Consider the following 57671-nt stretch of genomic DNA (forward strand, 5'->3'; position numbering starts at 1 on the left):
GTTATAGTTTAAAACGTGATGATATCGCCAAAGCTATTGAAAATGCAGTTAATAAAGCTTTAGAACAAGGTACCCGTACTATCGATCTTGCTCGTGGTGGTAGTTATGTTTCAACCGATGAAATGGGTGATACCATTTGTCGTTTAATTTAATTTTTAGACTAAGGGTTAATAAATCATGTTAACCCTTTTAAAGAATATTAAAGGAATATAAGCAATGTCTACAAAACCAAAAACATTGTATCAAAAATTATATGATGCACATGTTGTTTATGAAGCACCAAATGAAACCCCTATTTTATATATCGATCGCCATTTGGTTCATGAAGTTACCTCACCACAAGCTTTCGATGGCTTACGCGCGATGAATCGTAAAGTCCGCCAACCACACAAAACATTTGCAACTATGGATCACAATACTTCAACCAAAAGTAATGATTTAAGTGCGTGTAGTGAAATGGCTCGAATCCAGTTAACTGAGTTAGCTAAGAATGCAAAAGAGTTTGGCGTATCTTTATATGGTTTACAAAGTCCATTACGAGGTATTGTTCATGTTGTTGGGCCTGAACAAGGCATGACATTGCCAGGTATGACCATTGTTTGTGGTGACTCACACACGGCTACCCATGGCGCATTTGGAGCGCTAGCTTTTGGTATTGGAACATCGGAAGTTGAACATGTATTAGCGACCCAAACCCTAAAACAAGGGCGAGCGAAAACCATGAAAATTGAAGTCAAAGGTCAGGTTGCCGACGGTATTACCGCTAAAGATATTATTTTAGCGATTATTGGTAAAACGACCAGTGCTGGTGGTACAGGACACGTAGTTGAGTTTTGTGGTGAGGCGATTAAATCCTTATCAATGGAAGGCCGTATGACATTATGTAATATGGCTATTGAAATGGGCGCTAAAGCAGGATTGGTCGCACCTGATGAAGTCACTTTTGAATACTTAAAAGGTCGCCAATTTTCACCTAAAGGAGAAGATTTTGACAAAGCCGTAGCTTACTGGAAAACCTTAAAAACCGATGAAGGAGCGCATTTTGACAGTGTAGTTACCCTTGAAGCTAAAGATATTGCGCCACAAGTCACTTGGGGAACAAATCCAGGGCAAGTAACCGCTATTGATAAGCAAGTACCCAATCCACAAGATTTCTCTGATCCGATTGAAAAACAGTCTGCTGAACGTGCATTAGCCTATATGGGATTAACTGCCGGTACTAAGATGTCTGATATTAAGATCAATAAAGTATTTATCGGATCTTGTACGAATTCACGCATTGAAGATTTACGCGCTGCCGCTGCTATTGCAAAAGGACGAAAAGTTGCGCAAGGCGTACAAGCTTTAGTCGTACCTGGTTCTGGACCAGTCAAAGAACAAGCAGAAGCTGAAGGATTAGATAAGATTTTTATCGATGCAGGATTTGAGTGGCGCTTACCGGGTTGTTCAATGTGCTTAGCGATGAATGATGACAAATTAGCACCAGGCGATCGCTGCGCGTCAACCAGTAACCGTAATTTTGAAGGGCGTCAAGGTCGTGATGCTAGAACCCATTTAGTGAGTCCTGCAATGGCGGCGGCGGCTGCCATTACTGGTCATTTTACAGATATTCGTAAACCATTTTAAGGAGACTTGTCATGGCAAAATTTACAAAACATACAGGTCTAGTTGTGCCATTAGATGCAGCTAACGTAGATACGGATGCTATCATTCCTAAACAATTTTTACAAAAAGTCACGCGTACCGGTTTTGGTAAACATGCTTTTCATGAGTGGCGATTTTTGGATGATGCAGGTCAAAAACCTAATCCCGATTTTGTACTGAACAAACCGCGTTATAAAGGGGCAAGTATTTTATTAGCGCGCGAGAACTTTGGGTGTGGTTCATCACGAGAACATGCACCATGGGCACTTGCGGATTATGGTTTTAAAACTATTATTGGTTCAAGTTTTGCTGATATTTTTTACAATAATTCGTTTAATAATCAGTTATTGTTAGTGAACTTATCGGAAGAAGACGTTGACGAACTATTTAAAATAGTTGAAGCCAATGAAGGAATTGAATTTACAATTGATCTTGAGAATGAAGTTGTTATCGCTGGAGATAAGCAATATTCGTTTAAAATCGATGCATTCAAACGCCACTGTTTATTAAATGGTTTAGATAATATTGGCTTAACCCTACAACATGAAGATGCTATTAGTGCATTTGAACATAAAATACCGACATTTTTAGCATAATTTTAACTTTGGGCACAAAAGTGCCCAATACCGAGATTACCTATGGCTACACATCACGATAACGTAAAAAAGCAATTTGGTGAGCAAGCAGATGCCTATTTAACAAGTAAAGTACATGCTCAAGGGCCTGATCTTGAATATTTGGAAACGTTTCTTAGTTCCTATTCTGATGCACAATTACTCGATATGGGATGTGGTGCTGGTCATGTGAGTTTTATTGCAGCAAAATATGTTAAACAGGTTACGGCTTACGATCTATCTGATGAGATGTTATCGGTAGTTGCTTTAACAGCTGAAAGTCGTGGTTTTAGCAATATTTCAGTCAAACAAGGTTATGCCGAGTGTCCACCCTTTGCCGATAACCAATTCGATATTGTGGTAAGTCGTTATTCAGCACATCACTGGCATGATGTAGGTAAAAGTATACGAGAACTACACCGCATCATCAAACCTAACGGAAAATTAATCATAATGGATGTTGTGTCACCTGGCCACCCTGTTTTAGATATTTGGCTACAAACTATTGAAGCTATGCGTGATACTTCTCATGTTCGTGATTATACTCCAGGTGAGTGGTTAACATTCTTAACCGAAGCAGGTTTTAGCATAGATAATATAAAACGCCATCGCTTAACCTTGTCCTTTGACACATGGGTTAAACGCATGCGAACACCTGAACGCTTAATTGATGCAATAAGGCTGTATCAAGAAACTGCAGCCAACGACACAAAGACCTATTTTGAACTTCAAACAGATGGATCTTTTACGACAGATATGATGATTATCGAAACAACAAAATTAATCTAGTATTAATTGTTGATAGTGACCAAACAATTTTATCCTTAAAGTTGTTTTCTTTGATTTGATGAAGGTATTGATAAAGCTTCACGGTATTTTGCCACAGTTCGACGAGCAATAATAATTCCTTGTTCTTCAAGAATTGACACTAACTTGCTATCACTCAGTGGCTTTTTACTATCTTCGCCTGAAATATACTTTTTAATTAATGCTCGAATGGCGGTAGAGGATGCTTCACCCCCAGAATCGGTATTTACATGGCTAGAAAAAAAGAATTTTAACTCAAATATGCCACTTGGACATTGTAAATATTTTTGGGTCGTTACGCGGGATATGGTTGATTCATGCATATCAATTGCCGCCGCTACATCCGATAGAATCATGGGTTTCATATACTCTGCGCCATGCTCAAAAAACTGCTGTTGATGTTCAACGATAAATTGGCTTACTTTAAGTAACGTTTCATTGCGATTTTCAACACTTCTGATAAACCAATTGGCATCTTGTAGATGTGATTTTATGTATTGGCTATCACTTTCACTGGCTAACTTTTCCATCGCCGCATACTGCTGGTTAATACGCAGAGCCGGTACTGTATCAGTATTCAAATCAACTATCCATTTGCCATTTACTTTTTTGACTAGTACATCTGGGATAATATAATCTGGAGGGGTCGTGTTGACAGCATCACCTGGATAAGGATGTAAATGCTGAATAAAATTAATCGCTTCTTTTAATTGTTCATCACTGGCATTTAATACTTTTTTTAAAGTTCTGTAATCATGAGTTGCCAATAAATCAAGATAATTATCAATAATTTGTTTAACTAATGAAGGAACTGTTACATGTTGAGTTTGAATTGATAAACACTCTTGTAACGATCTCGCACCAACGCCTATTGGATCAAAATGCCAGATTCGCTTTAAAACCGTTTCAACTTCAGTCAATTCAATTTCACTATTACCCTGCTCTTCTAATATTTCATCTAACGTAACTGTTAAATAGCCGCTTTCATCAATCGCTTCAATAATCGATACCGCAATGGCGCGATCAACATCGCTAAAAGGCGTTAATTCAAGCTGCCATTTTAAGTAATCATGCAATGTTTCATGCGTTTCGCCTTGATAAATAGGCAACTCATCATTACGATAGTCAGAATGCGTGCCCGATGGTGTACCTGCTGTGTAAATATCATCTAACGAGGCATCTAATGGTATATCTTCAGGGATCTCTTGACTATCTAACGCTTGTCGAGTATCGATATTTTCATCTGAAGTATTTTGTTCAACACTGATTTCATCATACTGATCAGCCACTTCTAACAAGGGATTATTTTCAAGTGCAGTTTGAATTTCTTGTTGTAGTTCTAAAGTTGACAACTGCAAAAGTCGAATCGCCAATTGTAATTGTGGTGTCATCGATAGTTGTTGAGAAACTTTCAGTTGTAAACTTGGTTTAATCATAATCGGAATTCATTTCCTAAGTAGACTTTTTTAACATATTCGTTACTTAAGATACTATTTGGTGTTCCTTCAGCAATTAAATGACCTTTATTAACAATATAAGCACGCTCACATACATCAAGGGTTTCGCGAACATTGTGGTCGGTAATCAATACACCTAGCCCTCGATCACGTAGATGCTTAATAATATTTTTAATATCAATAACAGAAATAGGGTCGACACCAGCAAAAGGTTCATCAAGTAAAATAAATTTAGGATTGGCTGCCAGCGCCCTTGCAATTTCAACCCTACGCCTTTCACCACCCGATAAAGACTGACCAATACTATCGCGGATATGGGTGATATGAAACTCTTCAAGCAATTCTTCTGCTCGATTTAATTTTTCATTTTTATCGATATCTCGACGCGTCTCTAAAATCGCCATAATATTATCAATTACAGATAATTTTCTGAAAATAGATGCTTCTTGGGGTAAATAACCAATCCCTTTTTGCGCTCTTTCATGTAGAGGTAAAATACTGATATCATGATCATCAAGATAAATTTTACCTGCATTCAATGTGACTATTCCTACCACCATATAAAACGTTGTTGTTTTACCTGCGCCATTTGGCCCTAGTAATCCAACAATCTCACCTGAGTTGACCGTCAAACTGACATCTTCAACAACCTTTCGTTTTTTATATATTTTGGCTAAATTAATCGCCTTTAAAATTGACATATTATTTTTTTATCTCTTTAATTTGACTTGGGATAATAGTACTTTTTACGCGACCACTTTTAGGCTGAGCCATAATTAGCTGTTTTTTAACATCATAGGTAATAACTTGGCTAACTATATGATTATCTTCTTGAAATAACTCTGCCTTTCCTTGTAAAACGACATTGCTTTGTTTCACATTGTAAATAATTTGATCCGAATGACCTGTAACAATTTTGTTATTCTCTGGCAATATTTGTTTAAACTTTACTGGATTACCATAAGCGGTAATTTTCTGTTTTGTCGAATCTTGCATATCAGTTATCACAACTTTATCTGCCCAAATAGTTAATCCCTCTTGAACAATTTGCACATGACCTATAAAAGTAATAATATTTTTATCAATATCAATTTGTTGGTTATCGGCATCAATAGTGATCGGTTTATTATCAACAAACATCTTTTGATCCGTTTTGGTTGGTGATGTTGGTTCGGCTGGTTCTTGTGCAAAACAAGCAAACGATGTTGATAGCATAAAAAATAATGGAAAAAGTAGCTGTTGTTGCAATTTCATGTTCTATTTTGCCTCGGTATTATAATATGTTTTAACATTCTCAAGTATGTTTGCAGTCTTTGCTTGCAAATCGCCAGCTAATCCTAGACCTGTTGAGTAAAAACCAACACCTTTGATAGTAACTGGATCTTTAGACGTTACAAGTTGTGTATTTAAATCAATGACAGCATTATCGGTATTAACACGCTGTAATTGAGCATTGGGGGTCAAATTATCCAATTGAACATCATTATAAAGATAAATGTGTTTATCATTAGTCAATGTCGCAGTTTTGGCTCGAATATGCCATGTGACAGTGTGGTCTTGATCATAAAGCGTTAAATTTGGAAGATCAAATTCCGTATTATTTGAATCATCAAAATGTCGTACTTTGCTAGATTCAATCTTGTATACAATTTCGCCTGATAAATCATACACATCTGTTGTCATGTCATCGCTCTGATAAATTGGCGTATCAGTTAAATTAACAGAGGATTGCGTGGTTGCGTCATTGTCTTTTTGATAATTATAATAGACGCCAACTACCACAATAATAAGCAAGATACAGATTATATTTTTTTTATTCATAACATACATTAATCACGCAAATAAGATTGATCAATAATAAGGAAAAATCATTATCTTGAAGTTTAATATTTTTTCCATTTTACTTTATTTTTTATTAAATTAATATCTGACATTGAAAGAAGTTAATCCATTTTCAGGTAATAATTCGCAACTTTTTATATTCGTAATATGAGCGGAAGCTGGTCCTCCCTGCTCAAGCCATTGTGTAAACTGAGTAAGTTGTAAATTATCGCCTTGTATGACAATTTCGACATTACCATTATCCAAATTTTTAACATATCCTAACAGACCAAGCTTTTGTGCTTGTTGATAAGTAAAAAACCGAAATCCTACACCCTGAACAAGGCCGCTAACACATATTTTAATTCGTTTTATCATATTAAAACCGAGTATTTTTATTTTAAAGTTGACAATAATTAATCGCAAGGTAATGGCCATTAAAATAGGTAAACCATTATTTTATTCCTGATAATAAATCAACAATGATAAAATAGAAATCGGTAATTGATTAAATACATCATTATGTTCAAATCACCAATAAAATTAAATGATAAATTGATTCATTATTTAATCTAACTTTAAAAGTTTTGATAACAAAATGCATACCAATTTATCTATCAGTGATAGCCACATTCAGTGGCATCTAAAACAACTTTATCAGGGATAACTAAACCAGAATTTTTTGTTATCCATAATATTATCTAATCAGACAATAATTATGAGTCATTATGGTTAAGGAAAGGGTTAACACTTAACACACAATATTAGCCGTAAAACTGATAGGTTATGCATTAAGCTACTACTATTTATTGGTATAATTATCAAATGCTCTAAAATTTTTAAAAATTATATTAGACAAAATAAATTTGACTAATATAAGTTAATCAACAAACCACATATTATGTTGTTGTGATACAATTTTTATTGTTTTTAATATCGTTGCTAAATGCTCATGAAGCGCAAGTGTAGCCATTTCCGGATCATGCTTTTTTAATGCAATAACAATTTTTTCATGCTGTTTAACTAGGTCTTCTGGTGGGGATATATCTTCTAAAGTAAGGTATCTTACCCTGTCCATCATTGCTTTGATATTTTCGACGGTTTCCCATGCCATAGGACAATCAATAACATTCATTATAATCTGATGAAATTCATCATCTTTTTCAAGAAAATAACCAATATTTTTATGTTTGTTAGCATCAATTTGTTCTTTTAGATTTTTTTCGAGTAATAAAAGATCTGAATCACTAATTTCTTGTGCTGCACGTTTAATAATTGCACACTCAACAGCATCGCGAATAAATTGACCATCAATGACTTTTTTAACTGATATTTTCGTTACAAAAGTGCCACGTTGTGGAAGAATTTGGACCAATCCAGCTTCTGCTAGTTTAATAAAAGCTTCACGAACCGGTTGGCGTGAAACATTAAATTGACTTGAGATATCTTTTTCAGACAATAAAACACCCGGTAATACTTGGCAAGTGATGATTGCTTTTCTTAATTGACGATATATTTGTTGATTAACAGGTTCTGAGACAGTTAACACTTCAGATTTGAACATATATGTTTTTCAAATAACAAACTAGCATGAAAAGAATAGTAGGGGATTTTTGAATATAAGAAAAGTTTTTTATTTAATAATAAAAGTGCAATCATCTAATGATCATTGCACTTTGCTATTAATTATTGTTAGTGGAATTAAAAATTTTGAGTGATTTGTTTAACTGTTTGTTTTGCGCCTATATCGCGTAAAGAAAGATAAGCGTTAGTTATCTGCTCAATAAACAATGGATTTGTTGGTAGATCCTCTCCAAAAACATGTGTTAAAGATAACAGCGCATTAACTCGTTCTTGATTATCAGAACTGTTTAAAACCAACGCTTTTAATTGTTCGGCTGCTGGATCGCAAACGTCAATAACGTTACCATTATCATCCACGCCACTCACATAACGCATCCAAGCAGCAATACCCAAGGCTAAACAATCAAATGGAGTACCATTAGCCAAATGATAACGAACAGAATCAAGCATACGTTGTGGGAGTTTTAACGTTCCATCCATTGCAATTTGCCATGTACGATGTTTTAAACCGGTGTTGCGATAACGTTCAAGTAATGAATCAGCATAAGCTTTTAAATCAACACCTTTAACCCGTAATGTAGTTGCTTGTTCATTTAACATTAAATGTCTAGCTGCTTTTACATAATTAGGATCTTGCATGCACGCATCTATATGCAAATATCCAGCTAAATAACCTAAGTAAGCCAAAAAGGAATGACTACCATTTAACATACGTAATTTCATCTCTTCATAAGGCAATACATCATCCACTAATTCTGCCCCTGCTTTTTGCCACTCAGGACGACCAGACACGAAATTATCTTCAATCACCCATTGCCTAAATGGTTCACCAGCGATACCTGCCGAATCATCAATACCACCAAGTTGTTTTTTTATTTTAGCCATTGTTTCTGGCGTTGCCGCAGGTACAATTCGATCAACCATCGTTGATGGGAAAGCCACATTATCCGCAATCCATTGCGCTAAATTTTCATCTCGCTGCTTAGCCAAGGCTAACACAACATTACGAGTAACATGTCCATTTTCTGGCATATTGTCACAAGACATAACGGTGAAAGGTTTTAATCCTTGATCTTTACGTAAACGTAAAGCTTCTACAATAACACCAGGAAGCGATTTAGGTGTATGTGGATTAGCAATATCATGATTAATCAATGGATTATTGGTATCAATTGATGCTGTTGAGGGTAAATAGCAATAACCTTTTTCAGTTACTGTGATCGACACAATCGCAATTTCTGGACGAGTCATCACATCTAAGACTTTGTGTATTCCATCAATATCTGCATGTAATGCTTCTTTTGCAATACCTACAACACGAGTATTCCAGTTATCATAAGACATTTCACAAACACTAAATAAAAAGTCTTGCTGTTTTAAATCTTCAATCTGTTTTTCACCACCGATTAAATTAACTTCACAATAACCCCAATCGCTATTGTGTTCATTAGCTAAAATATCAGCAAAGACCGCCTGATGAGCACGATGAAATGCCCCAAAACCAAGATGAACAATTTTGGTTTTAATTTTGCTTCTATCATAAGTTGGGACAACTACCTCTTTAGGTAGTTGTGATAAAGTTTGATTAGATAATTTCATTTTTTATTCCATCTAATTTTTACTATCTGCCGCATCGTGTAGGTCAGCTAAATCACGATCTTTTACCTCCGGCATAAGCATAGCCGAGATGAGGCCAATACATGAGTAAACAATAATCATAGCGACAATTGGCCACCAATCATTAACCATTTTACAAAAAATTCCAGCCAGAATTGGACCAAATCCAACAGCAACTAAACCGCCTGCTTCTTTAGATATTGCCATTTGAGTGAATCGATTGCGAGCACCGAACATTTCGGCCATAGTGATGTTTTCCAGGGCAAATAAACCTAAAACTGCAATATTATGAATAAGAATCAAACATAATGTAATCGTATTTACTGAATGATTTTTATCAACAATAATCGATAACATTGGATAAGCAAGTATAATTGCAGACAATGTTAGTATAATATAAGGAATTTTCCGACCTACCTTATCTGATAACCAACCTAAGAAAGGAATTGTCAAAAAACCAACAATTGAACTAAACATGATTGCATCAGTTGGAATACTTTTATTAAATAATAATGCTTGCACTAAATATCCCGCTAAGAAAGTTTGGATTAGGCCAGAATTTCCTGCTTGACCAAAACGTAATCCTGTCGCTAACCAAAATGATTTACTTTTAAACATTCCAAGTAATGAGATATGTTTTGTTACATCACTATCATTTTTTAGTGCATTAGTATCATTAACCTCATCAAATACAGGGCTTTCTTTTAAATTCATTCTTAGCCAAATTGCAAAAATCATAACAACAACGCTTGCAATAAATGGAATACGCCATCCCCATGCAACTAATTGATCTTTGTCTAACAAAAAGAACATAAATGCCCATATTGCTGTTGCACTTAATGTTCCACAGTTAGTCCCCATTGCAACTAATGAAGAAATTATTCCTCTTTTTCCTTTTGGTGCATATTCAGCGAGCATTGTTCCTGCACCAGAAATTTCAGCACCTGCACCTAATCCTTGAATAATACGCAAAACAACCAACATCAATGGCGCAAAAATACCTACTTGAGCATAAGTTGGTAGTACACCAATAAGTGTGGTACATACCCCCATCATGGTAATAGTAATGAATAGAACTTTTTTACGGCCGATTGCATCCCCCATGCGACCAAAAATAAAGGCACCAATGATTCGTGCAACATAACCCGCACCATAAGTTCCCATCGCTAAAATCAACGCCATAATAGCTGATTGTTCTGGAAAGAAAATTTCATGAAAAACTAAAGCAGCACCTAAAGAATACAATTGAAAATCCATAAATTCTAAAGCTGTTCCTAACCAGCCTGATACTGCGGCTTTGACTAAATCCGAAGTATCCCTCTCACTCTTATTTCCCATATTATTCATACTGTTCTCTCTTATAATATTTTATTTAAAAAGGTTATTCACAAGGCTTTTTTGAGTGCTAATTAAAGGTCAATAAAACTTTGCAGCAATGTTTCTGATCTTTTTCAAACGTTTCAATTGCTTGAATTACTTGCGTATAATCAAATTGATGCGTGATTAACTTTTGCGGGTCGATTAATTTTTTCTTTAACCAATCAATAACAACTGGGAACTTATTGGCATTTAATCGGGACGAAAAAATAGATAATTCTTTACTTGTTATTCCTTGTTGAGTAATTTGACAAGGTTCGCTTGAAAAGCCCATGATGAGGATCCTTGCAGCAGGAGAGGCAATAGAAATTGCTTCAGGCAAGATCGAAGGATGACATGCAGCGTCAATTATAATTGTCGGTTTAATATCAAGTTTTTCTAACTCATTTTTTAGTGATAGATTAGTATTATTGATAACTTTATCCGCACCACTTGTTTGTGCCATGGCTAGACGTTCATCTATCCGATCAACAACAATAACTTGTTTAACTTTATAAACACCTTTGAGCGCTTGTACTGAAGTCAGCCCCATTGGACCCGCACCATAAATTAAGGCAACATCGTTTTCTGTTGGTTTTAAATGTCCTGTAGCATTCGCTGCAATAGTGAATGGTTCAATCATCACAGCAAATTCATTACTAATATCATCAGGAATTCGGTAGGCATTTTTACTTGGTACTGTTGTATATTGACTAAATCCACCATCACGATGAACACCCAAAACAGTTAAAGATGAACAAACATTCGGGCGACCAACAGAACAAGGATAACAACAGCCACAACTAATGACAGGATCAACAGAAACTCGTTCACCAATTCTTGATCGATCTACGCCTTCACCCACTTCATCAATGACGCCAAAAAACTCATGTCCAATAACTCTAGGATATTTCGCAAAAGGATTATGTCCTCGGTAAATATGACTATCTGAACCGCATATTCCAGCTAGTTTTACTTTAACTCTTACCTCACCTTTGGCTGGTTGAGGAACTTCACGTTCCTCAATAACGAGTTCATTAGGCTGTTTTATTACAATACTTTTCATATAAACTCCTTAACTTACCAATTCCACAATGTGCCATCTTCAAGACGAGCAATTGGCAAATAGGCTGGGTTGTATGGATATTTTTGCGCTAGTTTTTCATCAAAATCGATACCTAAACCTGGTTTGTTACTTGGGTGCATATAACCATCAGTAAAGGTCCAGTTTGGCGAGAAGACTTCTAACATCTGCTCTGAGTAACCCATAAATTCTTGAACACCAAAGTTAGGTACCCACATATCAAAATGAAGTGCAGCGGCATGACAGATTGGTGATAAATCTGATGGACCATGTGAGCCAGTTCTAACTTGATAAAGCGACGCAAAATCAGCTATTCGACGCATATGAGTTATGCCGCCTGCATGGGTTATTGTGGTTCGGATGTAGTCAATAAGCTGTTCTTCAATTAACAGTTTACAGTCCCAAATACTGTTAAATACTTCACCTACAGCAATGGGGGTTACAGTGTGCTGACGAATTAAACGGAAACATTCTTGATTTTCGGCTGGTGTTGGGTCTTCCATCCAAAATAGGCGATAATCTTCAACACTTTTACCAAATCGAGCCGCTTCAATTGGTGTTAGACGATGGTGCATGTCATGCAATAAATGTTCGTTAAAACCAAATTTATTCCTTACTGCCTCGAATAATTTTGGTGTGAAATCAAGATATTTGTCGGTTGCCCAAAACTGTTCTTCTGGATAGTTACCTCGTGTTGCCGGTTCATAAGCTAAGTTTTTACCTTTACTTTGACCGTAGGTGGTTTTCATTCCCGGTATGCCACACTGCACTCGAATGGCCTTAAAGCCCATTTCTTTATGTTTAGCATAATCATCTAATGCTTCTTCAATATCTTTACCTGTAGTATGGCAATACACCATTACACCGGTGCGAGAAGCGCCACCTAATAATTGATAAAGGGGCATATTGGCAACTTTACCTTTGATATCCCATAATGCCATATCAATTGCTGATATCGCTGACATCGTCACAGGGCCTCGACGCCAATAGGCCCCTTTATAAAAATATTGAAAAATATCTTCTATTTGACTGGCATCTCGTCCAATTAATTGTGGGCAAAGATGATCTTTAAGATATGATGCGACGGAAAGCTCACGTCCATTGAGCGTCGCATCACCTACTCCATATACACCCTCATCTGTTGTAATTTTTAATGTGACAAAGTTTCTGCCAGGACTACAAACAAAAACGTCTGCTTTTACGATTTTCATTGAATACCTCATAATTAATTTGTGTAGCAACAAATTAATCGATTAAATACTACCATACAAGTAGAGTTGTATGTATTTGTGATTACTGTCACAAAAAGAGGTTCAATTTGGTAAAAATTCAAGAAAAGCTAACTGGTTGATATCAAAAAATAAGAGTGAAAATAAAACATCAATTGAAAAGAACATCTCTTTTTTTAAAAGTTGTTTGTATAATGAAGGCTCGCATGTGATTTTTGATTAACGCAAATTTGTAATAACGTTAATGACTGATAAAAAGTGGATACTATTTTGATTTTACTCATTGATAACTATGATTCTTTCACTTTTAATATTTACGACTACTTGTGCCGAGTGGGTGCTAATGTAAAAGTAATTAAAAACGATGAAATGTCGATTACTGAATTAAAACAACTCGATTTTACTAAAATCGTTATTTCACCAGGACCCGGAACGCCGAATCAGGCAGGCATATCACTTGAGGTTATTGCCGAATTTTCTAATACCTGTCCAATACTTGGAATTTGTCTTGGTCACCAAGCTATTGCCCAATACTATGGGTATCAAATTGGAAAAGCGCCACAACCAATGCATGGCAAAATTGATAAAATAGTTCATGATGGTCAAGGGTTATTTAAAGACATTAAAAACCCCTTATCAGTTGTTCGTTACCACTCCTTAATTGCCTATGATAATTTACCTTTAGATAAATCCCCTCTTATGATTACTGCGCGCAATAAACAAGGAATAATTATGGGATTACGTCATAAAATATTACCTATCGAATCCGTGCAATTCCATCCTGAAGCAATTAAAACTGAGTTTGGTTTACAAATCATTTATAATTTTGTACATAGGTAAATAATAACATGAGAATATATATCGACTTCGAAGGTCAGCATAAGTATTTTTGCAACCCAATCTCGATAATAAAGACTAATGATACCTCATTAGTCAATCAACATTTACAGGAGATCGAAGGATTTATCCAACAAGGCTATTATGCTGTTGGTTATTTAGCTTATGAAGCAGCGATGGGATTAAATCAATCAAATCAAACCAAAATTAATCGCCATAATAACCAAGATTTACCTTTACTGTTATTTGGTATTTTTGATCAGTATTCCAGTGTTGAGTCTTTACCATATCATGATTACACCCCACAATCACTTGAATTGATGAGTGACACTACAATTAATGAATATCAACAAAAGATCAATTATATCCGTGAACAAATTGAATTGGGCAATACCTATCAAACTAACTATACGATTGCATTTAAAGCACCTTTTACACAATCACCCCTTGATTACTATCATTTTTTACAAAAAAATAATTTTGCCAATTATTGTGCATATTTAGAATTTGATGATTATCACATTTTATCGATATCACCCGAGCTATTTTTTAAAATAGAAAACAGATTAATAACCACAAAACCGATGAAAGGGACAACGAAACGAGGGATAAATCAGCAACAAGATGCCCAACAATTATCGCAATTAATGTCAGAAAAAAATCTCGCTGAAAATATGATGATAGTCGATCTGCTGCGCAATGATTTAAGTCAAATATCAGAGCCAGGATCTGTCACTGTTCCTCAATTATTTACTGCAGAAAAATATCCAACTGTTTGGCAATTAACTTCAACAATTCAGGGAAGATTAAAAGAAAATATTCGGTTATATCAGATTTTTCAAGCTATCTTTCCTTGTGGTTCAATCACTGGTGCACCAAAAACAAGTACTATGCAAATTATTGCCAATATTGAAAATTCACCACGTGGGGTTTACTGTGGCACAATCGGCTATATTAATCCATATATGCAGCAAGCAACATTTAATATACCAATACGAACATTAACTATTCATAATCAACAAATGAGTTATGGCGTTGGAGGGGGAATTACATGGGATTCAACCGCAGAAGATGAGTACGACGAAATCCTCGCTAAAACAGCTATATTAACCCGTAAATCATCAATTCCTAATGCGATTATTGAATCTTTGTTACTTGAAGAAGGCCAATTTTTTTTATTAGAAGAGCATTTAGCTAGGCTTGCTGACTCTGCTAATTATTTTGATGTTCAGTGTGATACAAAATCAATAAAATTTCAGCTCGTTGAGTTAGCAAATCGGTATCGCAAAGGTAACTATAAAGTCAGGTTGTTATTGAAAATTGAGGACGGTAGTTATCACTTAGATATTGATAAAATTGATTGTGGTATGTTGTTAAATAAAATAACGTTGGCGCCAAATTGTGTCAATAGTAATAATGTTTATCTGTACCACAAAACAACGAACCGGCAACATTTTGTGCATATTACCAAAGGACATGAGTATATCAATTTCAATGAAAAAGGCGAAATTACCGAATTCGTTAATGGCAATATTGCCTTATTTATCAATCAACAGTGGGTTACCCCTGTTGTCAGTTCGGGGTTATTGCCCGGAACGATGCGACAATATTATATAAACAATCACCATTTGGTAGAACAAGTCATCACTAAAGCCGACCTATTAAAAGCACAAAAAATTGTTTTTATAAATAGTGTGCGTAAATGGGTGGAAATAGATAATAAAGTATTTAATCAATTCAAACACGATTTAACTTAAATAACGATTCATATTCCGTCATATTACTGACGGAATATGAATTTTTAAATTAACGCGTGATTGAATTAGCAAAATCTTGTTCTTCTTCTTGCCAACCTTTAGATAACGCTTTAACCAATGCATCATAACCATTGGTCATAAGAGCAACATGGCGTTCAAAGGGTTTTGTCTCAATGTTATTATGACTATCTGTTATAACCCATCTTCCTTTGATAAGGGCATCGCCTGAATAACTACCATGAAAACCGTCAATAAAGAGTTTTACCGTTAAAGTTGGTGTTGACAGTGATTTACTGGAAACTAAATAATCAGGAAGAAAAACACTTAAGTCTTGAACGACGCGATCTTGAAGTTGTTGCGATAACGTTGATGCCCAAAGATGGTTTGATGCAGTTACATATTTAATATCGTCTGTTTGCAAAACAATTCCAGGCTTATTTAAAAAATTTGCCACATCTACCGTTTCAATCCAAATAAAATGCTGAGTTTTTTTCATTGTGTGTGACGTTTGCTCAGGTAAATCACTCGCTAATTGAAAATAGCTTTTGCTTGGCGCATTAGAAGAACATCCCACTAATAAACTCAGTGATATTGCAACAACAATTGAGATTAGGTGTCGTATTATTTTAACCATCATTTTTTACCTTTAGCTTTAGGTTCTTGATCTTTCTTATTCGGTGCAGAAAAAATCAATGCATTACTTTTATCATTGAGGGTATTAAGTAATGGCGTTAATTCATCCATCATTTGTTGCACTTTTTGTAGACTTTCTTTCATTTGATTATTTAAATCAGAACCTGGTTGTAATCCTTTCATGGTCTCATTTAATGAACGCATTGCCTTTTGAAGATCTTTTGGCATATTTTGCATTTCTTTGCTTGCCATAATTTGATTTATCGAGTTCATTAACCGCTCGCTTGAAGCAAGTGATTTATTAAATTGAGACATCGTGTTATTAAGTGGTAAATTATTAAAATTATCAAGTAATTGTATAATTTTAGCTTGTATTTGAGCAATGCCTGTTGATGTGGTGTCAATCGTATCGTAACCAAATTGTTTTGACTTTTTAACATCATACTTATTTTTTAAATCAGAATAGAAATCCAGATCGATATAAAGTGCACCAGTAAACATATTTGATGTTTTCAAAGATGCCCTTAAGCCATTTTTTTGCTCATCCATAATAAGTGTAGCAATATCTATCTTCTGATCTACAAGTTCCGACAAGCGATCTGGTTCAATCCTTATCAGAACAGGAACTTTTTGATTAAGAATTGAAGATTGTTCTAACATTTCTGGGGTATAAAATGGAACCTTCGAAACTGTTCCTAATCGAATACCATGATATTCGACCGGTGCGCCTTCAGAAAGCCCTGATATTGAATCAGAGAGCATAATAAGAAATTCTTTATATTCAGTATACTGTGAATCTTGAATGGATTTTTTATTTTCATATAACTTATATACAGAATATTGCTCAGCAGGTGCGCCTAATTTTGATCCATCCGGTAGATCAAAACTGATGCCGCCAGACAATAAAACATCCAATGAAGGCACATTTAAACTCGCACCCATTGATGATAACGTTAAATTAATACCACCTTCTTTCCAAAAACGTACATTTTGGGTCACTAATGCATCATAAGGTTGAGTGATAAAAATTTGATATTTCATTTTTCGTGAATTAACATCAAACTGTGATGTTTCAACATTCCCAACACGATAACCATGAAACATAACCGAAGCACCACGAGGAACAACACCATTTTGATCGCTTTCTAAATTCAACCGTATACCTTTGATACTAGGATCAGATAACGGTGGTGTATCTGATAAAATAAAAGGATTATTTTTAAAGCTATGTGTATCATTACCTGATGCTAACTCAATATATACACCTGACAAGATAGTGTTCAAACCGGTAACACCATCTCGACCTATCTCGGGTTTCACAACCCAAAATATTGAATCATTTTTAAGTAATGGTTTCATATCGTTATAGATTCGACCTTTAACCACCACTTGGTTGTAATCATCCGATAGGGTTACTTCATCAACAATACCCACATCGACACTGCGATTTTTGATTACCGTTTTACCTGCAACAATACCACTTGCATCTTTAGCAAGTAAGGTAAATGGGGTGCCACGGTCAGCATAATGAGAATAAATAATCCAAAGCCCAACAACAGCAGTGACAATTGGTATTATCCATATTGCTGAAATAGCTCTGATTTTAATTATTTTTGCTAATTTACTTGTTGTTACCATATTGTTCCTATTATTCTATTTTTTTATTCGATGTACGATCCCAAATTAATCGAGGATCAAAATTTTGTGATGCAATCATGGTAATAATCACCACTGTTGCAAAAAATATTACGCCTATATCGGGGTAAACACCCATCATTTGCTGATTTCTAACCAAAGAACAGACAACCGATACCACAAAAATATCAATCATTGACCATTTGCCAATAAATTCAACAGCTGTATATAGTTTCTTCATTTTTAGACAATTATGTCTATGTTTTTTCTTGGCTGCTAAAGCAAAATAACAAAGCCAGCTAAGCGAAATAATTTTCAAAATCGGAATAACTACACTGGCGATAAAAATGACTAATGCAACCGGTATATCACCTGCTTGCCACATATAAATAACACCATCAAGAATGGTAGAACTTGATGGCGAACCAAAAACAACTGTTATCATAATTCCAAACAAATTAGCTGGAATATAGATAATTAACGATGTCACTAATAAAGCAATAGTCCATTGTATTTTATTTCTATTTCTTGTTTGGCTTTTTTGTTTACAACGAGGACATTTGACATAATGTTCAGGTAAAATCGCTTCACAATAATGACACAGTTTTAAATGCTGACAAATTCCTGTCTTACCTACTTTTAATTCATCACTCGCAAAATTATTGTTATGGATTTCGTTCCAAATCGTTTCTGGTGAAAAAATCACATCAGCTTTTATATAAAAAAATACAAACAAACAAAAGGCCCAAAAAGTTTCAGTTACACCAATGCTACCGTAACTCATTAACTTAACAAAACTCACCAAAATACCGGTTAAAAATATTTCAGGCATACACCAATGTTGTAATTTTTCATAAGCAATTAATAGATCTCTTTTTCGATATTTTGACAATGGCAATTTAGAACAAAGGACAGTGATAATAGCAAGATTAAAAATAGGAAAAGCTAGAACAAATACAATAAATAACGCAGATAGATAACTGTACCTGTCAAAGAACATAATACTAGGAATATCTAAAATACTCACACCATTAAAATTGCCTACTAAGCGTATATCAATAAAAACAAATCTGCAAGCAATAACAATCATAATCAAAGAACAAACTGCATACATCGTTGCTCTAAATTTCATATTAATATTTTTTTTTATCAACGTTGTGTTGCAGCGAGGACATACGGCTTTGTGTCCTGATGTGACTGGTGAAAGTTCAGTGAGTAAATCACAATTTGAACATAATACGTAATGAGGTTGAGCGATGGTCATTATTTTCCTTAATTACAATAAATAATAGCCTTAATTGATAACGTTTTTTCTAGTTAACATTATATTTCATTAAAAAATTGATTCATTAATTCGAAAACAACTATTGGGAATAATTACTTCAACACACTACATATAATGGTTAAGATGTTTCGCTGCTAATCATAACAAATGGTTTTTTTTTATGAAAGTATTACCTAAGCAAATTGCTACAATTTGATGATAAAATTAAATCTATCCTAACAATAAAACTCTAGTTAACTGTATAAAATTTTAAAAGCCATATTTGATAAAAGTTGAGATACAAGCATCTTTAAACCCAAACTTTACTCTATTATTTCATTATCAATAAGTAAAATATTATCAATTAGTTGCTACTATTAATTAAATGCTTATTAAACATAAAAAAAACTTGATACTGTATAACAATACAGTATAATGTACATCAATATCCTTACTAATCGGAATTTTATAATATGAACGAAAACAAACAACGTGCACTTTCAGCAGCATTAAGTCAAATAGAAAAACAATTTGGTAAAGGTTCAATTATGCGTTTAGGGGATACCCAAACGTTAGATGTTGACGCGGTTTCAACTGGTTCATTAGGGCTTGATATCGCATTAGGAATTGGCGGGCTACCAATGGGTAGAATTGTCGAAATCTTTGGACCAGAATCATCAGGAAAAACTACATTAACTTTATCTGTTATTGCGCAAGCACAAAAAGAAGGGAAAACGTGTGCTTTCATCGATGCTGAGCATGCTTTAGATCCAATTTATGCAGCAAAATTAGGTGTGCAAGTTGATGATTTATTAGTTTCACAACCCGATACCGGCGAACAAGCGCTTGAAATTTGTGATGCATTAGTACGATCTGGTGCTGTAGATGTCATTATCGTCGACTCTGTTGCTGCTCTAACACCAAAAGCAGAGATCGAAGGTGAAATGGGCGACTCTCATATGGGATTACAAGCCCGCTTAATGTCACAAGCATTACGTAAATTAACTGCTAACATTAAAAATGCTAATTGCTTAGTCGTATTTATTAACCAAATTCGTATGAAAATTGGTGTTATGTTTGGTAATCCAGAAACAACAACCGGTGGTAATGCCCTAAAATTCTATGCCTCTGTGCGTTTAGATATCCGTCGCACTGGTGCTGTTAAAGAAGGCGAAGATGTGATTGGTAGTGATACCCGTGTAAAAGTGGTCAAAAACAAAGTGGCGGCGCCATTTAGACAAGCTGAATTCCAAATTCTTTATGGATGTGGTATTTCTAAAGAAGGTGAATTAATTGATTTAGGTGTAAAACATAAGCTTGTTGATAAAGCTGGTGCTTGGTACAGCTATAACGGTGAAAAAGTTGGTCAAGGAAAAGCTAACTCTATCAAGTTTTTACAAGAGCATCCCGAAATCGCCCAAGAACTTGAAACCAAATTACGAGATTTATTACTAAATAGCCCTGCTGTTTTCTCTGCTGATGAGGACGAAGTTTTATCAGAAGAAGATAACAACTTTTAGTTATGAATAAAAAAATCAATAAGTCAATTTTAAATAAAGCTGTGCAATTACTTGCACAGCGCGATCATTCATCTTATGAATTACACAACAAAATAGTGCAATTCTTTGCTAAAAAGATACAATGCTCAGAAGATGAATATCATGAACAGTTAAATAAATTAAAAATAGAAACCTCTGAGGTTATTCAATATTGTATCGATCACAATTGGATGAATGATAGACAATATATCGAAAAATATATTGCTATGCGTGCATGTAAAGGTTATGGTCAATATAAAATTGCATTAGAATTAAAACAGCGTGGCCTAGACGTCGATTTGAGCCGTGAACTATTACAAATAACAGATATTAATTGGAGTGAAATTGCTCATCAACAATTATTGAAAAAGTTTAAACACATTGATATTAAAGAAGATTATCGCCAAAAACAGAAAGTAATTCAATTTTTAACTGCTAGAGGCTATAGCCAAGATAATATTAAAACCGCATGTAATTTATTGACTTAAGTTTGTATAATACCTAGAATATAATACAGTTAAGTTAAACACAGCCCATTACAAAGAAAGCTCACTATATCATTTTTATTTTTCCTTATATTTACTTGTTATATTAGTTAGATTCACCGCAGTATAAAGAATATTTACTTTTCAACTTTAGTTGTAACGGGTATATTACTATGTTTAAAAATCTATCGTTTAATATGGAAGCCTAAATGAAAAGCACTGCAGAAATTCGTCAAAATTTTCTTGACTTTTTCCATAGCAAAGGACACGAAATTGTCGCAAGTAGTTCCCTTGTTCCACATAATGATCCAACTCTTTTGTTTACTAATGCAGGAATGAATCAATTTAAAGATGTATTTCTTGGAATAGATAAGCGTTCCTACACGCGAGCAACTACAGCACAGCGGTGTGTACGAGCTGGCGGAAAACATAATGACCTTGATAATGTAGGTTATACTGCACGACATCATACATTTTTCGAAATGTTAGGTAATTTTAGTTTTGGTGATTATTTCAAACATGATGCGATTCATTTTGCTTGGGAGTTATTAACCAGTAAAGAATGGTTTAATCTTCCTAAAGAAAAATTAACTGTCACTGTTTATGAAACTGATGATGAAGCCTACTCTATTTGGCAAAACGAAATTGGTATACCTAAAGAACGTATTATCCGCATAGGTGATAACAAGGGCGCACCTTATGCTTCAGATAATTTTTGGCAAATGGGTGATACAGGGCCCTGTGGACCTTGTACCGAAATATTTTACGATCATGGCGATCATATTTGGGGAGGACCTCCAGGTAGTGCTGAAGAAGATGGTGACCGATTTATTGAAATCTGGAACATTGTATTTATGCAATTTAATCGCCATCCTGATGGGACTATGGAACCTTTACCTAAACCGTCTGTCGATACCGGTATGGGATTAGAACGAATTGCAGCAGTTTTGCAACATGTTAACTCTAACTATGAAATTGATTTGTTCAAAAAACTCATTAAAGATACGGCTCAAATCATTCAAACTAAAGACTTAGAAAGTAAATCACTACGTGTTATAGCGGACCATATCCGTTCTTGTGCTTTTCTAATTTCAGATGGCGTAATGCCTTCTAATGAAGGTCGAGGCTATGTATTGCGTCGTATTATTCGACGAGCAGTACGACATGGTCATATGCTTGGTGCAAAAGATATTTTCTTTTATAAACTAGTTAAACCATTAATTGAGGTGATGGGCAGCGCTGCAACAGAATTAGCGCATAACCAAAAAATGGTTGAAAATACCCTTAAAACCGAAGAAGAACAATTTCTAAAAACTCTTGAACGTGGATTATTTTTACTCGATCAAGAATTAGGTAAAATAACTGGTTCTGTGTTGCCGGGTGAGATTGCCTTTAAACTTTATGATACATATGGCTTTCCATTGGATTTAACAGCCGATGTATGTCGAGAAAAAAACATCACAATTGATGAAGATGGATTTAATAAATGTATGGAAGAGCAACGTAAGCGAGCTCGTGAATCTAGTGCATTTAGTGTCGATTACAGTAATGTTATTAAGCTTGATGATAAAACCGAATTTTTAGGTTATCAGGAAACTGAAGCTTCAGGTAAAGTGATTGCCATTTTCCAAGGTGGCCACAAAGTCGAAAGTATTAATGAAGGTGATGAAGCCATCATTGTTCTAGACAAAACACCTTTTTATGGCGAGTCAGGTGGACAAATTGGCGATAAAGGCGTGTTAACTGCTGCAAATGTTGAATTTAAAGTTATCGATTGCCAAAAATATGGTAAAAGTATTGGACATATAGGCAATATTACTAAAGGATCATTAAAAGTTGGTGATACAGTAACAGCAGCTATTGATGTTGAACTTAGGGAACGTATTCGTCGTAACCACTCAGCCACACATTTATTACAAGCGGCATTACAACAAATATTAGGTAAGCATGTTCATCAAAAAGGTTCCTTGGTTAATGATAGTTACTTACGTTTTGACTTTTCGCACAATCAAGCAATTACAACAGAGCAACTGATTGAAATCGAAAATCTGGTCAACCAACAGATACGTCGCAACTTACCTGTTGAGATAGAATTAATGCCAATTGATCAAGCAAAAAGCAAAGGCGCAATGGCATTATTCGGCGAAAAGTACGAAGAAATTGTACGCGTATTAACGATGGGTGATTTTTCAATCGAACTTTGTGGTGGTACTCACGTTAGTAGAACCGGTGATATAGGTTTATTTAAAATCACTTCTGAGTCGAGCATCGCTTCTGGTGTAAGAAGAATTGAGGCAACATCTGGGCAAAATGCGATGGAATACATCCATTATGAAGCTAATTTGTTAAATCAAATTGGATCACTGATAAAAAGTGACAAATCGACAATTTTAACACGAGTTGAACAATTAATTGATCAAACTAAAGTGTTAGAAAAAACTATTGAGCAATTGAAGGCTGAAAAAGCTAGCCAAGAAAGCCAACAATTGTTAAATCAATGTGAAAAAATCAATAATAAGAACTTACTAATTGCTAAACTTGATAACGTCGAAGCTAAGCTATTACGCACAATGATTGATGATCTTAAAAATCAATTAAAAACAGGTGTCATAGTTTTAGCTGCTGTCAATGATGGCAAAATCAATTTAGCAGCTGGTGTAACTAATGACTTATTAGGCATTGTTAAAGCTGGCGAATTAGTTTCTCAATTAGCATTAAAAGTAGGTGGTAAGGGCGGTGGGCGGCCTGATTTCGCTCAAGCAGGTGGAATGGATCTTTCGGCGTTACCAGAAGCTTTATCTTCTGTAAAAAAGGAAATCAGTAATAAATTACAAGCAAGTTAGCCAGATATACTCAAGTGAATATTAATTAAACATTAGAGTGTATTCTGTAAAATTCCGTCTTTCTGTCTCACCGATGGAAGGCTGACGAAGCTATATCTTAAAATTGTTTGGATATATACTTAACTGATATTAGGAGATCTAATGTTAATTTTAACTAGGAGAGTAGGTGAAACATTAATTATTGGTGACGATGTAGTCATTACTATTTTAGGCGTCAAAGGTAACCAAGTCAGAATTGGTATCAATGCCCCTAAAGAAGTTTCTATCCATAGAGAAGAAATATATAACAGAATCCATCATTCGCAAGACAAAATTGATGAGATATCTGAGCCCAAAGAGTAATATTGGGCAGGAAATAAACAACTAGTGCGCGCAAACGAAAAAATGTTTGACTTATTTTTTCTAGAACGTAATATGTGCGCCACACATTGTGATTTTGTTGTTGAAACCAAATCACAGTTGTTTTGGTGAGATGGCCGAGAGGCTGAAGGCGCTCCCCTGCTAAGGGAGTATGCGGTCAAAAGCTGCATCGAGGGTTCGAATCCCTCTCTCACCGCCATTTTTAAAAAATTTAAAATATGCATCCGTAGCTCAGCTGGATAGAGTACCCGGCTACGAACCGGGCGGTCAGGGGTTCGAATCCCTTCGGATGCACCATTTTAAAAAATTCTAAAACGCATCCGTAGCTCAGCTGGATAGAGTACCCGGCTACGAACCGGGCGGTCAGGGGTTCGAATCCCTTCGGATGCACCATTTTTTTACGAACTTACACGCATCCGTAGCTCAGCTGGATAGAGCACTCGGCTTCGAACCGAGCGGTCAGGGGTTCGAATCCCTTCGGGTGCGCCATTTCGGTTGAATCCCGGCATAATTCTAGTATACTAAGCTCACAAACTTTATATCTTTTATCAATCTACTTTTTTATTTATATATGTTGTTAGCTAGACTAAAATAACGGTTCAAGTAGATAGATAGCTTTAATAAATAATAATGGACTTTTTTTATGTTGGATCCAAACTTACTTCGAAATGAATTAGATCTTGTTGCCCAAAAATTATCTCGACGCGGATTTAAATTAGACGTTGAAACACTAAGTCAACTAGAAGAAAAACGAAAAGTTTTACAAGTTGAAACTGAAAATTTACAGGCTGAACGTAATGCCCGCTCTAAAGCTATTGGTGAAGCAAAAGCTCGAGGTGAAGATATCACGGCTGTACGTGAAGAAGTCAATAAACTTGGTGAAAAGCTCAATACCGCAAAAGCAGAGCTTGAAATCTTACTTAACCAAATCAAAGATATTGCATCAAATATTCCGAATATTCCTGATGATTCCGTTCCTGATGGCAAAGATGAGAATGACAATGTCGAAGTATCTCGTTTTGGTACACCAAGAACATTTGATTTTCCTGTGCTTGATCATGTTGCATTAGGTGAACGTTTTGGTGGGCTTGATTTTGCTGCTGGTGTAAAACTTACCGGTGCACGTTTTGTTGTTATGAAATCACAAATTGCACGTCTACATCGAGCAATAACGCAATTTATGCTAGATCTTCATACTGAGCAACATGGTTATGAAGAAATCTATGTGCCTTACCTCGTCAATAAAGCAACGCTATTTGGTACCGGACAATTACCAAAATTTGCAGGTGACCTATTTCACACTAAACCACTTGATGAAGAGGCCGAAAGCAGTAATTATGCATTAATCCCGACAGCAGAAGTACCCGTTACCAATTTAGTGCGAGATGAAATTCTAGATGAAAGTGTATTACCATTAAAAATGACGGCTCATACGCCTTGTTTCCGCTCTGAAGCGGGTTCTTATGGTAAAGATACCCGTGGCTTAATTCGAATGCATCAGTTTGATAAAGTGGAGCTTGTTCAGATTGTCAAACCTGAAGAGTCCATGAAAGCATTAGAAGAGCTAACTGGGCATGCTGAAAAGGTATTACAGCTACTTGAGCTGCCTTATCGAAAAATCGTATTATGTACCGGTGATATGGGCTTTGGCTCATGTAAAACCTACGATCTTGAAGTATGGGTGCCAGCTCAAAATACTTATCGCGAAATTTCGTCTTGTTCAAATATGTGGGATTTCCAAGCTCGTCGAATGCAAGCACGTTATCGCAATAAAGCAGATAATAAAACTTACCTAGTTCATACCTTAAATGGTTCTGGATTAGCGGTAGGACGAACTCTTGTTGCGATTATGGAAAACTATCAACAGGCTGATGGATCTATCAAAGTACCATCAGTGTTAGTACCCTATATGAATGGCGTAGAAGTGATTGGTTAAAGATAAATCAATTTAGCTTAAGATAGCGCTACTAATAGCGCTATTTTTTTATTAATTTAGGTGAAAAAATGATAAAAGGTGTTGTCCTTTCAATACTTGCATCATGTCTTTTTGGATTACTTTATTATTATCCAGTATTACTACAGCCCCTTTCGGTTGTCGATATTTTTTGCTGGCGATTATTAACGTCTTTTCCAGCAATTATTATTCTTATCTGTTTTGAAAAACAATGGTCAGCTATTGCTGATCTATTTTTGCGAATAAAACAACGACCAGTATTACTTTTAGGATTGATAGCATCCTCATTACTTCTGACCATCCAAATGCTTATTTTTATTTGGGCACCGCTTAATGGCCATGGTTTATCTGCATCTTTGGGATATTTTTTATTACCCTTAGCGATGGTTATTTTTGGCAAAGTTTTCTATGGAGAAACATTAACATTTTTTCAAAAAATTGCTGTCACGTTTGCCGCTATTGGTGTCTGTTTAGAAATTTACACAACAAGCGCTTTTTCATGGGAAACAGCCGTGATAGCACTTGGTTATCCAATTTACTTTATGACAAGAAGAAAACTAAAAATAGAAGGCATATCAGGGACCTTTTCAGATTTTTTCTTCATTTTTTTAGGTTGTCTTAGTTATTTTATTTTCAATTATAACGTACAACAAATTATTCATGATTTAACCCATTTTCATATCTTTATCCCTATGCTGGGGATAATTACCGCTATTGCCTTTGCTATGTATTTTGTTGCCAGAAGGTTACTACCTATGGGCTTATTTGGATTGCTCGGCTATGTAGAGCCGGTTTTACTAACTTGTGTTTCTTTATTATTCTTACACGAATCTATCTCATCACAGCATATTATTTCATATGGATTTATTTGGTTATCTGTTTGTGTATTAGCGTTGGAGGGAAGTATATTTGTACTAAGAGCGATAAAGCGAAAAAGAATTCGTTAATTAAACAGCCACAAATTTTGTAGCTGTTTAATTTAAGGATGATGTTACTTACTAAATGTCACGGGTTGACCATAGCTTTCTATAATAGATTGAATCCTATCAAGTGTTTCCCTTGGTGGGGCTTCAACGCCTTCCAATTGATACTTATCACCAAACGTTTCCCATTTGTAAGCACCAAGTTTATGATAAGGTAATAACTCTACTCGTTCGATATTACTCATGCCTTGAATAAATTTACCTAACAAATGTGCTGAGTCATCATCATCTGTCCAACCTGGAACAACAACATATCGAATCCAAGTTTTTTTATTAATTTTTTGTAAGTATTTGGCGAACTCTAATACACGTTTATTTGATACACCAACTAACTTTTGATGTATCTCATCATTCAACTGTTTCAAATCAAGCATAACCAGATCAGTCACGTCCATTAACTCTTCTAGAGTATGATCGATCTGTCTAGCATAACCATTGGTATCTAAACAAGTATTAATGCCCTCTTTATGGCAAGCTTTAAACCACTCAGTAATAAATTCAGACTGTAATGTCGCCTCTCCACCTGATGCGGTAACCCCACCACCATTAGGCATAATAAAGCTTTTATAAGAAACTATCTCTTTCATTAACTCATCAACTGTCACTTCCTTGCCCGCTTTTAAATCCCAAGTATCGCGGTTATGACAGTATAAGCAACGCATTAAACAACCTTGAAAAAAAACAATGAAGCGAATTCCCGGTCCATCAACTGTACCAAAAGATTCAAAAGAATGGATACGACCTTTAATCGGTTGTTTTGTTGTCATAATAATATCTTGTTCCATAAATGTTCTCTAATAATTACTCACATTGCTTTTATATTTATTTAAGTATTTTAACTCATATAATGTTATTTTTTACCAATTACATTAATTGAATATACTCTTATTTGTTGCAATTATACAAAATAAATACTAACAAGTATTAAATTTATCCTATCTATTAGCAACATTTCTATAAGTGGATAACCAATAATTCAATTGGCAAAAAAATAGCGCCCAAATTGGACGCTATTTAATGCAAATCATCAATTAACTAAATTACATTGATTGTGTAAAAGTACGTGAAATTACGTCTTTTTGTTGCTCTTTAGTTAATGAATTGAAACGCACTGCATATCCAGAAACACGAATAGTTAATTGTGGATATTTTTCAGGATGATCCATCGCATCTAATAATGTTTCACGGTTAAGTACGTTCACATTAAGATGTTGACCGCCTTCAATAGTTGCTTCATGGTGGAAGTAACCATCCATTAAGCCTGCTAAGTTACGTTTACGTGCACTATCATCTTTACCTAACGCATTTGGAACGATAGAGAAAGTATACGAAATACCATCTTTAGCATAAGCAAATGGAAGTTTAGCAACAGATGTTAATGAAGCAACCGCACCTTTTTGGTCACGACCGTGCATTGGGTTAGCACCTGGACCAAATGGAGCACCAGCACGACGACCATCAGGTGTATTACCAGTTTTCTTACCATATACAACATTTGAAGTAATGGTTAACACTGATTGTGTAGGAATTGCATTACGATAAGTTTTAAGTTTTTGAATTTTCTTCATGAAACGTTCAACTAAATCAACTGCGATATCATCTACACGTGGATCATTGTTACCAAATTGAGGGTATTCACCTTCGATTTCAAAGTCCACAGCAAGACCATCTTCATCACGAATCGTTTTAACTTTCGCATATTTAATCGCAGACAGTGAGTCAGCAGCAACAGATAGACCTGCAATACCACATGCCATAGTACGAATAATATCACGATCGTGTAATGCCATTAATGATGCTTCATAGCTATATTTGTCGTGCATATAGTGAATAGCATTTAATGCAGTTACATATTGTTTTGCTAACCAATCCATAAAGTGGTCTAAACGAGCAAAAACTTTATCGAAATCAAGATATTCGTCAGTAATTGGCGCTTCTTTTGGACCTACTTGCATTTTAAGTTTCTCATCCACACCACCATTGATTGCGTATAGAAGAGTTTTAGCAAGGTTTGCACGTGCACCAAAGAACTGCATTTGTTTACCAACGATCATTGGGCTTACACAACATGCGATAGCATAGTCATCGTTGTTAAAGTCAGGGCGCATTAAGTCATCATTTTCATATTGTAATGATGAAGTATCAATAGATACTTTTGATGCAAACTCTTTAAATCCACTTGGTAATTGTTCAGACCAAAGAATTGTCATGTTTGGTTCTGGTGATGGACCCATAGTGTAAAGTGTATTTAAGAAACGGAACGAAGTTTTAGTCACTAAAGTACGACCATCTACACCCATACCAGCGATAGATTCAGTTGCCCAAATTGGGTCACCAGAGAATAATTCATCATATTCAGGCGTACGTAAGAATCGAACCATACGTAATTTCATAACGAAATGGTCAACAATTTCTTGCGCGTCTTTTTCAGTGATTAAGCCGGCTTCAAGGTCACGTTGGAAATAGATATCAAAGAATGTAGAAGTACGACCAAGAGACATCGCCGCACCATTTTGTGATTTAACCGCTGCTAAATAACCAAAGTAAGTCCATTGTACCGCTTCTTGAGCTGTTTTAGCTGGCCCAGAAATATCGTAACCATATTTAGCGGCCATTTCTTTAATTTGACCAAGTGCACGATGTTGCTCTGCAATTTCTTCACGACGTTGCATAGTCATTGCTAAGTCAACACCATTTTCAAAATCAGCTTGTAATGAGTTAAACTGTGCAAATTTGTCTTGCATTAAGTAGTCAATACCGTAAAGTGCAACACGACGGTAATCCCCAATGATACGACCACGACCATAAGCATCTGGAAGACCAGTGATAACACCTGATTTACGACAACGTAAGATATCTGGGGTATAAATATCAAAAACGCCTTGGTTATGAGTTTTACGATATTCAGTAAAGATTTTTTTGACTAAAGGATCAAGTGTACGGTTATAAGCCTTACATGAATTCTCGATCATTTTAATCCCACCAAATGGGATAATTGCACGTTTTAATGGTTTTTCAGTTTGTAAACCAACAATCTTTTCTAAATCTTTTTCAATATAACCTGCGTCATGAGCAGTAATTGTCGAAATAACACTTGTATCAAAATCCACAGGGGCATGGGTAGCATTTTCAATTTTAATGCCTTCCATTACTTTATCCCATAACTTAGTTGTCGCATCTGTTGCGCCAGCTAAGAAAGACTCATCACCCTCATATGGCGTGTAGTTCTTTTGGATAAAATCGCGGACATTAACATTATTTTGCCAATCACCATCTTTAAATCCTTTCCAAGCGACTGCTTGTACTTCGTTTAAATTACTCATAGTTTTTCACCTCAGGTTTACAAAAATAGTTATTTACCGCTCATATAAATGAGGGTAAATATTTTAAAATCAATGTGGCTTACGTAAATATAAAGCCCAATAAGGTAGCGCAACAGCTAATCCACCTAAAATATTCCCGATTGTTACCGGGATTAAATTATTTATAATAAAATGCTCAACGGTTAATTCTTTAAATGCATCTGCCGACAATCCAACAGCAGACCAAAACTCCGGTGAAGCAAAATTTTTAATTACAATTCCCATAGGAATCATAAACATATTTGCGATACTATGTTCAAATCCACTTGCCACAAACATAGCAACAGGTAATACCATAACTAACATCTTGTCGAGTAAACTGCGACCAGCATAACTCATCCAAGCAGCCAAACATACCATTAAATTAGCCAGTAAACCTAAAAATACTGCTTCAATAAAAGTATGGTGCAATTTATGATCTGCGGTTTGTAAAACGTTTAATCCCCACAAGCCATTAGCTACCATATATTGACCTGAAAGCCAAATAACTGCTACAAACAGTATAGCACCAATAAAGTTACCAATATAGACAAAAATCCAATTGCGTAGCATTTTTAGCCAACTCACTTTGTGAGTCATTTTAGGTAAAATAGTTAATACTGTTGAAGTAAAAAGATCTGCACCGCAGCAAACAACTAGCATTAATCCTAATGAAAAGCAGATACCACCGACTAATTTTGCTAAACCAAAAGCAACGCTAGCGGTTCCAGTTGTCACAGTGATATAAAATACAAATGCAATAGAAATAAAAACACCTGCAATAATGGCAGAAAGAAGCGTGCTACAAGGGTGTTTATTTACTTTGTAATTGCCGATGTCTTCAGCGATTTGGGTCATTTGCGCGGGGGAAAACGAATCCACGAGTTTATCTGTACTCAAACTAACATCCTCAAAAAAACTAGGGTTTTATGAGAGCCATAGTATACTCAAAATTTGAAGCAGATCACGTTTTTTTTATTAAAAAATTTTATAACAAAAAATCATTATTTGTTAAAGAAATTACTTTTACTATAAAAAATTCATCTAAAGTTATCCAAAAAAATTTAAAATATCTAATTAATTAAATTCATTTTTTTAGCATCAATATAAATATTTTTATAAGATAAACTGTTATAATACCGTTTAAAATTTTTAAAATAATCGATAGATTCACGTCCAAACTATTTTTACAAATTTGTTGTGATTGTTTGAAATATATCGTTTTCGCTTCATTACTAATTCTGCAAATGAAGCGTTTTCACTCTACTAGTCGCTTATTTATTATCTAAAATTCGACTCACTTTTATTAAGTAATTTCGGGATTCTTGAGAAACGTGCGAAGTCACTAATTTTCGATAAACTTGCTGTGGAGTCATAGAATTAATAATGTTAATGGCTTCGTTACGGTCGTTAGAAAACGTACGCAATACACTTCCTGCTCCACCATTATAAGAAGTAATCATGGCATATCTTAAAGAAATTGGGTTATTAATGCCTGCTAAATATTTAGTCTTTAATAAAGATAGATAGGCTGTGCCCATATCAACATTATTACGAGGATCGAGCAAAAACTTACGGCTCGGTTCGCCTGACTTACCTTTTAATTTAAAAATGTCACGACCTGCTGTATGTTGCTGAACTTGCATAAGACCTAATGCGTCAGTTCGACTTACTGCGTACGGGTTAAATGCCGATTCAACTTCCATAATCGCTAAAATTAATCGTTCATCAATAAAATAACGATTCGATGCCTCAGTTACAAGTGGTAAGAACTTTTTAGCACGTTGATTAATGTGGTTAGGCACAAGTTTGATTTCAACATAAGTAATTAAATGAGAACCAGATTTACGCTGTTTTAAATTATTCGCTAACACATAATCAGCAAAACTATTAGCTCGTGCACTCCAACGAATGGGCTGGCGTTCTTGGTCAAGAACTTGGTTATATAAAAAAGGTTCTTTTGATAAATCCTGGCTAATTTTATCTTTACGTATAATATCAACAGGTTCAGGCATTAATAGTGTTGAAACGATAGCTTCTTTCAAATTGTCGAGAGGAGAACTGGATAACGTCTCAATGGTAATGACACCAGAAACAAAATTAATATGCACTCGAGTTTGTAAATTATCCTCGTATTGCACATAATCTTTAGGGCCTGCTATAAGTACCTCTTTAGGCCCCCATATTTGTTCAATATTATTTGCATATTGACCAATTAAAATATTAAAAGCATTGGTATCTTTTACATAATAATCTTCGTCAATTTTATTGGAATTTTTACTAGGACAACCACTTAAAAGGCTCACTGTCACAAATAATGAAATAATTTTTATTTTGTTTTTCATTTGAGTTCTCAGTTTTTAGGTTTGTATCCGTCAATGACAATATCTTCACCTTCAAATAAAAATTTTACCATCTCACTTTCGATTTTTTTACGGTGTTCAGGATTCATCATATTATATTTGTTTTCATTAATTAACATAGTCTGTTTTTTTAGCCATTCTTGCCAAGCACTTTTAGAGATTTCATTATAAATTCGTTTACCTAGTTCACCTGGATACAGTTGAAAGTCTAAACCTTCTGCGTCTTTTTTTAAATAATGACAATAAATAACACGGCTCATCTTAGTTCCTATTGAGAGACAATTATCATTTGGCTAACGATTATACCCGAAAATGGTACGATAAAAACAATAAAATTGTTGCCTTAATCAATTTCGTTTACATGCTTTAAAAAATGAATTTTAATTCAAATATAATGAATAATTATTTACTTTACTAAACATTTAAATCACATAAAATAGATGTAACAATTTGGATAAAATATAAGGATAAAATGATGAACACCAAAATCACTCGAGAATTATTTGATAAAGTTATTTTACCTGTTTATGCACCAGCTCAATTTATTCCGGTTAAAGGTCAAGGCAGTCGTGTTTGGGATCAAAATGGTGAAGATTACATTGATTTTGCTGGTGGCATAGCTGTTAATGCCCTTGGTCATTGCCATCCAAGATTAATTAAAGCATTACAAGAACAAAGCGAGAAATTATGGCATGTTAGTAATGTTTTTACTAATGAACCGGCCTTGACTCTTGCGCAAAAACTAATTGATAACACGTTTGCAGATCGTGTGTTTTTTGCTAATTCAGGGGCTGAAGCCAATGAAGCAGCATTTAAACTTGCACGATACTATGCCACTGAAAAATACAGCCCTTATAAAACAAAAATCATCGCATTTTATCAATCTTTTCATGGTCGTACTTTTTTTACTGTATCTGTTGGTGGTCAAGCGAAATATTCCGACGGTTTTGGGCCAAAACCGGCCGATATTGTTCATGTTCCTTTTAACAATCTAGATGCAGTAAAAGCAATAATTGATGACCATACTTGTGCAGTAGTATTAGAGCCGGTACAAGGCGAAGGTGGATTAACTTCCGCAACACCAGAATTTTTGCAAGGTGTGCGTGAGCTTTGTGACCAATATAACGCACTGTTAATTTTTGACGAAGTACAATGCGGCATGGGACGTACGGGTAGCTTATTTACCTATCAACAATATGGAATAACACCGGATATATTGACTTCGGCTAAAGCATTAGGTGGTGGATTCCCTATTAGCGCAATGCTGACCACTAATGAAATTGCCTCGGTAATGCACCCTGGAGTGCATGGTACTACCTATGGTGGTAATCCTTTAGCTTGCGCGGTAGGTTGTGAGGCTTTTGATATTATTAACTCGCCAGAAGTGCTAGAAGGCGTTCAACAGCGAAGAGCAATATTTATTGAAAAACTAGAAGAGATTAATGATCAATTTAAAGTGTTTCGAGAATATCGCGGCAAAGGTTTATTATTAGGCGCCGAACTTCAACCGCAATTTCATGATAAAGCAAGAGAGTTTCTTAATGTTGCAACAGAATTTAACGTTATGATTTTAAATGCGGGCACCAATGTACTAAGATTTACACCTTCACTAATCATCTCTGAAAATGAAATACAAGAAGGCATGATGCGCTTTGCTAAAGCCGTCGAAAAGGTTGTCAACGCTTAAGTTTTTCTATACAGTAACGGCATTTTAATCAATTAGGTGCCGTTAATGCACTTAAAGGATACTTTGTTATGACCGATATTCGCCCTTTAAATTACGCAAAAACACACTTTATTTTAAGTGCGCCAGATATATCACACCTACCAAGTGATAGTGGCGTTGAAGTTGCTTTTGCCGGTAGATCTAACGCAGGTAAATCCAGTGCGCTCAACACGCTAACTAATCAAAAAACGTTAGCCAGAACCAGTAAAACACCAGGCAGAACCCAATTAATTAATCTTTTTGAAGTAGAAGAAAATTGTCGTTTGGTCGATTTACCAGGCTATGGTTATGCACAAGTGCCTGAAGCAATAAAACGAAAATGGCAAAAATCACTGGGTGAATATCTACAAAAACGAGAAAGCCTAAAAGGGTTAGTCATACTGATGGATATCAGACATCCACTCAAAGATCTCGATCAACAGATGATTGATTGGGCTGTATCGGTTGAAATTCCGGTGATGTTATTGCTAACTAAAGCCGATAAGCTTGCGTCTGGCGCGTTAAAAAAACAAGTCAATATGGTTAAAGAGGCAATCCTACCTTTTCAAGGTGATATTACTGTTGCGCCTTTTTCATCACCTAAACGAATTGGATTAGATGCATTAAAGCAAAAACTAGATCAATGGTTTAATCAACAGTAAGGAAACCATTTGATGAGTCAATTAGATTTTTCATTTCAATCATTATCACCGGAATTGATCATCGATAGTTTGGCAACTATTGGTATTGAGGTTGACTCAGGCTTAACAGCACTCAATAGTTACGAAAATCGCGTCTACCAATTTATGGATGAACAACGTGCTCGCTATGTAGTAAAGTTTTATCGACCCAATCGTTGGAATCGGCAGCAGATCCTTGAAGAGCATGAATTTACTAAGCAACTAGTTGACGCAGAAATTCCAGCTATTGCACCATTAACACTCAATGGCTGTACATTACATGAAAATCAGAACTATTTGTTTGCTGTTTTTCCTAGCGAGGGTGGTCGGCAATATGAACTGGATAATATTAACCAAATGGAATCGGTTGCCACCTTACTTGCACGGATTCATCAAATTGGCGCAAAACAACGGTTTTTACATCGTCCAACTATCGGATTAGACGAGTATTTATATCACCCGAAAGAAATCCTATTATCAAGTAATTTAGTCCCCAATAAAGTACGATTAGAACTTAATGAAACGTTGTCTACATTAACCCAAACCATCGAACAGCATTGGCATAACGATTGGCAACCTATTCGTATTCACGCCGATTGTCATCCTGGTAATATTTTATGGCGTGATAATGCTATGTTTGTTGATTTTGATGATGCGCGAAACGGACCAGCAATTCAAGATATGTGGATGCTACTTTATGGAACCACGCAAGAACAACGGCTACAATTAGATACCTTAGTTGAAATCTATCAAGAATTTTTTGATTTCGACACTGCACAGCTTAAATTAATCGAGCCTTTAAGAGCAATGCGTATGGTGCATCATCTAGCTTGGATTATAATGCGATGGCAAGATCCCGCTTTTCCACCCGCGTTTACATGGATAACAGATGAGGATTTTTGGCTTCAACAATTAGCAACATTTAGACAGCAAATTATTGCTATCCAATCACCCGCAATTCAATTGCTATCAGTGAGATAAATAAAACAGCCAAGCTTAAATTAATAAAAACGGGCAAATTGAAAGTGTTAAAGTCCTAACACCTTTAATAGCACCTCTAAATTAGGTTGTAGTTGAACTAATTGCTCTTTTTTGGGTTTGGAAAGTTGTTTAATACGATACTCAAGCCTTAAAGCTGTTGATCTATCACCTACACAAACTTGATACACAATGGCAAGATCTTGATGACCTTTTAAATGCTTTGCGCCCTTACCGCTTTGGTGTTGATGTAAACGTCGGCTCGTATCGGTTGTGATACCGGTGTACAATGATTGTTTAGCGGTTCTAATAATATATAAAAACCACATAACTGATTTACTATTCATAGTTCTCTCAACGTGATAAATTCATTTATCTTTTATAGTTTATCATTATTAATTCATTATATGCATGTGCCTATTTGCGTGAATTTTGTTAGAATAGTCACTTAGGTAAGATTACTACTTCTTTTACTTTATTTAACTTACTGTTCTAGATAGTCCCCATGTTATATATTTTGAGGCGTTAAAATTTGAATAACTTTGCAAAAATTATTGAAGTTGAACGTGGCGATATGAAATTCGCTTATGTTGATAATGATGAAATTAATTATTTAGACCTTTTTGACCAATTTCTGGCAGAAGAAGGACATCGCGAACTCCTCGATCCCAGTGATAAATTAGAGCGATATACTTATTTAATTAATCACAATCAAAGCAAATTTATCTTTAAAATTGATGGTGGGATCGAACATCGTTTAGAGCGTAAGCTTATTGCCAAAATTACGGGCGATTTTTATTTCAACCTCATTCGAAAGTTGGCAAAAATATCATTAGATAAATGTGATATTGCTTATGAGCTTTATTTGGTTGCTTTTGACAAAAAAAACCAGCGCCATTATATGATTTTCAATTTTATTGAAGGCCGCTCATTGAAATGGGAAGAAATGGAGCAGTATGGCGATCAAATAAAAAACTGTATTGAAAAATTACACAGTTATAATTTAGTCTCTAATGACGTACATGGTGGTAATTTTATTTTAACACCTGACGGCAAAATTAAAGCGATTGATTTAACTAATTCTGGTTTTATTTGGTTAACGAAAGCGAATGATGCTATTGAATTAAAAGAACGCTTCAATATCAAAATCAAAGTCCCTGTTTTAGCAATGGCAATTAAAAAATTTACCCATGGCTTTAAAAAATTATCACGAAAAATACGTGGTAAAAAAGATTAAATTAACCAGATGAGAGAAGGTCAAACTTCTCTCTTAATTTAGTAATACATACTGTTGCCTTTGAAGACTTAATTAGTAAAAATTAGCCCTCCATCTAGTTTATAGATTATCATTTTATTCGTTTTTCAAACCATAGAAACACTAGCAAATCTATGTATAACCAGCTAGAATTAATCAGTTAATTCTAATAAGGGTGTGGTATGAAAAAGTTAATTGGTATTGTGACAATATTTACGATGCTAACAGGGTGTACATCTCAAAAGATGATGTCAATTTATCAAACGCAAGGTGTAGAAATCGGTCAAAATTCATCTGGTGTTGATATAGTGAATAAATATACTACCTCACGCCCTATTACTGCCCTTCACTCCTCTTTAGCACTGTGTATAGCTCAAGAACTTGATAATAGCCCTGTGGTATTAACCAGTGATAACTATTTTGGTTCACGCTGGTGGTCATACTATAACATGCCAGTTCAACAACAGGCCGTCACAGTCAGTGGTGGTGATACAATTAAATTAGTTGAAGGAAATAGTGTTGTCGCTAACGCAGTTACAGACTACGAATATTATATTAAGTATTTTGTTAGTTATACCCTGACAACAACGCGCAATCAAAATGATATCCGTTATCTGTTTAGTAATATTAAACAAGCCCAGCAATTTACTGGTTCAGTGGCCAATGACGGTTTTGAAAACGTAAAAACACTTGAAAGCGCGCATCCAAACTTAGTTATTGATGCATTAAACAAAGAAGTTGATAAAATTCAAGCTTGCTTACTGCGATAATACAAAATTAAGCAATATTCTTAATCTTGTAAGATGTGTTTTAAAGATTATACCTTTCAACATATTTTGTAACAAAAATAACTAGTCATTATTCGATATTGACTAGTTTTATTCAAGTAAACATTGCCTTACTATTTTTTAAAACGTCCAATCTTCTATTTTACTAATGAGATCTTAATCTATTTCAAAAAATTTAACCAAATCAGGATATAACATATCATTATTAATGATATAGCTACCATGATCATGGTTTGTCATAATTTTCAATTGCGAGTTAGGTATATTGTCAGCAACTTCAACAAACATTGCAGGATTATAAATATCATTTTCTGCACCAATAATTAAAGTTGGGATCGTAATTTTCGTTAACGAACTTACTTCAATATTAGGTTGTTCAAGCATCATTTTAAATAATGGATCGTTTGTTTGTTCATAGTGCTGTAGTACGTATTGATAGCTTTGTTGCGTAAAATCAGATGGTTTTAAATTCACCCCCAATAATGCCATTTTTTTAATCATTTCTTTACCGCGTAAAGCTAACAATAATGCAATAATGGCGCCATCACTAAAACCTATAATATTAACGGATTTAAGATGTAATTTGTTAATTAACGCCTCAATATCATCAGCCATAACGTTATAATCATAAACAGCTGTTTTATCGCTTCGACCATGATTACGACTATCCACTGCATAAATAGTATAATGTGACGTTAATTTGGCGATGAGTGGTAAAAAAACTTGATGATCTTCACCATTACCGTGCAACAGCATCAAAGGCTCACCTTTACCCGTTTTTAGATAGTAAAGGTTTACTCCGTTAACACATAGCATAATTCACCTTAATGACAGTTAGTTGATGTCAAAACAGTATAATTTTGATTTAATTTTTCACCTATCTAAACATAAATAATTTTCATAAACCACTCTTACCGGTCATTAATAAATATTAATTGTTAATAGACTAAAATTTCGCTATATTTAAAATTATATAGCGAATATAATTTTAAACTAATTAATTATTAATTAACACATTATATGTCTATTAGGATGAACGATGGAAATTTATAAAAAGTTTTTACTACCATTTGGATTGTTTTTATCACTATGCTTAACAGTCACCTGTGAAGCTAAACAAGTGACTGATCAACTTAACCGTACTGTTCAAATCCCAGATAAAGTCGAAAGAGTAGTCGTTTTGCAACATCAAACATTAAATCTAATTGTACAACTAAACCGTCAACAAACCCTTGTGGGTGTTTTGTCTTCTTGGCAAAAATTATTAGGAAAAGACTTTGTCAGATTTGCTCCAACTTTGTCTAACCTATCGACACCGGGCGATCTAACTTCGGTTAATATCGAAAGTTTACTTGCTCTCAAACCACAAGTTGTCTTTGTCACAAACTACATGCCCAAAGCGGTTATCGATCAAATTGAAAAACTCAACATTCCAGTTATTGCTATCTCGTTACGCAAAGATATAACATCACAGGCAGATAAAATAAATCCCATTATGGTTGATGAAGAGAAAACTTACAATGAAGGATTAAAACAAGCGATACGCCTAATTGGTGACGTGCTTGATGCTAACAATGAAGCCGAGGACTTAATCAACTATTCTTTTGAGCATCGAAAAATTGTCACAGATCGATTACAACGTATAACACCTGAAAAACGCATACGCGTTTATATGGCTAACCCAGATCTCACCACCTATGGTTCGGGCAAATATACTGGATTAATGATGGAACATGCAGGTGCCATTAATGTTGCTGCAGCAACGATTCAAGGCTTTAAACAAGTTTCGATAGAAAATGTCTTACAATGGAATCCACAAGTAATCTTTGTGCAAGATCGATATCCACAAGTCGTTCAAACAATTTTATCCGATGATTTATGGAAAAATATTGATGCCGTTAAACAAAATAAAGTCTATTTAATGCCCGAATACGCAAAAGCATGGGGATATCCTATGCCTGAAGCTTTAGCCATCGGTGAGCTTTGGATGGCAAAAAAACTTTACCCAGATTTGTTCAAAGATATCGATATGCAAAAACAAGCCAATGATTATTATTGGCGATTTTATCGCGTCAACTATCATGGGGAATAACAATATAATATGATCAGCTTTTCCTATCGCCATTTACATGTTGGCCTGATTATATTAACCATAATATTAATAGTTGTTTCATTAATTATTGGACACTATTCAATATCTGTTAGCCAAGTTATCCATGTATTGCTTTCATTGCCAACATCACAAATAGATCAAACAATGGTGGTTGATAATCAAGTCATTTGGCAAGTAAGATTGCCACGAATTTTATTAGCTTTTCTTGCAGGTGCAGGATTAGCAATTTGCGGCGCCGTATTACAAGGGTTATTTTATAACCCGCTTGTTGATCCTCATGTCATTGGCGTAACATCAGGCGCGGCTTTTGGTGGGACTTTAGCCATTTTGTTAAATTTTTCAACCTTTGGACTGATGGTTTCAGCTTTTTCATTTGGGCTATTAATACTAGTTTTAATCTTATTATTAACTCACGTTATTAAACAAAACAATGTGCTAGTTCTAGTATTAGTTGGATTAATATTAAGTGGTTTTTTTAACGCACTGGTGAGTTTAATACAATACTTGGCCGATAGTGAAGAAACACTCCCCAATATTGTATTTTGGTTATTAGGTAGTTTTGCCACCGCTAATTGGGATAAATTAATGACATTAGCCATTCCAATTGTTATTGCTAGCTATTTATTAATCCGGCTAAGTTGGCGAATAAATATTTTATCATTAGGGGATAGTGAAGCTAAAAATTTAGGTATATCAATTCTTTTTTCTCGATGGTTAATTTTAATTTTGTGTACCTTAATTATTTCTATGCAAGTGGCAGTAAGTGGTTGTATTGGCTGGGTAGGATTAATCATTCCTCATGCCGCGCGATTATTGGTCGGTAGTAATCATCAACGACTACTGCCGATAACATTCTGGTTAGGTGGTGCTTTTATGATTATTGTTGATGATATTGCACGAACCCTCAGCACGGCTGAAATACCACTCGGTATTATTACAGCGCTGGTTGGTGCGCCTTGTTTTGTTTTGTTATTACGACACCAAATTTTACAGAAATCCTAAAATGACATCAGCGATTATAACAACACATAACTTAATTTGTGGTTATCAACAGAGTAAACCCTTAACTACTGCGATAAATATTACAATTCATACCAATGATATTATCGCTATTCTTGGCGTGAATGGCCGAGGAAAAAGTACTTTGCTTAATACGTTAATGGGAACGCTTAAGCCTTTAAGTGGCACTATTAACAATCCTCATTGTTGCAGCTTTGTCCCACAAAATTTTATGCCTAATATAGATTATAAAGTATGGGAAATTGTGGTAATGGGAAGTGCTAAAAAATGGGGATTATTTGGAAAACCCGATCGACACCTTTTACAGTTAGTTGAAGATAAGTTAGCCCAATTTGGATTAGCACATTATAGTCATCACCTATTTTCACAGCTTTCTGGCGGTCAAAAACAGTTAGTGCTTATTGCCCGTGCATTAATGAGTGAATCGAAAATTTTATTACTCGATGAGCCAACAAGTGCATTAGATTTACATAATCAACATAAAGTGTTAAACATTTTGTCCTCATTAGTACAGAAACAAAATTTAACTATTGTGTTTACAACGCATGATCCAGCTCATGCAATGAGTTTAGCTAACAAAGTATTATTACTTGATGAAACAGGTTATCAATATGGTCTCACCCAAACGTTATTAACCGAGACACAATTAACCCAGTTATATAACATCACAATGAAAAAAATAGTTTTTTCTGACTGCCAAACCATCATTCCTCTTTACACATTGAGTAATCATTATGACAACACTTAATATTTATGCAGCGGGAAGTTTACGTATTGCATTTCCTGCATTAGCCGAACTATTCAAACAAAGCTTTTCAACCGAAATTCATATAAAATTTGGACCGGCTGGATTACTATGTGAAAAACTATTGCAGAAAACTGCTGACGATAATATTCATTTATTTGCATCGGCAAACACGTTGCATCCTAAAACACTCATAGATCACGGAAAGGCTATATCTGATTATGTTTTTGCCCATAATCGCTTATGTGTCACCGTCAGAAATGAATCAAAATGGACATCAAGCGATATCATCAAATTATTATTACATCCTGAAACACGTATTGGCATGTCTACTCCGCAAAAAGATCCCTCTGGAGATTATACTTTTCAGCTATTTGATAACATAGGTACCTACTATGAGGGTATGGGTGAGCAATTAAAACACCGCGCAAAACAATTAGTCGGGGGATCACTAGAGAGTCATATCCCTAAAGCGATGCATCCGGCTGAATTTTTTTTACTAAACAACACCGTTGACGCCTATATTGGTTATGCTAATTACGCACAAACAATTTTACAAAATCCGAAATTAGCTATGATTAATTTGCCTGCCAAGTTTAATCCTGCTATAGATTACAGTATTGCCTTACTTAAACCAGCTCATAAAATGGCGAAGTTATTTATTGGTTTTTTACTTAGTGAAAACGGTCAAAACTGCTTGATGGCTAACGGCTTTGGTAAAATAACGAACATAAAAACAAATTAACTACTTACATTAATTACAAAACGAGTTAGATAAGTTTCATATTCTTCTGATTTCTAACTGTATAACTATACTACTGTTATTTAGAGAAATAATAAAATGACAGAAAGGAGAGATACAGTTATGGGCATGATGCAGAAAATACAAGAAAATAAAATTTATATTGGTTCGTTACCCTTACCAATTTTTATTGTGTGCTCAATTATTGTTATCATTGCAGCCCAGTTGAACATGTTACCTAAAACATTAATTGGTGGTTTTGCGGTGATTTTACCCCTTGGATGGTGTTTAGGCACTATTGGGCAAAATATTCCCTTTTTTAAAAAATTTGGTGCACCAGCTATACTTTCCTTAATTGTGCCTTCTATCCTTGTATATTATGGCGTTTTTGATGAAAACACATTAGCCGCCACAAAAATGTTAATGAAGGATTCTAATTTCCTGCTGTTTTATATTGCGAGTTTAGTTTGTGGTAGTATTCTTGGTATGCATCGAGTCATTTTGATTCAAGGTTTTATTCGTATGATGATTCCTATGCTGCTTGGCATGTGCATCGCAGCTGTTGTTGGCGTTGCAGTTGCTGTCGCTTTTGGTGATACATGGGAACATGCATTTTTCTACACAGTATCCCCAGTGATGGCAGGCGGAATCGGTGAAGGTGTGTTACAGCTATCTAATGCTTATAGTAATATCCTTAATCAAAATTATGATTCCTTTGTGAGTGCATTAATCCCAGCAACCGTTGTAGGTAACTTTTTTGCTATTACTTTCACCGCTATTATGAGTCGAATCGGTGAGTTAAAACCACAGTTAAGTGGTCATGGTCAGTTAGTCAAAATTGAATTTGATGGACTTGCCGACGCATTAAAAGAAGATAAAACACCATTAGATGCTAGAGCCATGAGCGGTGCGATAATGATTTTAGCTACCTTATTTATTTTCGGTATGATTTTAGAAAAGATAACTCACTTCCCTGGACCAGTTTTAATGATCATTGCTACTGCAATAGTGAAATACTTCCGTTTGCTACCTGAAAGTGTAGAACGGGGTAGCCAGCAATGGTATAAGTTTATTTCTGGCAATTTTACCTTCCCATTAATGGCAGGATTAGGGTTGTTGTATATTGATTTAGGTAGTGTAGTCAATGTATTAACCGTGCCTTATTTTATAACCATCATTTCGGTTGTATTAACTGTTTCGATGACCGGTTTTGTATGTAGTTTCTTCCTAAAAATGTACCCTGTTGAAGCCTCGATTATTTCATCTTGTCAAAGTGGAATGGGGGGAACAGGCGATGTTGCGATACTTTCAACCGCTAATCGAATGAATCTAATGCCTTTTGCGCAAGTCGCAACGCGTTTAGGAGGCGCATTAATGGTGATATGCACAACAGCACTATTAAGATATTTACATATGTAGTCGCAAAAAAGATGAGTTAAAATAATTAATAATTATCATGTTACATGATTAGGTTAACAGTTTAGATATCCAATTATCTAACCTCTTATAAAAAATTGATTGAGTATAATTAAAAAGGAATAATTATGACAACAGTGCAAGAAAAAGCCTTAGCTATCAGCAAACAAATGCATGGCAAATTTGAAATAAATGCTAAAGTCCCGGTTAACTCTATGTCGGATTTGAGTGTGGCTTATACTCCTGGAGTTGCTGCAGTGTGTACTGAAATTGCTAAAAATCCTGAATCAGTTTATGAGTATACCAGCAAACGCAATCTGGTTGCGGTTATAACTGATGGTTCAGCGGTATTAGGGCTAGGAAATATAGGGCCTGAAGCAGCAATACCCGTCATGGAAGGCAAAGCGATATTATTCAAAAAATTTGCTAATGTTGATGCCATTCCATTATCACTCAATACGCAAGATCCTGATGAGTTAGTTAAGCATATTGCAGCATTAGCCCCATCTTTTGGCGGAATTAATCTTGAAGATATTAGCGCACCAAGATGTTTTGAGATTGAGAAAAGATTGCAAGAAATATTAGATATCCCTGTTTTCCATGATGATCAACACGGCACAGCTATTGTTGTTTTAGCCGCGTTATATAATGCTTTAAAAGTGGCGGGTAAAAAAATTGAATCGGCCAAAGTTGTTATTAACGGCGGTGGAGCTGCCGGTTTAGCTATTGCCGATATGCTTTTAGCGGCAGGTGTTACCGATCTAAAAATCGTCGACAAAATTGGCATTTTATCTGAAGATGATCAAAGCCTACCTCCTCATCATTTAGCGATAGCCAAAAGAACAAATAAATCAAAACAAAAAGGTACACTTGAAGATGCAGTAAAAAATGCCGATGTTTTTATTGGCGTATCTGCACCTGGGGTTTTAAAAGCCGATTGGGTCAAAACCATGGCAGAAAAAGCAATTATTTTTGCAATGGCAAATCCGACACCCGAAATTTTTCCTGATGAAGCAAAAGCCGCTGGCGCTTACATTGTCGGGACAGGGCGCAGTGATTATCCAAATCAAATTAATAATGTACTGGCTTTTCCAGGCATCTTTAGAGGTGCACTTGACGCGAGAGCCAAAAATATTACATTAGCCATGCAGTTAGCGGCAGCTAAAGGTTTAGCTAACATTATTACGCCCGATAAATTATCTGTAGAGTGTATATTACCCAACGCTTTTGAGCCTAATGTCGCTAAAGTCGTGGCCGAAAGTGTGAAAAATGCGGCTAAAAGTGAATAAGTAATAGAGGATCAATAACTAAACTTAACAATCAAAACCTACTATCAAAATAATTGGGTAGTAGGTTTTCACCATTAATAAGTTAATATAATCAAACTATTAATGATTTAGCATGAATGATGAATATGAAGTATCTTTTTAATCGATTAACACTCAAAATTAAATTAATTAGCTTAATTTGTTTGGTATTTATACTATCGGTTATTGCCCAAAATATTTATATTGTACATGTTGTTAATGACGAATATTTAATGCATTCACGTCAAGGGGTTGAAAATATTGCTAATATCATCTCAACATCCGATGACATCATCCATAAAATGCAAACCCCAACACCAGAACATTTAGCCTCCATTCAAACTATTGCTGAACAAGCACGGATAATGACTCAAGTCGATTTTGTGGTTATTTTTAATATGCAAAGCATACGCCTTTCCCATCCAGATAAAAACAAAATTGGGCAACTTATTGTTGGCGGCGATGAGCAACCGGCATTAAAAGGCGAATCCTATTCATCCATTGCCAAAGGAACCTTAGGCGATTCAGTGCGTGCTTTTAGACCTATTTTCAATCAATTACACCAGCAAATTGGGGGGGTTCTAGTTGGACAAACGCTAAAAAAAATTAATCATTCAGCAGCCAAAACCAGTCAACCTATTTGGTTATCATTAGTCGCATCATTAATCATCGCCATTATCTTAGCGTCTTTACTTTCTCGAAACATAAAAAAAATATTATATGGACTCGAACCATTAGAGATGGCTCACTTATTTGAAGAACGAAATGCAATTATACGAACAGTTAAAGAAGGTATTGTGGTTGTTAATCGTGAAGGGCTGATAACTCAAATTAACGACGAAGCGAGAAGAATATTACGTTTACCAGATAGCAAAGATAATATTATCGGCTATCCAATTGCAAAGATTATTCCCAATACTCGATTGTGTGATGTCATGATGACAGGTATTCCTGAATATGATTGTGAACAAAACATCAATGGCGTTGTTATTTTAACTAACCGAACACCATTATTTGTAAAAGAATCACTTGTTGGCGCGATTGCCTCATTTAGGGATATGACAGAAGTACGACAATTAGCCGAAAACCTAACGGGGGTGAATCGTTATGCTGATGCATTACGTTCACAATCTCATGAATTTAATAATAAATTACATGTTATCTATGGGTTAGCCTTTAATGATAATAAACAAGAGTTAATCGATTATCTTGAAGAGATAATAGGTAACAAACAAGCCGAATCTAAGCTAATTAGTCAAACAATAAAAGATCCTATTATTGCGGGATTTTTAAATAGCAAATTTAGTCGAGCTCGTGAGCTCGGTATATCATTATCTTTAAATGTTAAAGGTGAATTAAAACTCATCCCGAATATCTCTGTGACCCACAGTTTAATTACCATTCTTGGCAATCTCATCGATAATGGATTAGATGCTATTCAATTTTTAGATGATAAACAGATCATTATTAATTTAGTGATAAGTCATGAAATTTTTGAAATTGAAGTCATTGATAATGGTGAAGGTATTGCACAAGAAGATATACAATATATCTTTAACAAAGGCTATTCAACCAAAGGAGATAACCGAGGTATAGGACTTTATTTAGTATTAGCTAGTCTTGATGAACTTGGTGGGCATATTCAATTGTGTGATCCAATTAATAAAAAAGGGGCTTGTTTTAAAGTATCATTACCACTTTGTGAACTTTATAGAGAGAAAGAGTAATGGTTGATGTATTGATTGTTGAAGACGATCCAATGGTGGCGGAGTTAAATAAAAAATACCTACAAAGGATGACAGGATTTCATTTAATTGCCAATGTGAGTAATGGCGAACAAGCACTCCATTTTATTCATGACAATCATATAGATCTTATCTTACTCGATGTCTTTATGCCTAAACTTAATGGGCTTGAGTTGTTACAACATATTCGTATCAGTTATCCACAAATTGATATTATTATGGTGACAGCAGCATGTAATACCAGTGATATCCAAACAGCATTACGTTTGGGCGTAATTGATTATATTGTCAAACCATTTACCTTTGAACGTTTAAGAACTGCACTTATTTCATATCAAGAACGAGTACGTTTATTGTCGTCATCAAAAATACTTAATCAACATCAATTAGACGATCGTATTTTTGCCAAACCATCGATAAACCATAAAGAGTTACCCAAAGGAATTGATAGCCAAACATTAAAAAAAGTCCGTGAAACTATTATTCACTATAATCATGAATTTTCGATGAGCGATATTGTCGAGTTAATACCATTATCGCGCATATCATTAAAAAAATATCTTGATTACTTAGAAGAACGTGAAGAGCTTGAAAGTCATTTGACCTACTTATCCATTGGTAGACCAGTAAAACGTTATACTTATCAGAATTAATTTGTGATTATTTTTAATTAACATATTGATTATAAAATAATAACAGTCAAGAAATAAAAATTATTGATTATTATTATTGATGGTTTATTATCCTCATTTTTAAAAGGATTTTTAGATAAACCATGAAACTCAAATCAATTTCTTTATTAATCATCACAGTATTTAGTGCCAATCAAGCACAAGCTTATAACTATGTCGCTTCTTCTGATGTCATTTTACCTTTTAACCAGATTAATGAACGTTATTTCATAACTAACAGTACTACTAATGCGGTTAATATTAACGTTTCTGACGGTTTGACTGTTAATAGTGATGGTTCATTTCACTTAGGTTTTAGTGGTAAAACCGATAGTGAAACAGCTTCACTTGCCGCAGGTGATATCAATATGAATATCAATGGTAACTTTCAAATTCATAATGATACATGGATTGGTAAATTTGATACAAAATTCTTTACTCAATATTTAGGGTTGCATAAAGATTATCCATATAACCCTATCAATCAAGACATTAACGTTCATGTAACAGGCGATATTAATGTTGAATTAGGTGCAGATAAAGAAAGAGGCGGACTCATGATTTTGGCTGGTAATGTCATGGGAACAGGCGTAAATACGACAGGTAAAACCACCGTAAAAGTAGATGGCGATACCAATATTCGAAGTGGCGATAATCATTTAGCCGGTACCGCTCTAGCACCAGCTAAGTTAATCACTCGTAGCTTTAATTTAACTGGTGGTGATATTGAAATCATCGGAGCAAAAACAGTACTAGAAACGACCAATAACGATATCAATAAGTCTTCTGTGACCATAGGTAAGACCGGTAAAATGATCATTATGCGAGGAGGGACTGTTGATGTCAGCCTTGGTGGTAATTTCAACGTGATTGATCAAGGTATTTTAAGTGCTAGCCGAGGTAATGGTTTTGTCAAACTGGCATCAAATGGACAGGTATATATCGGTAAAAATGCGACAATCGAATCCTCTAAAGGCTCTCTTTTCATTAGTGATCAAACTAACCGAACATCACAATTAAATATTGATGGCATTATTAGTTTTGGGGTTTCTGATACCAAACAGATTAATGAAATTAATGGTGATAATGTTAATGTTAATACAACAGCAAAATTTTCTGCAACAGATGACTTTTTAAAGAACGCATTTAAATATACCTCTTCTGAAGCTAATGCCACCGTATTATCAGCAAATAATTCTTTGAAAATTGCTAATATTCAAAATAATGAAACAAAAGCACTTATTCAAAACATTTATGGCGATCTGAACTTTAAATTAACAGGCAATGAGTTAAAATTTGTTAACGCGACTAATGTCACTGACTTTAGTAATGCCGCTCAAACAAAAGCTGCTGCTGATCGTCAAATTTCCCGTTATTATCAACAAGTCGGTACTAATTCAAAAAATGTAGCAAAACGATTTGCACAAAATGTAGCTAAAGTTTCGTATGAATCATTCTATAATCCGACTAATAAAGGCAGTGTTATTTCTGATAAATCGTTAGCTGGCGATTTAAACTGGGCAATATTAAGCGCAATAGGACGAGGTAATTTAGCTATTGAAAATCGTGGCACGAGTTTACAATTTAATCGCACCTTAGCTGGATTATATAATAATAATCAGGGTTTACACTTGTCTGAAATTGCACTTAACAACTTCAATTACACGAAATCAATCTTAGACAAACAAGTTGGACAATATTTTCAAAATAAAAAATTAGTCAATAATAATGATAATTTATGGATAAACCTTACCCATCATGATGAAAATACCGATAACCATGATGGTATTTCTGGTTATAAATACTCTTCTAACGGATTTATGATGGGATACGACAACGAGTTGCTAGATAACCTACTTGTAGGCTCAGCAATCGGTTATTCGTCAGGTGATTATAAAAATAAAGCAGCTTCATCCAATGATTCAGATATCAATAATTATCAAATTCAGCTTTATTCTACTTATAAATCACCAACAAATATCATTGCATCAACTTACGCCGGCTACTCTTATGGAAAAAACCGATTAAAAGCAGACGACAATCACAATACTATCAAAGAAAAATTCCATAGTAATACGTGGAATATTGGTGGTTCGATTGGTTATGACTGGCAAAGTACTGATCAATTAACATTAACACCTGCGATTGGTTTAACTTATGTGCATACTGAAAATAGCGCACATGATGTCAGTTATAACAGTATTGATTTAGTTAAATATGCTAAATCATCTAACTCATCATTATTGCTTCCTGTCGATTTAACAGCAAATTATTTAGTTTGGCAAAATCAGGATAGTCAATTATTGTTAACCGCAAAAACAGGTTATGCATTTAATTTGAGTAATGATAAATTTGATAGTGATATCACTATTAATGGCATTGATAATTTATCTAAAATGCGTGCCTACTCATCCAACCGTAGCAAAAATCAATATAACTTTGCTAGCGGCATCACCTATAAATATAATTTAGTTGATGTAAATATTAATTATCAATACTTTGGTGAGAGTAAAAGAAATTCAAATTATATTACGGCTCTTACAAAAATTAGTTTTTAATCACTGAAACTAACCAGACAAAGATGATGCTCTACTGTTTTTTCAAAAAAGAGCATCATCAAATCGACATAGCAATAATTCTCTATGCAGTGATCTCATCTAAAGAAAGATTAAAACTCGGTACAAAAACATCTAAAAAGTAATCCATTTCAGGGCTGCTTCGCTCAGATAAAGTTTTTTTAAGGCGCTGTTTTGCCAGTTTAAACTCGTTATTACCCGCACTTAACTCTTCAATTGTTTTAAGATATGCACATAAAGCATCAGCTTGTTTCACAATGCTTTTTTCTTCTTCAGTATAAAAATCATCATCAATTAGGCATCTAAAATCGTCTTGTAACTCTTTGGGTAACATATTAATGAGTTTATTTTGTGCTATTTTTTCAATTTTTTTATATTCAACCGTTATTTGTGGATTGTAATATTTGGTTGGTGTGGGTAAATCGCCCGTGATAACCTCTGATGCATCATGATACATAGCTAATAATGCAATTCGTTCAGGATTAACATCACCATTAAATCGTTTATTTTTAATAATAGCTAAAGCATGGGCAACAAAAGCCACTTGCAAACTGTGTTCAGATACATTTTCAGTTCTCACATTACGCATTAAAGGCCAGCGATTAATCAATTTTAATCGTGACAAATGAGCAAAAAAATGACTAGTATTCATAGGGAAAACTCTTTCTGATTTAAAAATAAAAAACGCTTCCATTACTGTATGGAAGCGCTTATTAGATAAATAAATGTATTTAAATTTTTAAGCTAAAACAAGTTGCTGCGTACCTAAAGCAAGTGGAACAGTTTGCTCTTCGGTAAAAGTGACATATTCCCACGCATCTTGTTTTGCTAATAAAGCTTGTAATAATTGATTATTTAAAGCATGACCAGATTTATAACAAACGACTTCGCCAATCATATTATGGCCACACATATATAAATCACCGATAGTATCGAGCATTTTATGACGAACAAATTCATCTTCAAAACGCAAGCCATCTTCGTTAAGGACTTTATAGTCATCAACCACAATTGCACAATCTAAACTACCACCTAAACACAAACCTTTTGATTGTAATGCTTCAATATCACGCATAAAACCAAATGTTCTTGCTCGGCTAATTTGACGAATAAATGATTCAGACGAAAAATCCAACTGATAACGTTGTGAACTACTATCAATTGCCGGATGATGAAAATCGATAGTAAAATCTAATCTAAACCCATTATATGGTCTAACTTCAGCCCATTTGTCACCATTTTCAACGCGAACAGTTTCTTTAACGCGTAAAAATCGTTTAAGTGCATTTTGCTCGGTAATACCTGCATCAAGCAGTAAATAAACAAACGGACTTGCACTACCATCCATAATTGGGATTTCAGGCGCATCAACTTCGATAATAATGTTATCGATGCCAAGACCTGCTAGCGCTGAGTTAATATGCTCAACAGTTGAGATACGAACGTTATCTTCATTCACTAAGCATGTACAAAGCATAGTATCACGCACTGATTTTGCATCCACCGGAAAATCAACATATGGATTCAAATCAGTACGACGATAAATAACACCTGTATTTTCAGGCGCAGGGCGTAACGTCAAAGTAACTTTTTTGCCGGTATGCAAACCAACACCTGTTGCTTGTATTGTCCTTTTTAATGTTCTTTGTTTCACTTTACACCTACTATTCTATTTGTTTCTATTGACATTAGACAATAAAAAACCAAATAAGTTCAACACTAATTCGCTTGCTTACGGATAAAAGCAGGAATATCTAAAATTTTATTTTCTTCCAGAGGAGAAATGCTTTGCTCATTAACCACTTTAGCTAATTTCTCTTCTTGATGTCCTAAATTACTGCTTTGACCAAATAGCGAGTTTTGTGAAATTGGTTTAGCAATTTTAACTTCTGGACGCTTATCCATACCAATGCCTGTTGCAACAACAGTAACTCGAATTTCATCTGACATATCAGGATCAAAAGTTGTCCCGACAACAACAGTGGCATTATCAGAAGCAAATGCTCTGACTGTACTACCCACTGTTTCGAATTCTTCTAAGCCAAGATCTAAACCGGCGGTAACATTAACTAAGACGCCGCGCGCACCAGATAAATCAATATCTTCTAATAATGGGCTAGAAATGGCCATTTCAGCAGCTTCTTCAGCTCGATTATCACCACTTGCACGACCTGATCCCATCATGGCATATCCCATTTCTGACATCACTGTTCTAACGTCGGCAAAGTCCACGTTGATATGACCAGGTTTAGTAATTAATTCTGCAATACCTTGTACCGCACCTTTTAATACACCATTTGCTGCCGCAAAAGCATCTAATAACTTAACGCCTCTACCCAATACTTTTAGTAATTTATCATTTGGTATAGTAATAAGTGAATCAACATGCTTAGCTAATTCAGCAATACCTTGCTCAGCAAAAGCCATACGCTTTTTACCTTCAAAACCAAATGGTTTTGTCACTACAGCAACGGTCAAAATACCTAACTCTTTAGCGATTTCAGCAACGACTGGGGCAGCACCTGTTCCTGTTCCACCACCCATTCCCGCTGCGATAAATACCATATCAGCGCCTTCAATAGCACTACGAATGACCTCACGATCTTCCTCGGCAGAATTTCTACCCACTTCAGGATTAGCACCAGCACCAAGTCCTTTGGTTACATTGGTACCGATTTGGATAGTTTGACCTACCTTAATTCTTTTTAATGCTTGTGCATCTGTATTTGCCGCAAAAAATTCTACACCTTCAATATGTTCAGCAATCATGTGTTCAACGGCGTTACCACCGCCACCACCAACACCAATAACTTTAATGACTGCTGCTGGTTCATCATCTGCAACCATAGGCTCAAACATAACTTATCTCCAATTATACGATCTTAGAACATTGTACAGATAACCGTCTACAATGTCCACGAAGTTCTTGAAATATATTAGCTAAAATTCTTTTTTAAACCAACCGGTCAAACGTTTAGCTATCCCTTTTAATGATGATTTGTCACTATCTTTGCCATCATCATTTAATAAACTCTGTTTCCCATAGTGTAATAACCCAACTGTCGTTGAACAATAAGGTTTTTGTACATAATCAGTTAGGCCCGAAATATTTAAAGGTTGACCTATACGTACTTGATTTTGAAAAACTTTTTCCGCACACTCAACCATACCTTTAATTTGAGCTGCACCACCAGTTAATACAATACCGGCTGCGAGTTGATATTTGACATTTTGTTTTTTTAGTTCGTCTTGTAGCGAAAGTAATTCTTTTTGAACTAAGGAAAGAAGTTCAGAATAACGAGGTTCTATGACATCAGCAAGTGTCTGTCTTTGTAAAGAACGAGATGGTCTACCGCCGACACTCGGTACATCGATGACTTCATCTTTACCAATTAATGAACCGACAGCACAACCATAGCGAATTTTAATATTTTCAGCATCCATTGGTGGGGCACCAAAGGCATAAGCGATATCGCTAGTAACAACATTTCCCGCATAAGGAATGACAACAGAATGACGTAAAGCACCACCTGTATACACCGTCACATCCATTGTGCCGCCGCCCATATCAATAACACAGACGCCTAATTCCTTTTCATCATCAGTCAATACTGCATAACTCGATGCTAAGCCAGAAAAAATAAGCTGATCAACTTTTAAACCACAACGTTCAACCGCTTTTACAATGTTTCTGGCCATATCATTATGGCAAGTGACTAAATGCACTTTAGCTTTCATACGTACGCCAGACAAACCAATCGGATTTTTTATTCCTTCTTGTAAATCAATGGAATATTCTTGGGCAATAACATGTAAGATTCGATGTTCATCTAAAATTCTGACTGATTTTGCTGTATGCACCACATTTTCAACATCTTCGGCGGTCACTTCCTCATCGGCAATTGGCACCATACCAATTTCATTTTGACAACGAATATGTTTGCCAGAAAGACTTAAATAAACCGAAGATATTTGGCAATCTGCCATTAGCTCAGCTTGATCAACAGCACGTTGGATTGATTTCACCACAGATTCTAGATCGTTAACACCACCTTTATCAACGCCTTTTGATGGGCAGTGCCCTACACCAATGATATTAATAATACCATCGGGAAGAACCTCACCAACAAGAGCAAGTACTTTTGATGTACCAACTTCTAGTCCTACAACCAATTTTTTTTCTGTTGCTTTCATACTTCAGCCTTTATTTATTCCTTACTGCGCTATTTTTTCTCTTTGTACTGAAATACCATTTTCATAACGTAAATCAGCGACCGTTATTCTTTCATTTGTTGGTATTCTTGATTGTATTTCAGGAAATAATTTCATAAATAGTTGATAACGCTCTTCGATGTTTTCACTTCCTAACACCAATTTTATTTCCTGATCTTCAACACATATACCAGCAATACATTGTTTTACCATCAGTTGCCAAGCATTTCGCTCATCGGATATTGCCGCGTCAATCTTTAATGCCAACTGATTATTAGCCAGTTTTTTAGATAAATTATCTAATTTATAATATGTTTCGAGTACTGATTTTGCTTTACCTTCAGGTCCATATAGCCTTGGTAATTTTAAATCGTTAATACGATCCAAAGGTACACTAAATACAACGCCATTTTCATCAAGTAAAAATAAATCATTCCAATAAAATGCCGGTTTATACTCTTCGACATGAACAATCAATCGATCCGGCCACTGTTTTCGTACACTGGCATGCTTAACCCATGGAAAGCGCATGACTTCTTGCTGAATATCATCAACATCTTGTCCAATATAAGTATTTGGTAAACCTAAACCTAAAATCGCTTCCCGAAGGTCATTTTCCGTTGTATAAGTATGTTCTCCGCTCAATGTTAACTGAGACAATACCATTTGTTCTGGATCATCCATCCACTCTTTAATACTTTGCACAATCCAAGTGCTAATTAAAATAATCATAATAAAGAACAAAAATCCCATGAATTGTTCTGTATTACGAAAAATAAGCAGGCGCCTTTTTTTTCTTTCTTCTCGTCGATGTGCTGCTTGCCTAACTTGTTTCATAAAAATAGGGCCATTATATAGTTGCCAGTTTTAAAATTCGTGTAACTAGTTCACTAAATGACCAACCGTATTGCTTGGCTGCCATTGGCACTAAACTATGATCTGTCATACCTGGAGCGGTATTGACTTCAAGTAAATAAGGATTTTGATTATCGTCAAACATAATATCTACCCTTCCCCACCCTCGACATCCTACTGCTTTATAAGCATCAAGGGCCAATTTACGAATTTCCTGTTCTTTATTTTCGGGTAAACCGCTTGGGCAAAAGTATTGTGTTGAGTCAGATAGATACTTTGCATCATAATCATAAAATTTGGTAGCTGGTTTAATGTAAATTGCGGGTAAAACTTCTTCACCAACAATTGCTACTGTAAATTCCGGTCCAGATAAAAATGACTCAACCATCACCGCATCATCATATTGAAAAGCAACATCTATAGCATCTTTCAATTCAGAGATTTCATTAACTCTTGCCATCCCAACGCTTGATCCTTCATGAATTGGCTTTACAAATAGCGGTAAACCAAGTTGTTTAACAATAGACTCAACATCAACAGGTTGGGTTTTATTAACCATAACATAATTGGCAACCGGCAAATCCATTGCTTTCCAAATTAATTTGGTTTTTAATTTATCCATTGTCAGTGCAGATGACAACACATCACTGCCTGTATAAGGAATATTTTGATAAGTTAAAATGGCCTGAACAATACCATCTTCACCTCCACGTCCATGCAGTATGATGAAAGCTTTATTAAAACCTTGTTGCTTTAGATCCGTAATAGCATGGTCTTTAGTATCAATAAGATGGGCATCAATCCCACTGGCCAATAATCCGGCTAGCACTGCACGACCAGATTTAATCGACACTTCACGTTCCGCAGAGGTACCACCATATAATACAGCTACTTTATCGTTCATGATTATTATACCTCTTTTGAATATAATTGAGCACTGGCTAATTGTCGAGCAATACGACCTACACTACCAGCACCTTGTGTTAATAATAAATCCCCACCTTGCAATAATTCCTGCATAATCTCAGGTAGAAGATCTAAATCGGAAACATAAATTGGATCAACTTTACCGCGATTACGAATCGAACGACATAAAGATCGACTATCCGCTCCCGCAATGGGTTGCTCACCGGCGGAATAAACATCCAACATAACCAGCGCATCGACTTGAGAAAGTACTTGCGCAAAATCATCAAATAAATCCCGAGTTCGAGTATATCGATGGGGTTGAAACAACATGACTAATCGACGATCGGGCCAACCATTTCTTGCTGCCTGTATTGTTGCATTAACTTCACTTGGATGATGACCATAATCATCCACCATCATAATATCGCTGCCATTGACATGCGGGAAGACCCCCAATAAATCAAACCGTCTACTGGTGCCCGCAAATTTAGCTAAGGCATGAATAATTGACTCATCGTCAATACCATCTTCAGTGGCAGCAATAATTGCAGCAGCTGAATTTAACGCATTGTGTTTTCCTGGTGCATTTAATTCTATCTGTAAATCTTCATGATTTGGTCGGCACACCGTGTAATAGCTGATACCTTGTTCCTGACGATAATTTTTAATGACCACATCCGCTTCTTCACTAAATCCATAAGTGATAATTTTACGCCCGACAATAGGTAATAAATCACGATTAAATGGA

The 57671-nt window shown here is 35.2% G+C and carries 53 protein-coding genes and 4 tRNA genes (2 of these 57 cut by a window edge); 30 read left to right on the forward strand and 27 right to left on the reverse strand.

Annotated elements, in window-relative coordinates:
* The 4 genes from leuB to J3U57_RS04250 all read left to right on the forward strand — a co-directional run.
* Positions 1-152 carry the 3' portion of a 3-isopropylmalate dehydrogenase gene (leuB, locus tag J3U57_RS04235; RefSeq protein ID WP_065633829.1) on the forward strand. The gene continues 928 nt to the left of window position 1, outside the view, so the window shows 152 of its 1080 coding nt (coding positions 929-1080); its start codon lies off the left edge, out of view; its stop codon occupies positions 150-152.
* A 64-nt stretch (positions 153-216) separates the two neighbouring features.
* A complete protein-coding gene (gene leuC, locus J3U57_RS04240) occupies positions 217-1626 on the forward strand; it encodes a 3-isopropylmalate dehydratase large subunit (protein WP_267343931.1) in 1410 nt (469 codons plus the stop codon).
* Between the two features lie 11 nt (positions 1627-1637).
* Positions 1638-2240, forward strand: coding sequence for a 3-isopropylmalate dehydratase small subunit (gene leuD, locus J3U57_RS04245; protein ID WP_267343932.1), 603 nt, complete (start codon positions 1638-1640; stop codon positions 2238-2240).
* A gap of 42 nt (positions 2241-2282) precedes the next feature.
* The gene (locus J3U57_RS04250; RefSeq protein ID WP_267343933.1) at positions 2283-3047 is read left to right on the forward strand and encodes a class I SAM-dependent methyltransferase; all 765 of its coding nucleotides are present in this window, start codon (positions 2283-2285) and stop codon (positions 3045-3047) included.
* A gap of 35 nt (positions 3048-3082) precedes the next feature.
* Here the strand turns inward: J3U57_RS04250 and J3U57_RS04255 are convergent, their stop codons facing one another.
* The 10 genes from J3U57_RS04255 to manD all read right to left on the reverse strand — a co-directional run bounded on the left by J3U57_RS04255 (position 3083) and on the right by manD (position 13195).
* Complete coding sequence (locus J3U57_RS04255) at positions 3083-4498, reverse strand: RNA polymerase factor sigma-54 (protein ID WP_416379581.1); 1416 nt, start codon at positions 4496-4498, stop codon at positions 3083-3085.
* A complete protein-coding gene (gene lptB / locus J3U57_RS04260; protein ID WP_267333507.1) occupies positions 4498-5223 on the reverse strand; it encodes an LPS export ABC transporter ATP-binding protein in 726 nt (241 codons plus the stop codon). The genes J3U57_RS04255 and lptB overlap by 1 nt, the downstream gene beginning before the upstream one ends.
* A 1-nt stretch (position 5224) precedes the next feature.
* The gene (gene lptA, locus J3U57_RS04265) at positions 5225-5776 is read right to left on the reverse strand and encodes a lipopolysaccharide transport periplasmic protein LptA (protein WP_267343934.1); all 552 of its coding nucleotides are present in this window, start codon (positions 5774-5776) and stop codon (positions 5225-5227) included.
* A gap of 3 nt (positions 5777-5779) precedes the next feature.
* A complete protein-coding gene (gene lptC / locus J3U57_RS04270; protein ID WP_267333509.1) occupies positions 5780-6343 on the reverse strand; it encodes an LPS export ABC transporter periplasmic protein LptC in 564 nt (187 codons plus the stop codon).
* Positions 6344-6442: 99 nt separating this feature from the next.
* Positions 6443-6721, reverse strand: coding sequence for an acylphosphatase (yccX, locus tag J3U57_RS04275; protein WP_267333510.1), 279 nt, complete (start codon positions 6719-6721; stop codon positions 6443-6445).
* Between the two features lie 502 nt (positions 6722-7223).
* A complete protein-coding gene (locus tag J3U57_RS04280; protein ID WP_267343935.1) occupies positions 7224-7907 on the reverse strand; it encodes a GntR family transcriptional regulator in 684 nt (227 codons plus the stop codon).
* Positions 7908-8044: 137 nt separating this feature from the next.
* Positions 8045-9526, reverse strand: coding sequence for a mannitol dehydrogenase family protein (locus tag J3U57_RS04285; RefSeq protein WP_267333512.1), 1482 nt, complete (start codon positions 9524-9526; stop codon positions 8045-8047).
* A gap of 12 nt (positions 9527-9538) precedes the next feature.
* Positions 9539-10882 carry an MFS transporter gene (locus tag J3U57_RS04290; RefSeq protein ID WP_267344017.1) on the reverse strand — a complete coding sequence of 448 codons (1344 nt, stop codon included), beginning with the start codon at positions 10880-10882 and terminating at the stop codon, positions 9539-9541.
* 67 nt (positions 10883-10949) lie between these two features.
* On the reverse strand, positions 10950-11966 hold the full coding sequence (locus J3U57_RS04295; RefSeq protein ID WP_267343936.1) for a Zn-dependent oxidoreductase: 1017 nt from the start codon (positions 11964-11966) through the stop codon (positions 10950-10952).
* Between the two features lie 14 nt (positions 11967-11980).
* Positions 11981-13195, reverse strand: a complete 1215-nt coding sequence (gene manD, locus J3U57_RS04300; RefSeq protein ID WP_267343937.1) for a D-mannonate dehydratase ManD — start codon at positions 13193-13195, stop codon at positions 11981-11983.
* A gap of 288 nt (positions 13196-13483) precedes the next feature.
* Between manD and J3U57_RS04305 the strand changes: the two genes are divergently transcribed.
* Together J3U57_RS04305 and pabB are read left to right on the forward strand one after the other, a co-directional pair.
* On the forward strand, positions 13484-14053 hold the full coding sequence (locus tag J3U57_RS04305) for an anthranilate synthase component II (RefSeq protein ID WP_267333515.1): 570 nt from the start codon (positions 13484-13486) through the stop codon (positions 14051-14053).
* An 8-nt stretch (positions 14054-14061) separates the two neighbouring features.
* Positions 14062-15807, forward strand: a complete 1746-nt coding sequence (gene pabB, locus J3U57_RS04310; RefSeq protein WP_267343938.1) for an aminodeoxychorismate synthase component I — start codon at positions 14062-14064, stop codon at positions 15805-15807.
* Positions 15808-15856: 49 nt separating this feature from the next.
* Here the strand turns inward: pabB and J3U57_RS04315 are convergent, their stop codons facing one another.
* The 3 genes from J3U57_RS04315 to J3U57_RS04325 are packed head-to-tail and all read right to left on the reverse strand — an operon-like array spanning position 15857 to position 19339.
* Positions 15857-16441 (reverse strand): ABC-type transport auxiliary lipoprotein family protein, encoded by a 585-nt coding sequence (locus tag J3U57_RS04315; protein WP_267343939.1) that lies wholly within the window; start codon positions 16439-16441, stop codon positions 15857-15859.
* On the reverse strand, positions 16441-18078 hold the full coding sequence (pqiB, locus tag J3U57_RS04320) for an intermembrane transport protein PqiB (RefSeq protein WP_267333518.1): 1638 nt from the start codon (positions 18076-18078) through the stop codon (positions 16441-16443). Before pqiB ends, J3U57_RS04315 begins: the two co-directional genes overlap by 1 nt.
* Before the next feature lie 10 nt (positions 18079-18088).
* Positions 18089-19339, reverse strand: a complete 1251-nt coding sequence (locus J3U57_RS04325) for a PqiA/YebS family transporter subunit (protein ID WP_267343940.1) — start codon at positions 19337-19339, stop codon at positions 18089-18091.
* Between the two features lie 473 nt (positions 19340-19812).
* On the opposite strand from J3U57_RS04325, the gene recA reads away from it, so the two are divergent.
* The 10 genes from recA to rarD all read left to right on the forward strand — a co-directional run bounded on the left by recA (position 19813) and on the right by rarD (position 27466).
* Positions 19813-20859 (forward strand): recombinase RecA, encoded by a 1047-nt coding sequence (gene recA / locus J3U57_RS04330; RefSeq protein WP_267333520.1) that lies wholly within the window; start codon positions 19813-19815, stop codon positions 20857-20859.
* A gap of 2 nt (positions 20860-20861) precedes the next feature.
* Complete coding sequence (locus J3U57_RS04335) at positions 20862-21365, forward strand: regulatory protein RecX (RefSeq protein WP_267343941.1); 504 nt, start codon at positions 20862-20864, stop codon at positions 21363-21365.
* Between the two features lie 206 nt (positions 21366-21571).
* A complete protein-coding gene (gene alaS / locus J3U57_RS04340; protein WP_267343942.1) occupies positions 21572-24205 on the forward strand; it encodes an alanine--tRNA ligase in 2634 nt (877 codons plus the stop codon).
* Between the two features lie 141 nt (positions 24206-24346).
* Positions 24347-24547, forward strand: a complete 201-nt coding sequence (gene csrA / locus J3U57_RS04345) for a carbon storage regulator CsrA (protein ID WP_065633847.1) — start codon at positions 24347-24349, stop codon at positions 24545-24547.
* A gap of 124 nt (positions 24548-24671) precedes the next feature.
* A tRNA-Ser gene (locus J3U57_RS04350) sits at positions 24672-24764 on the forward strand.
* A gap of 21 nt (positions 24765-24785) precedes the next feature.
* Positions 24786-24862, forward strand: a tRNA-Arg gene (locus tag J3U57_RS04355).
* Positions 24863-24881: 19 nt separating this feature from the next.
* Positions 24882-24958: transfer RNA gene (locus J3U57_RS04360), tRNA-Arg, on the forward strand.
* Between the two features lie 19 nt (positions 24959-24977).
* A tRNA-Arg gene (locus J3U57_RS04365) sits at positions 24978-25054 on the forward strand.
* A 154-nt stretch (positions 25055-25208) separates the two neighbouring features.
* Complete coding sequence (gene serS, locus J3U57_RS04370) at positions 25209-26501, forward strand: serine--tRNA ligase (RefSeq protein ID WP_267333523.1); 1293 nt, start codon at positions 25209-25211, stop codon at positions 26499-26501.
* A 68-nt stretch (positions 26502-26569) separates the two neighbouring features.
* Positions 26570-27466 (forward strand): EamA family transporter RarD, encoded by an 897-nt coding sequence (rarD, locus tag J3U57_RS04375; protein ID WP_267333524.1) that lies wholly within the window; start codon positions 26570-26572, stop codon positions 27464-27466.
* Positions 27467-27510: 44 nt separating this feature from the next.
* On the opposite strand, the gene pflA is transcribed toward rarD, so the two are convergent.
* From pflA to J3U57_RS04400, 5 genes are all read right to left on the reverse strand, one after another.
* A complete protein-coding gene (gene pflA / locus J3U57_RS04380; RefSeq protein WP_267333525.1) occupies positions 27511-28287 on the reverse strand; it encodes a pyruvate formate lyase 1-activating protein in 777 nt (258 codons plus the stop codon).
* 255 nt (positions 28288-28542) lie between these two features.
* Positions 28543-30825, reverse strand: coding sequence for a formate C-acetyltransferase (pflB, locus tag J3U57_RS04385; protein WP_267343943.1), 2283 nt, complete (start codon positions 30823-30825; stop codon positions 28543-28545).
* Between the two features lie 69 nt (positions 30826-30894).
* Entirely contained in the window at positions 30895-31743 is an 849-nt protein-coding gene (gene focA, locus J3U57_RS04390) for a formate transporter FocA (protein ID WP_267333527.1), read from the reverse strand.
* Positions 31744-32117: 374 nt separating this feature from the next.
* Positions 32118-33188: a membrane-bound lytic murein transglycosylase MltC gene (gene mltC, locus J3U57_RS04395; RefSeq protein ID WP_267333528.1), complete on the reverse strand. Its 1071-nt coding sequence runs from the start codon at positions 33186-33188 to the stop codon at positions 32118-32120.
* Between the two features lie 8 nt (positions 33189-33196).
* Positions 33197-33466 (reverse strand): oxidative damage protection protein, encoded by a 270-nt coding sequence (locus J3U57_RS04400; protein WP_267333529.1) that lies wholly within the window; start codon positions 33464-33466, stop codon positions 33197-33199.
* A 215-nt stretch (positions 33467-33681) separates the two neighbouring features.
* Between J3U57_RS04400 and argD the strand changes: the two genes are divergently transcribed.
* From argD to J3U57_RS04415, 3 genes are all read left to right on the forward strand, one after another.
* On the forward strand, positions 33682-34893 hold the full coding sequence (argD, locus tag J3U57_RS04405) for a bifunctional acetylornithine/succinyldiaminopimelate transaminase (protein WP_267333648.1): 1212 nt from the start codon (positions 33682-33684) through the stop codon (positions 34891-34893).
* A 68-nt stretch (positions 34894-34961) separates the two neighbouring features.
* A complete protein-coding gene (yihA, locus tag J3U57_RS04410) occupies positions 34962-35573 on the forward strand; it encodes a ribosome biogenesis GTP-binding protein YihA/YsxC (protein ID WP_065798425.1) in 612 nt (203 codons plus the stop codon).
* 12 nt (positions 35574-35585) lie between these two features.
* Entirely contained in the window at positions 35586-36572 is a 987-nt protein-coding gene (locus J3U57_RS04415) for a serine/threonine protein kinase (RefSeq protein ID WP_267343944.1), read from the forward strand.
* 47 nt (positions 36573-36619) lie between these two features.
* Here J3U57_RS04415 and J3U57_RS04420 read toward each other — a convergent pair whose 3' ends face one another.
* Positions 36620-36916, reverse strand: a complete 297-nt coding sequence (locus J3U57_RS04420; protein WP_267343945.1) for a GIY-YIG nuclease family protein — start codon at positions 36914-36916, stop codon at positions 36620-36622.
* A gap of 185 nt (positions 36917-37101) precedes the next feature.
* Between J3U57_RS04420 and J3U57_RS04425 the strand changes: the two genes are divergently transcribed.
* Both J3U57_RS04425 and J3U57_RS04430 read left to right on the forward strand, forming a co-directional pair.
* Entirely contained in the window at positions 37102-37806 is a 705-nt protein-coding gene (locus J3U57_RS04425) for a lipopolysaccharide core heptose(II) kinase RfaY (RefSeq protein WP_267343946.1), read from the forward strand.
* Between the two features lie 200 nt (positions 37807-38006).
* Complete coding sequence (locus tag J3U57_RS04430; RefSeq protein ID WP_267343947.1) at positions 38007-38594, forward strand: hypothetical protein; 588 nt, start codon at positions 38007-38009, stop codon at positions 38592-38594.
* Between the two features lie 174 nt (positions 38595-38768).
* On the opposite strand, the gene J3U57_RS04435 is transcribed toward J3U57_RS04430, so the two are convergent.
* Positions 38769-39428, reverse strand: coding sequence for an alpha/beta fold hydrolase (locus tag J3U57_RS04435; RefSeq protein ID WP_267343948.1), 660 nt, complete (start codon positions 39426-39428; stop codon positions 38769-38771).
* A gap of 223 nt (positions 39429-39651) precedes the next feature.
* On the opposite strand from J3U57_RS04435, the gene J3U57_RS04440 reads away from it, so the two are divergent.
* From J3U57_RS04440 to J3U57_RS04480, 9 genes are all read left to right on the forward strand, one after another.
* Positions 39652-40704 (forward strand): ABC transporter substrate-binding protein, encoded by a 1053-nt coding sequence (locus J3U57_RS04440; protein WP_323849445.1) that lies wholly within the window; start codon positions 39652-39654, stop codon positions 40702-40704.
* Positions 40705-40713: 9 nt separating this feature from the next.
* Positions 40714-41727 (forward strand): FecCD family ABC transporter permease, encoded by a 1014-nt coding sequence (locus J3U57_RS04445; RefSeq protein WP_267343949.1) that lies wholly within the window; start codon positions 40714-40716, stop codon positions 41725-41727.
* 1 nt (position 41728) lies between these two features.
* Positions 41729-42493 (forward strand): ABC transporter ATP-binding protein, encoded by a 765-nt coding sequence (locus tag J3U57_RS04450; protein WP_267343950.1) that lies wholly within the window; start codon positions 41729-41731, stop codon positions 42491-42493.
* Positions 42480-43235, forward strand: coding sequence for a substrate-binding domain-containing protein (locus J3U57_RS04455; RefSeq protein ID WP_267343951.1), 756 nt, complete (start codon positions 42480-42482; stop codon positions 43233-43235). Before J3U57_RS04450 ends, J3U57_RS04455 begins: the two co-directional genes overlap by 14 nt.
* A 96-nt stretch (positions 43236-43331) precedes the next feature.
* Positions 43332-44651: a 2-hydroxycarboxylate transporter family protein gene (locus tag J3U57_RS04460; protein ID WP_267333536.1), complete on the forward strand. Its 1320-nt coding sequence runs from the start codon at positions 43332-43334 to the stop codon at positions 44649-44651.
* A 125-nt stretch (positions 44652-44776) separates the two neighbouring features.
* On the forward strand, positions 44777-45937 hold the full coding sequence (locus J3U57_RS04465; RefSeq protein ID WP_267343952.1) for an NAD(P)-dependent malic enzyme: 1161 nt from the start codon (positions 44777-44779) through the stop codon (positions 45935-45937).
* A 116-nt stretch (positions 45938-46053) separates the two neighbouring features.
* The gene (gene dcuS, locus J3U57_RS04470) at positions 46054-47682 is read left to right on the forward strand and encodes a DcuS/MalK family sensor histidine kinase (protein WP_267358437.1); all 1629 of its coding nucleotides are present in this window, start codon (positions 46054-46056) and stop codon (positions 47680-47682) included.
* Positions 47682-48353 carry a response regulator gene (locus tag J3U57_RS04475; protein ID WP_267333539.1) on the forward strand — a complete coding sequence of 224 codons (672 nt, stop codon included), beginning with the start codon at positions 47682-47684 and terminating at the stop codon, positions 48351-48353. The genes dcuS and J3U57_RS04475 overlap by 1 nt, the downstream gene beginning before the upstream one ends.
* Before the next feature lie 122 nt (positions 48354-48475).
* Positions 48476-50929 (forward strand): autotransporter outer membrane beta-barrel domain-containing protein, encoded by a 2454-nt coding sequence (locus J3U57_RS04480; RefSeq protein WP_267343953.1) that lies wholly within the window; start codon positions 48476-48478, stop codon positions 50927-50929.
* Positions 50930-51011: 82 nt separating this feature from the next.
* Here J3U57_RS04480 and yfbR read toward each other — a convergent pair whose 3' ends face one another.
* From yfbR to murC, 7 genes are all read right to left on the reverse strand, one after another.
* A complete protein-coding gene (gene yfbR / locus J3U57_RS04485; RefSeq protein ID WP_267343954.1) occupies positions 51012-51599 on the reverse strand; it encodes a 5'-deoxynucleotidase in 588 nt (195 codons plus the stop codon).
* Between the two features lie 87 nt (positions 51600-51686).
* Entirely contained in the window at positions 51687-52601 is a 915-nt protein-coding gene (gene lpxC / locus J3U57_RS04490) for a UDP-3-O-acyl-N-acetylglucosamine deacetylase (RefSeq protein ID WP_065633869.1), read from the reverse strand.
* 65 nt (positions 52602-52666) lie between these two features.
* The gene (gene ftsZ / locus J3U57_RS04495; RefSeq protein ID WP_416379582.1) at positions 52667-53794 is read right to left on the reverse strand and encodes a cell division protein FtsZ; all 1128 of its coding nucleotides are present in this window, start codon (positions 53792-53794) and stop codon (positions 52667-52669) included.
* Positions 53795-53887: 93 nt separating this feature from the next.
* On the reverse strand, positions 53888-55141 hold the full coding sequence (gene ftsA, locus J3U57_RS04500) for a cell division protein FtsA (RefSeq protein WP_267333542.1): 1254 nt from the start codon (positions 55139-55141) through the stop codon (positions 53888-53890).
* A gap of 21 nt (positions 55142-55162) precedes the next feature.
* Complete coding sequence (locus J3U57_RS04505) at positions 55163-55996, reverse strand: FtsQ-type POTRA domain-containing protein (protein ID WP_267333543.1); 834 nt, start codon at positions 55994-55996, stop codon at positions 55163-55165.
* A 13-nt stretch (positions 55997-56009) separates the two neighbouring features.
* Positions 56010-56918, reverse strand: a complete 909-nt coding sequence (locus J3U57_RS04510; protein ID WP_065633873.1) for a D-alanine--D-alanine ligase — start codon at positions 56916-56918, stop codon at positions 56010-56012.
* 5 nt (positions 56919-56923) lie between these two features.
* On the reverse strand, positions 56924-57671 hold the 3' portion of the coding sequence (gene murC, locus J3U57_RS04515) for a UDP-N-acetylmuramate--L-alanine ligase (RefSeq protein ID WP_065798417.1). 698 nt of this gene lie beyond the right edge of the window; the window shows 748 of its 1446 coding nt (coding positions 699-1446); its start codon lies beyond the right edge, outside the window; the stop codon is at positions 56924-56926.

The organism is Gilliamella sp. B3464 (assembly GCF_026536145.1).
Taxonomy (GTDB): Bacteria; Pseudomonadota; Gammaproteobacteria; order Enterobacterales; family Orbaceae; genus Gilliamella.

What these genes read in the sequence shown, in the direction of transcription:
- J3U57_RS04475 (WP_267333539.1), top strand. Translation starts at nt 47,682, where the DNA reads ATGGTTGATGTATTGATTGTTGAAGACGATCCAATGGTGGCGGAGTTA.
- lptA (WP_267343934.1), bottom strand. Translation starts at nt 5,776, where the DNA reads ATGAAATTGCAACAACAGCTACTTTTTCCATTATTTTTTATGCTATCA.
- J3U57_RS04250 (WP_267343933.1), top strand. Translation starts at nt 2,283, where the DNA reads ATGGCTACACATCACGATAACGTAAAAAAGCAATTTGGTGAGCAAGCA.
- J3U57_RS04440 (WP_323849445.1), top strand. Translation starts at nt 39,652, where the DNA reads ATGGAAATTTATAAAAAGTTTTTACTACCATTTGGATTGTTTTTATCA.
- dcuS (WP_267358437.1), top strand. Translation starts at nt 46,054, where the DNA reads ATGATGAATATGAAGTATCTTTTTAATCGATTAACACTCAAAATTAAA.
- mltC (WP_267333528.1), bottom strand. Translation starts at nt 33,188, where the DNA reads ATGAAAAACAAAATAAAAATTATTTCATTATTTGTGACAGTGAGCCTT.
- J3U57_RS04285 (WP_267333512.1), bottom strand. Translation starts at nt 9,526, where the DNA reads ATGAAATTATCTAATCAAACTTTATCACAACTACCTAAAGAGGTAGTT.
- J3U57_RS04315 (WP_267343939.1), bottom strand. Translation starts at nt 16,441, where the DNA reads ATGGTTAAAATAATACGACACCTAATCTCAATTGTTGTTGCAATATCA.
- ftsZ (WP_416379582.1), bottom strand. Translation starts at nt 53,794, where the DNA reads ATGGTTGCAGATGATGAACCAGCAGCAGTCATTAAAGTTATTGGTGTT.
- serS (WP_267333523.1), top strand. Translation starts at nt 25,209, where the DNA reads ATGTTGGATCCAAACTTACTTCGAAATGAATTAGATCTTGTTGCCCAA.
- pabB (WP_267343938.1), top strand. Translation starts at nt 14,062, where the DNA reads ATGAGAATATATATCGACTTCGAAGGTCAGCATAAGTATTTTTGCAAC.
- manD (WP_267343937.1), bottom strand. Translation starts at nt 13,195, where the DNA reads ATGAAAATCGTAAAAGCAGACGTTTTTGTTTGTAGTCCTGGCAGAAAC.
- J3U57_RS04415 (WP_267343944.1), top strand. Translation starts at nt 35,586, where the DNA reads ATGAGTCAATTAGATTTTTCATTTCAATCATTATCACCGGAATTGATC.
- ftsA (WP_267333542.1), bottom strand. Translation starts at nt 55,141, where the DNA reads ATGAAAGCAACAGAAAAAAAATTGGTTGTAGGACTAGAAGTTGGTACA.
- J3U57_RS04480 (WP_267343953.1), top strand. Translation starts at nt 48,476, where the DNA reads ATGAAACTCAAATCAATTTCTTTATTAATCATCACAGTATTTAGTGCC.
- J3U57_RS04450 (WP_267343950.1), top strand. Translation starts at nt 41,729, where the DNA reads ATGACATCAGCGATTATAACAACACATAACTTAATTTGTGGTTATCAA.
- lptB (WP_267333507.1), bottom strand. Translation starts at nt 5,223, where the DNA reads ATGTCAATTTTAAAGGCGATTAATTTAGCCAAAATATATAAAAAACGA.
- alaS (WP_267343942.1), top strand. Translation starts at nt 21,572, where the DNA reads ATGAAAAGCACTGCAGAAATTCGTCAAAATTTTCTTGACTTTTTCCAT.
- J3U57_RS04505 (WP_267333543.1), bottom strand. Translation starts at nt 55,996, where the DNA reads ATGAAACAAGTTAGGCAAGCAGCACATCGACGAGAAGAAAGAAAAAAA.
- argD (WP_267333648.1), top strand. Translation starts at nt 33,682, where the DNA reads ATGAACACCAAAATCACTCGAGAATTATTTGATAAAGTTATTTTACCT.
- J3U57_RS04435 (WP_267343948.1), bottom strand. Translation starts at nt 39,428, where the DNA reads ATGCTATGTGTTAACGGAGTAAACCTTTACTATCTAAAAACGGGTAAA.
- J3U57_RS04325 (WP_267343940.1), bottom strand. Translation starts at nt 19,339, where the DNA reads ATGACCATCGCTCAACCTCATTACGTATTATGTTCAAATTGTGATTTA.
- J3U57_RS04465 (WP_267343952.1), top strand. Translation starts at nt 44,777, where the DNA reads ATGACAACAGTGCAAGAAAAAGCCTTAGCTATCAGCAAACAAATGCAT.
- pflA (WP_267333525.1), bottom strand. Translation starts at nt 28,287, where the DNA reads ATGGAACAAGATATTATTATGACAACAAAACAACCGATTAAAGGTCGT.
- J3U57_RS04510 (WP_065633873.1), bottom strand. Translation starts at nt 56,918, where the DNA reads ATGAACGATAAAGTAGCTGTATTATATGGTGGTACCTCTGCGGAACGT.
- yfbR (WP_267343954.1), bottom strand. Translation starts at nt 51,599, where the DNA reads ATGAATACTAGTCATTTTTTTGCTCATTTGTCACGATTAAAATTGATT.
- pflB (WP_267343943.1), bottom strand. Translation starts at nt 30,825, where the DNA reads ATGAGTAATTTAAACGAAGTACAAGCAGTCGCTTGGAAAGGATTTAAA.
- yccX (WP_267333510.1), bottom strand. Translation starts at nt 6,721, where the DNA reads ATGATAAAACGAATTAAAATATGTGTTAGCGGCCTTGTTCAGGGTGTA.
- csrA (WP_065633847.1), top strand. Translation starts at nt 24,347, where the DNA reads ATGTTAATTTTAACTAGGAGAGTAGGTGAAACATTAATTATTGGTGAC.
- lptC (WP_267333509.1), bottom strand. Translation starts at nt 6,343, where the DNA reads ATGAATAAAAAAAATATAATCTGTATCTTGCTTATTATTGTGGTAGTT.
- leuD (WP_267343932.1), top strand. Translation starts at nt 1,638, where the DNA reads ATGGCAAAATTTACAAAACATACAGGTCTAGTTGTGCCATTAGATGCA.
- rarD (WP_267333524.1), top strand. Translation starts at nt 26,570, where the DNA reads ATGATAAAAGGTGTTGTCCTTTCAATACTTGCATCATGTCTTTTTGGA.
- J3U57_RS04335 (WP_267343941.1), top strand. Translation starts at nt 20,862, where the DNA reads ATGAATAAAAAAATCAATAAGTCAATTTTAAATAAAGCTGTGCAATTA.
- J3U57_RS04430 (WP_267343947.1), top strand. Translation starts at nt 38,007, where the DNA reads ATGAAAAAGTTAATTGGTATTGTGACAATATTTACGATGCTAACAGGG.
- leuC (WP_267343931.1), top strand. Translation starts at nt 217, where the DNA reads ATGTCTACAAAACCAAAAACATTGTATCAAAAATTATATGATGCACAT.
- J3U57_RS04445 (WP_267343949.1), top strand. Translation starts at nt 40,714, where the DNA reads ATGATCAGCTTTTCCTATCGCCATTTACATGTTGGCCTGATTATATTA.
- J3U57_RS04400 (WP_267333529.1), bottom strand. Translation starts at nt 33,466, where the DNA reads ATGAGCCGTGTTATTTATTGTCATTATTTAAAAAAAGACGCAGAAGGT.
- J3U57_RS04295 (WP_267343936.1), bottom strand. Translation starts at nt 11,966, where the DNA reads ATGAAAAGTATTGTAATAAAACAGCCTAATGAACTCGTTATTGAGGAA.
- J3U57_RS04455 (WP_267343951.1), top strand. Translation starts at nt 42,480, where the DNA reads ATGACAACACTTAATATTTATGCAGCGGGAAGTTTACGTATTGCATTT.
- J3U57_RS04420 (WP_267343945.1), bottom strand. Translation starts at nt 36,916, where the DNA reads ATGAATAGTAAATCAGTTATGTGGTTTTTATATATTATTAGAACCGCT.
- J3U57_RS04290 (WP_267344017.1), bottom strand. Translation starts at nt 10,882, where the DNA reads ATGGGAAATAAGAGTGAGAGGGATACTTCGGATTTAGTCAAAGCCGCA.
- J3U57_RS04460 (WP_267333536.1), top strand. Translation starts at nt 43,332, where the DNA reads ATGACAGAAAGGAGAGATACAGTTATGGGCATGATGCAGAAAATACAA.
- yihA (WP_065798425.1), top strand. Translation starts at nt 34,962, where the DNA reads ATGACCGATATTCGCCCTTTAAATTACGCAAAAACACACTTTATTTTA.
- J3U57_RS04280 (WP_267343935.1), bottom strand. Translation starts at nt 7,907, where the DNA reads ATGTTCAAATCTGAAGTGTTAACTGTCTCAGAACCTGTTAATCAACAA.
- pqiB (WP_267333518.1), bottom strand. Translation starts at nt 18,078, where the DNA reads ATGGTAACAACAAGTAAATTAGCAAAAATAATTAAAATCAGAGCTATT.
- recA (WP_267333520.1), top strand. Translation starts at nt 19,813, where the DNA reads ATGAACGAAAACAAACAACGTGCACTTTCAGCAGCATTAAGTCAAATA.